This window comes from Halomonas sp. SS10-MC5 (assembly GCF_015992245.1).
GTDB lineage: Bacteria > Pseudomonadota > Gammaproteobacteria > Pseudomonadales > Halomonadaceae > Halomonas > Halomonas sulfidoxydans.
On the sequence record NZ_CP065435.1, the window covers coordinates 679,885 to 735,064 of the forward strand.

54 protein-coding genes and 1 pseudogene (2 of these 55 running past the window's edge) are annotated in these 55,180 nt (G+C 64.1%); 24 read left to right on the plus strand and 31 right to left on the minus strand.

Annotated features, from left to right (window positions below; all coding sequences use genetic code 11):
• The 4 genes from I4484_RS03140 to I4484_RS03155 form a co-directional block, all read right to left on the minus strand.
• Nucleotides 1–914 carry the 5' portion of an AbrB family transcriptional regulator gene (locus tag I4484_RS03140; protein ID WP_234283621.1) on the minus strand. 151 nt of this gene lie to the left of the window's left edge, so the window shows 914 of its 1,065 coding nt (coding positions 1–914); its start codon is at nt 912–914; its stop codon lies off the left edge, out of view.
• Between the two features lie 63 nt (nt 915–977).
• Complete coding sequence (locus I4484_RS03145; RefSeq protein WP_197449580.1) at nt 978–2,480, minus strand: tripartite tricarboxylate transporter permease; 1,503 nt, start codon at nt 2,478–2,480, stop codon at nt 978–980.
• 12 nt (nt 2,481–2,492) lie between these two features.
• Complete coding sequence (locus tag I4484_RS03150; RefSeq protein WP_197449581.1) at nt 2,493–2,942, minus strand: tripartite tricarboxylate transporter TctB family protein; 450 nt, start codon at nt 2,940–2,942, stop codon at nt 2,493–2,495.
• The gene (locus I4484_RS03155) at nt 2,939–3,925 is read right to left on the minus strand and encodes a tripartite tricarboxylate transporter substrate binding protein (protein ID WP_197449582.1); all 987 of its coding nucleotides are present in this window, start codon (nt 3,923–3,925) and stop codon (nt 2,939–2,941) included. The genes I4484_RS03150 and I4484_RS03155 overlap by 4 nt, the downstream gene beginning before the upstream one ends.
• A gap of 143 nt (nt 3,926–4,068) precedes the next feature.
• Here I4484_RS03155 and I4484_RS03160 point away from each other — a divergent pair, with 143 nt between their 5' ends.
• From I4484_RS03160 to I4484_RS03190, 7 genes are all read left to right on the plus strand, one after another.
• Nucleotides 4,069–4,737, plus strand: coding sequence for a response regulator (locus I4484_RS03160; RefSeq protein ID WP_197449583.1), 669 nt, complete (start codon nt 4,069–4,071; stop codon nt 4,735–4,737).
• Nucleotides 4,734–6,128, plus strand: a complete 1,395-nt coding sequence (locus I4484_RS03165) for a sensor histidine kinase (RefSeq protein ID WP_197449584.1) — start codon at nt 4,734–4,736, stop codon at nt 6,126–6,128. Before I4484_RS03160 ends, I4484_RS03165 begins: the two co-directional genes overlap by 4 nt.
• Entirely contained in the window at nt 6,125–7,153 is a 1,029-nt protein-coding gene (locus tag I4484_RS03170; RefSeq protein ID WP_234283620.1) for an ABC transporter substrate-binding protein, read from the plus strand. The genes I4484_RS03165 and I4484_RS03170 overlap by 4 nt, the downstream gene beginning before the upstream one ends.
• Nucleotides 7,154–7,255: 102 nt before the next feature.
• On the plus strand, nt 7,256–8,725 hold the full coding sequence (gene guaB / locus I4484_RS03175; RefSeq protein ID WP_197449585.1) for an IMP dehydrogenase: 1,470 nt from the start codon (nt 7,256–7,258) through the stop codon (nt 8,723–8,725).
• A 106-nt stretch (nt 8,726–8,831) separates the two neighbouring features.
• On the plus strand, nt 8,832–10,406 hold the full coding sequence (gene guaA / locus I4484_RS03180; protein ID WP_197449586.1) for a glutamine-hydrolyzing GMP synthase: 1,575 nt from the start codon (nt 8,832–8,834) through the stop codon (nt 10,404–10,406).
• A gap of 801 nt (nt 10,407–11,207) precedes the next feature.
• Complete coding sequence (locus I4484_RS03185; protein ID WP_197449587.1) at nt 11,208–12,290, plus strand: adenine-specific methyltransferase EcoRI family protein; 1,083 nt, start codon at nt 11,208–11,210, stop codon at nt 12,288–12,290.
• The gene (locus I4484_RS03190; RefSeq protein WP_197449588.1) at nt 12,290–13,375 is read left to right on the plus strand and encodes a DUF262 domain-containing protein; all 1,086 of its coding nucleotides are present in this window, start codon (nt 12,290–12,292) and stop codon (nt 13,373–13,375) included. Before I4484_RS03185 ends, I4484_RS03190 begins: the two co-directional genes overlap by 1 nt.
• 137 nt (nt 13,376–13,512) lie before the next feature.
• Here the strand turns inward: I4484_RS03190 and I4484_RS03195 are convergent.
• Nucleotides 13,513–14,367 (minus strand): annotated as a pseudogene (locus I4484_RS03195) (IS5 family transposase).
• An 827-nt stretch (nt 14,368–15,194) separates the two neighbouring features.
• Between I4484_RS03195 and I4484_RS03200 the strand changes: the two are divergent.
• Entirely contained in the window at nt 15,195–16,886 is a 1,692-nt protein-coding gene (locus I4484_RS03200; protein WP_197449589.1) for an ATP-dependent endonuclease, read from the plus strand.
• Nucleotides 16,887–17,401: 515 nt separating this feature from the next.
• Here the strand turns inward: I4484_RS03200 and I4484_RS03205 are convergent.
• Nucleotides 17,402–18,643, minus strand: coding sequence for an FAD-binding oxidoreductase (locus tag I4484_RS03205; RefSeq protein ID WP_197449590.1), 1,242 nt, complete (start codon nt 18,641–18,643; stop codon nt 17,402–17,404).
• A gap of 410 nt (nt 18,644–19,053) precedes the next feature.
• On the opposite strand from I4484_RS03205, the gene I4484_RS03210 reads away from it, so the two are divergent.
• Nucleotides 19,054–19,809 carry a TIGR01458 family HAD-type hydrolase gene (locus tag I4484_RS03210; protein WP_197449591.1) on the plus strand — a complete coding sequence of 252 codons (756 nt, stop codon included), beginning with the start codon at nt 19,054–19,056 and terminating at the stop codon, nt 19,807–19,809.
• A gap of 85 nt (nt 19,810–19,894) precedes the next feature.
• Here I4484_RS03210 and I4484_RS03215 read toward each other — a convergent pair whose 3' ends face one another.
• The 6 genes from I4484_RS03215 to I4484_RS03240 form a co-directional block, all read right to left on the minus strand.
• Entirely contained in the window at nt 19,895–21,157 is a 1,263-nt protein-coding gene (locus I4484_RS03215; RefSeq protein ID WP_197449592.1) for a type II toxin-antitoxin system HipA family toxin, read from the minus strand.
• Nucleotides 21,147–21,410: a helix-turn-helix transcriptional regulator gene (locus I4484_RS03220; protein ID WP_197449593.1), complete on the minus strand. Its 264-nt coding sequence runs from the start codon at nt 21,408–21,410 to the stop codon at nt 21,147–21,149. The genes I4484_RS03215 and I4484_RS03220 overlap by 11 nt, the downstream gene beginning before the upstream one ends.
• 169 nt (nt 21,411–21,579) lie before the next feature.
• The gene (locus I4484_RS03225) at nt 21,580–22,113 is read right to left on the minus strand and encodes an HD domain-containing protein (RefSeq protein WP_234283619.1); all 534 of its coding nucleotides are present in this window, start codon (nt 22,111–22,113) and stop codon (nt 21,580–21,582) included.
• Nucleotides 22,114–22,195: 82 nt separating this feature from the next.
• Nucleotides 22,196–22,372, minus strand: a complete 177-nt coding sequence (locus I4484_RS03230) for a DUF1289 domain-containing protein (RefSeq protein ID WP_167112086.1) — start codon at nt 22,370–22,372, stop codon at nt 22,196–22,198.
• 41 nt (nt 22,373–22,413) lie between these two features.
• The gene (locus I4484_RS03235) at nt 22,414–22,992 is read right to left on the minus strand and encodes a tetratricopeptide repeat protein (RefSeq protein WP_197449595.1); all 579 of its coding nucleotides are present in this window, start codon (nt 22,990–22,992) and stop codon (nt 22,414–22,416) included.
• Nucleotides 22,993–23,323: 331 nt separating this feature from the next.
• Nucleotides 23,324–24,391, minus strand: coding sequence for a class I SAM-dependent methyltransferase (locus tag I4484_RS03240; protein WP_197449596.1), 1,068 nt, complete (start codon nt 24,389–24,391; stop codon nt 23,324–23,326).
• Between the two features lie 146 nt (nt 24,392–24,537).
• Between I4484_RS03240 and I4484_RS03245 the strand changes: the two genes are divergently transcribed.
• Nucleotides 24,538–25,584, plus strand: a complete 1,047-nt coding sequence (locus tag I4484_RS03245) for a GlxA family transcriptional regulator (RefSeq protein WP_197449597.1) — start codon at nt 24,538–24,540, stop codon at nt 25,582–25,584.
• 45 nt (nt 25,585–25,629) lie between these two features.
• Here the strand turns inward: I4484_RS03245 and I4484_RS03250 are convergent, their stop codons facing one another.
• A complete protein-coding gene (locus I4484_RS03250; protein ID WP_197449598.1) occupies nt 25,630–25,839 on the minus strand; it encodes a cold-shock protein in 210 nt (69 codons plus the stop codon).
• Between the two features lie 462 nt (nt 25,840–26,301).
• Here I4484_RS03250 and I4484_RS03255 point away from each other — a divergent pair, with 462 nt between their 5' ends.
• Nucleotides 26,302–27,957: a mechanosensitive ion channel family protein gene (locus I4484_RS03255; RefSeq protein ID WP_234283643.1), complete on the plus strand. Its 1,656-nt coding sequence runs from the start codon at nt 26,302–26,304 to the stop codon at nt 27,955–27,957.
• Between the two features lie 47 nt (nt 27,958–28,004).
• On the opposite strand, the gene I4484_RS03260 is transcribed toward I4484_RS03255, so the two are convergent.
• The 4 genes from I4484_RS03260 to I4484_RS03275 all read right to left on the minus strand — a co-directional run bounded on the left by I4484_RS03260 (nt 28,005) and on the right by I4484_RS03275 (nt 31,677).
• Nucleotides 28,005–29,051 (minus strand): aldo/keto reductase, encoded by a 1,047-nt coding sequence (locus tag I4484_RS03260; RefSeq protein WP_197449600.1) that lies wholly within the window; start codon nt 29,049–29,051, stop codon nt 28,005–28,007.
• A gap of 347 nt (nt 29,052–29,398) precedes the next feature.
• On the minus strand, nt 29,399–30,028 hold the full coding sequence (locus I4484_RS03265; RefSeq protein WP_197449601.1) for a glutamine cyclotransferase: 630 nt from the start codon (nt 30,026–30,028) through the stop codon (nt 29,399–29,401).
• Nucleotides 30,029–30,062: 34 nt separating this feature from the next.
• Nucleotides 30,063–31,283 (minus strand): helix-turn-helix domain-containing protein, encoded by a 1,221-nt coding sequence (locus I4484_RS03270; protein WP_197449602.1) that lies wholly within the window; start codon nt 31,281–31,283, stop codon nt 30,063–30,065.
• 19 nt (nt 31,284–31,302) lie between these two features.
• Nucleotides 31,303–31,677, minus strand: a complete 375-nt coding sequence (locus I4484_RS03275) for a helix-turn-helix domain-containing protein (protein ID WP_197449603.1) — start codon at nt 31,675–31,677, stop codon at nt 31,303–31,305.
• Nucleotides 31,678–31,826: 149 nt separating this feature from the next.
• Here I4484_RS03275 and I4484_RS03280 point away from each other — a divergent pair, with 149 nt between their 5' ends.
• From I4484_RS03280 to I4484_RS03300, 5 genes are all read left to right on the plus strand, one after another.
• On the plus strand, nt 31,827–32,438 hold the full coding sequence (locus I4484_RS03280; RefSeq protein ID WP_197449604.1) for an NAD(P)-dependent oxidoreductase: 612 nt from the start codon (nt 31,827–31,829) through the stop codon (nt 32,436–32,438).
• Between the two features lie 128 nt (nt 32,439–32,566).
• Nucleotides 32,567–33,052 carry a DUF523 domain-containing protein gene (locus I4484_RS03285; RefSeq protein WP_197449605.1) on the plus strand — a complete coding sequence of 162 codons (486 nt, stop codon included), beginning with the start codon at nt 32,567–32,569 and terminating at the stop codon, nt 33,050–33,052.
• Between the two features lie 83 nt (nt 33,053–33,135).
• The gene (locus I4484_RS03290) at nt 33,136–34,134 is read left to right on the plus strand and encodes a DUF2157 domain-containing protein (protein ID WP_197449606.1); all 999 of its coding nucleotides are present in this window, start codon (nt 33,136–33,138) and stop codon (nt 34,132–34,134) included.
• A complete protein-coding gene (locus I4484_RS03295) occupies nt 34,131–35,216 on the plus strand; it encodes a DUF4401 domain-containing protein (RefSeq protein WP_197449607.1) in 1,086 nt (361 codons plus the stop codon). Before I4484_RS03290 ends, I4484_RS03295 begins: the two co-directional genes overlap by 4 nt.
• Entirely contained in the window at nt 35,213–35,749 is a 537-nt protein-coding gene (locus I4484_RS03300; protein WP_197449608.1) for a GDYXXLXY domain-containing protein, read from the plus strand. The genes I4484_RS03295 and I4484_RS03300 overlap by 4 nt, the downstream gene beginning before the upstream one ends.
• Nucleotides 35,750–35,924: 175 nt before the next feature.
• Here the strand turns inward: I4484_RS03300 and I4484_RS03305 are convergent, their stop codons facing one another.
• Nucleotides 35,925–36,677: a VIT1/CCC1 transporter family protein gene (locus I4484_RS03305; protein ID WP_197449609.1), complete on the minus strand. Its 753-nt coding sequence runs from the start codon at nt 36,675–36,677 to the stop codon at nt 35,925–35,927.
• Between the two features lie 246 nt (nt 36,678–36,923).
• Between I4484_RS03305 and I4484_RS03310 the strand changes: the two genes are divergently transcribed.
• From I4484_RS03310 to I4484_RS03325, 4 genes are all read left to right on the plus strand, one after another.
• On the plus strand, nt 36,924–37,556 hold the full coding sequence (locus I4484_RS03310; protein ID WP_197449610.1) for a LysE family translocator: 633 nt from the start codon (nt 36,924–36,926) through the stop codon (nt 37,554–37,556).
• A 131-nt stretch (nt 37,557–37,687) separates the two neighbouring features.
• On the plus strand, nt 37,688–38,551 hold the full coding sequence (gene yghU, locus I4484_RS03315; RefSeq protein WP_197449611.1) for a glutathione-dependent disulfide-bond oxidoreductase: 864 nt from the start codon (nt 37,688–37,690) through the stop codon (nt 38,549–38,551).
• A gap of 90 nt (nt 38,552–38,641) precedes the next feature.
• Nucleotides 38,642–38,983, plus strand: a complete 342-nt coding sequence (locus tag I4484_RS03320) for a zinc ribbon domain-containing protein YjdM (RefSeq protein WP_197449612.1) — start codon at nt 38,642–38,644, stop codon at nt 38,981–38,983.
• A 40-nt stretch (nt 38,984–39,023) separates the two neighbouring features.
• On the plus strand, nt 39,024–39,479 hold the full coding sequence (locus I4484_RS03325; RefSeq protein ID WP_234283618.1) for a nucleoside deaminase: 456 nt from the start codon (nt 39,024–39,026) through the stop codon (nt 39,477–39,479).
• Nucleotides 39,480–39,483: 4 nt separating this feature from the next.
• Here I4484_RS03325 and I4484_RS03330 read toward each other — a convergent pair whose 3' ends face one another.
• The 3 genes from I4484_RS03330 to I4484_RS03340 all read right to left on the minus strand — a co-directional run bounded on the left by I4484_RS03330 (nt 39,484) and on the right by I4484_RS03340 (nt 41,436).
• Entirely contained in the window at nt 39,484–39,705 is a 222-nt protein-coding gene (locus tag I4484_RS03330; protein WP_197449613.1) for a hypothetical protein, read from the minus strand.
• A 160-nt stretch (nt 39,706–39,865) separates the two neighbouring features.
• Nucleotides 39,866–40,243: a septal ring lytic transglycosylase RlpA family protein gene (locus tag I4484_RS03335; protein WP_197449614.1), complete on the minus strand. Its 378-nt coding sequence runs from the start codon at nt 40,241–40,243 to the stop codon at nt 39,866–39,868.
• Nucleotides 40,244–40,542: 299 nt separating this feature from the next.
• A complete protein-coding gene (locus I4484_RS03340; RefSeq protein WP_197449615.1) occupies nt 40,543–41,436 on the minus strand; it encodes a diguanylate cyclase in 894 nt (297 codons plus the stop codon).
• A gap of 676 nt (nt 41,437–42,112) precedes the next feature.
• Between I4484_RS03340 and I4484_RS03345 the strand changes: the two genes are divergently transcribed.
• Both I4484_RS03345 and I4484_RS03350 read left to right on the plus strand, forming a co-directional pair.
• Nucleotides 42,113–42,502, plus strand: coding sequence for an HIT family protein (locus tag I4484_RS03345; protein WP_197449616.1), 390 nt, complete (start codon nt 42,113–42,115; stop codon nt 42,500–42,502).
• A gap of 166 nt (nt 42,503–42,668) precedes the next feature.
• Nucleotides 42,669–43,097, plus strand: a complete 429-nt coding sequence (locus I4484_RS03350; protein WP_197449617.1) for a nuclear transport factor 2 family protein — start codon at nt 42,669–42,671, stop codon at nt 43,095–43,097.
• Between the two features lie 21 nt (nt 43,098–43,118).
• Here the strand turns inward: I4484_RS03350 and I4484_RS03355 are convergent, their stop codons facing one another.
• From I4484_RS03355 to I4484_RS03390, 8 genes are all read right to left on the minus strand, one after another.
• Nucleotides 43,119–44,435 carry a glycerophosphodiester phosphodiesterase family protein gene (locus I4484_RS03355; protein WP_197449618.1) on the minus strand — a complete coding sequence of 439 codons (1,317 nt, stop codon included), beginning with the start codon at nt 44,433–44,435 and terminating at the stop codon, nt 43,119–43,121.
• Nucleotides 44,436–44,523: 88 nt separating this feature from the next.
• Nucleotides 44,524–45,132 (minus strand): LysE family translocator, encoded by a 609-nt coding sequence (locus I4484_RS03360; RefSeq protein WP_197449619.1) that lies wholly within the window; start codon nt 45,130–45,132, stop codon nt 44,524–44,526.
• 74 nt (nt 45,133–45,206) lie between these two features.
• A complete protein-coding gene (locus tag I4484_RS03365) occupies nt 45,207–46,010 on the minus strand; it encodes an AraC family transcriptional regulator (protein WP_234283616.1) in 804 nt (267 codons plus the stop codon).
• A 61-nt stretch (nt 46,011–46,071) separates the two neighbouring features.
• Nucleotides 46,072–46,233 carry a hypothetical protein gene (locus I4484_RS03370; protein ID WP_197449620.1) on the minus strand — a complete coding sequence of 54 codons (162 nt, stop codon included), beginning with the start codon at nt 46,231–46,233 and terminating at the stop codon, nt 46,072–46,074.
• A gap of 157 nt (nt 46,234–46,390) precedes the next feature.
• The gene (locus I4484_RS03375) at nt 46,391–46,702 is read right to left on the minus strand and encodes a hypothetical protein (RefSeq protein ID WP_197449621.1); all 312 of its coding nucleotides are present in this window, start codon (nt 46,700–46,702) and stop codon (nt 46,391–46,393) included.
• Nucleotides 46,703–47,030: 328 nt separating this feature from the next.
• Nucleotides 47,031–47,456, minus strand: coding sequence for a DUF2267 domain-containing protein (locus tag I4484_RS03380; RefSeq protein WP_197449622.1), 426 nt, complete (start codon nt 47,454–47,456; stop codon nt 47,031–47,033).
• A gap of 156 nt (nt 47,457–47,612) precedes the next feature.
• Nucleotides 47,613–48,611, minus strand: coding sequence for an NADP-dependent oxidoreductase (locus I4484_RS03385; protein ID WP_197449623.1), 999 nt, complete (start codon nt 48,609–48,611; stop codon nt 47,613–47,615).
• A 43-nt stretch (nt 48,612–48,654) separates the two neighbouring features.
• Entirely contained in the window at nt 48,655–48,966 is a 312-nt protein-coding gene (locus I4484_RS03390) for a hypothetical protein (RefSeq protein ID WP_197449624.1), read from the minus strand.
• 282 nt (nt 48,967–49,248) lie between these two features.
• Here I4484_RS03390 and I4484_RS03395 point away from each other — a divergent pair, with 282 nt between their 5' ends.
• A complete protein-coding gene (locus tag I4484_RS03395; RefSeq protein ID WP_197449625.1) occupies nt 49,249–51,918 on the plus strand; it encodes an AsmA family protein in 2,670 nt (889 codons plus the stop codon).
• A 10-nt stretch (nt 51,919–51,928) separates the two neighbouring features.
• On the opposite strand, the gene I4484_RS03400 is transcribed toward I4484_RS03395, so the two are convergent.
• On the minus strand, nt 51,929–53,398 hold the full coding sequence (locus tag I4484_RS03400; RefSeq protein ID WP_197449626.1) for a dihydrolipoyl dehydrogenase: 1,470 nt from the start codon (nt 53,396–53,398) through the stop codon (nt 51,929–51,931).
• A gap of 99 nt (nt 53,399–53,497) precedes the next feature.
• Complete coding sequence (locus I4484_RS03405; protein ID WP_159549396.1) at nt 53,498–53,686, minus strand: DUF3008 family protein; 189 nt, start codon at nt 53,684–53,686, stop codon at nt 53,498–53,500.
• Nucleotides 53,687–54,036: 350 nt separating this feature from the next.
• Between I4484_RS03405 and I4484_RS03410 the strand changes: the two genes are divergently transcribed.
• Nucleotides 54,037–55,180, plus strand: partial view of a bifunctional diguanylate cyclase/phosphodiesterase gene (locus I4484_RS03410; protein ID WP_197449627.1) — the 5' portion only. It continues 167 nt past the right edge of the window; 1,144 of the gene's 1,311 nt are visible here — the first part of the coding sequence; the start codon lies at nt 54,037–54,039; its stop codon lies beyond the right edge, outside the window.

A 55,180-nucleotide genomic window follows, 5' to 3' on the forward strand; every position in this document is an offset into this window, starting at 1 on the left:
TTGGCCAGCAGCGCCGCCGCCATGGAGTAACCGGTCACCGCATGAATGCTCCAGGCCGCCGCGATCGCAATCAGCATCAGCACCGCGGCTTGCAGCGTCGCCATCCACAGGTTGAAGGCCACGGCGGCTAGCGGCGTGCCCCCGAAGCGGATGCCCACCGAGACCCCGATGATGACCTGGGCGATGGCCAGCACCGAAGGGGGAACCACCGCGTGGGTCAGGCCGGTGAGGTGAAGCGTCGCCGACAGCAGCGCGGGGCCGAACAGGAGGGCATTGGGCAGGCGCAGCAGGCGGCCCAGGCCGATGCCGGCCACGCCTGAGCCCACCAGCCAGGCCATATCGGAGAGCGAGGGAAGCCACAGCCAGGAGGCGGCGTCGGCGGGGCGCATGCCGAGATCGACATGGCCCAGCACGTCAAGCAACGGGGGTATCGCAAGCAGCAGGACCAGGATGCGGGTGGCGTGGGTCAGGCCGACGATGCGCAGGTCCGCCCCCGACTCCATGGCCATGGCAGTGATCGCCGAAACGCCGCCGGGAATGCCGGCGTACAGGGAGGTCTCGACGGAGTAACCGGCCACTCGATGCGCGAACCAGAACGAGAACGCCCACATCACGGACGTGGCGAGCAGCATCATGCCGAGGCTGATCGTCCACGACGCGACGTCGCCGGCCATATCGGGGGAGAAGGCCGACCCCAGCATGACGCCGATCACCGCCAGCACGGCCTGGCGCGCCGACCCCGGGCCGCGCAGCCGCATCCCGGCCAGGCTGGGCAGGGTCGTCGCCAGCATGGCGCCGAGCAGCCAGGGCAGCGGCAGGCCGGCCCAGTAGGCGAGGCTGCCGCCGAGCAGGCCCAGCAGCAGGGTGGGGAGAAAGGCGCGCAGGGCGTCGAATCGGGTTCGCTTCGAGGGCAAGGTCGGTATCCGCATCAGGACATCAGGAACGGGGGCACCGCCGGGGCCGGGCCCCGGCGGGGCTCAGGCGCGTCCCAGGCGCGCCTTGACCAGCCTGGGCAGCAGCCACGGCAGCACCAGCAGCGCCGCGGCGGCGATCCACAGGCCCAGCGAGATGCCCGAGCGCCACAGGATCTCCACCTCGCCGCCGCTGATCGACAGGGCGCGGCGCAGGTTCTGCTCCATCAGCCCGCCGAGCACGTAGCCGAGGATCACCGGGGCCAGCGAGAAGCCCAGCTTGCGCAGCAGGTAGCCGAACACGCCGATGATCAGCATCAGGTAGATGGCGGTGAGGTCGGAGTGGAGCTGGTAGACCCCGACGAAGGCCAGGATGGCGATACCCGGCACCAGCACCCAGCGCGGGATGGTCAGCACCCGGGCGAACACCCCGGCGAGCGGCAGGTTGAGTGCCAGCAGCACCAGGTTGCCGATGTACAGCGAAGCGATCAGGCCGCCGGCGACTTCCGGGCGCTCGCTGAACATCATCGGCCCGGGGGTGATGTTGTAGAGCATCAGCGCGCCGAGCAGCACGGCGGTGGTGCCGGAACCGGGAATGCCCAGGGTCAGCATCGGCACGAACGAGCCCGCCGCCGCCGCGTTGTTGGCCGACTCCGGTGCCGCCAGGCCGCGCATGTCGCCGTTGCCGAAGGTGCCTTCCTTGTCGGAGAGGCGCTTCTCGGTGGTGTAGGACACCGCGCCGGCCACCGAGGCCCCGGTACCCGGCAGCACGCCGATGATGAAGCCGATCAGCCCCGAGCGCAGCATGGCACCCTTGCAGAAGAGCACCTCCTTGAGGGTGACGAAGACCCGCCCCAGCGGGGGAATGTCGCCGCTGGAATCCTTGCGGTTGGCATGCTCGAGCATCAGCAGGATCTCGCTGATGGCGAACAGGCCGATGATCATCACCACGAAGTCGATGCCGTCGTAGAGTTCGGCCATGCCGAAGGTATAGCGCAGCACCCCGGTGCCCGAATCGACGCCGACGGTGCCGATCAGCACGCCCAGCACCGCGCCGATGGCGGTCTTGATCGGGTCCTTGCCCATCATCACCGACATCGAGGCGAAGGCGAACACCATCAGGGCGAAGAACTCGGCGGGGCCGAACATCACCGCGACTTCCGCCAGCAGCGGGGCGAACAGCGTCAGGCCGAGGATGGCGATGGTCGCGCCGACGAAGGAACTGACCGCCGACAGGCCCAGTGCCGGGCCGGCGAGCCCCTGCTTGGCCAGCGGGTGGCCGTCGAGGGTGGTCATGACCGCGCCGGCATCGCCGGGCACGTTGAGCAGGATGCTCGACATGCGCCCGCCGTATTCGGCCCCGGTGTAGATGCCGGCGAGCAGGATCAGCGCCGACTCGGCCGGTAGGCCCAGGGTGTAGGCCAGCGGCATCAGGATCGCGATGCCGTTGATCGGGCCGATGCCGGGCAGGGCGCCGAACAGCGTGCCGAGCAGGGCGCCGAGGAAGGCCAGCCCGAGATTCAGCGGGCTCAGCGCAACGCCGAAGCCCTGGATCAGGAAATCGAACATGAGGGCGTTCCTCTAGAGTAACGGGCGCAGCCAGTCACCGCTGGGCAGCGAGATCCCAAGCCCGGCGGTGAACACGTAATAGCTGCCCACGGCCATCAGCACGCCGGTCAGCAGCGCCTTGCCCCAGGGGGCGGCGAAGGCCCGTGCCAGGGCGACCGTCGTCAGCAGTGAGGTAGCGATGAAGCCCAGCCGCGTGAACAGCAGCGCGTAGACCAGCAGCGCGGCGAGCACCGCCAGCAGCTTCACGGCCAGGGAGCGGTCGGGCCAGTGGCCGTTGCTCCCGGGCTTGAGCACCAGCACCAGCGACAGCGCGGCGAGCAGGATGGCGAGAATCAGCGGAAAGGCCTTGGGCCCCACGGGATCGTAGCTGAAGGGCACGTGAAGCCTGGCGGCCTGGACGGCGACGAACGCCGCCAGACCGATCAGGCACAGGCCCAGCACTCGGTCGGCGGCGAGCTTCATTGGCTCAGACCCACTTCATCGGCAAGTGACTGGAACTGCGCGACCTGCTCCTGGACGTAGCTGTCGAAGTCGGGCCCGAAGCGCGACATCGGGAACAGCCCGCGGGCCTCGCGCAGCTCGGCGAACTGCTCCGACTCGGAAAGCTCGGTGAGCCGCTCGACCCAGGTGGCGTAGGCGTCGTCATCGACCTCGGGGCCCATGTAGTAGCCGCGCCAGATCGGCCACTGCACGTCGTAGCCTTGCTCGGCGGCGGTGGGAATCTCGGCATAGGGGCCGTCCATGCGCTCCTCGGAGAGTGCCGCCAGCACGCGGATCTTGCCGCTCTCGAGCTGCGACTTGAGCTCGGAGAGGTCGCCGGTGAAGACCTGGATGTGGTCGCCGAGCAGCGCCGCCAGTGCCTCGCCGCCACCCTCGAAGGCGACGTAGCGCAGGTCCTGTGGCGCGATGTCGGCGGACTTGGCGGTCAGCGCCGCCTTCATCCAGTCCTGGCTGCCGATCGTGCCGCCGGCGCCGAAGGCGATCTCGCCGGGGCTCTCGCGCAGATCGTCCATCAGCTCGTCGAGGTGCTGCCAGGGCGCATCGGCACTGACCACGATGGCGCCATAGTCGACGCCCAGGGCGCCCAGCCAGCGCACTTCGGTGGCGTCGTACTGGCCGAACTTGCCCAGCGCCAGGTTGACCGCCGCGCCGGTGCTGGCCGCCACGATCAGGTTGGGGTCGTCCTTGCGCACGCCGTTGACATGGTTGTAGGCCACGGCGCCGATGCCGCCCGGCATGTAGGTGACGACCATCGGCTGGTCGATCAGCCCGGTCTCCTGCAGGCCGTTGGCCGCCAGGCGGCAGGTCAGGTCGTAGCCGCCGCCCGGCTTGGCCGGGGCGATGCACTCGGTGGAATCGGATTGGGCCTGGGCGCCGCCGGCCACCAGCATGCCGCCCAGCAGGGCCAGCCCGGAGCAGTGACGGAAAGCCTTGTTGATCTTCATGGCGAACTCCTGTTCTCTTGTTCTGGGAATGCGGAGAGGGATTTCCCCGCCTGCCATCGCCGTGGATGCCAGAACGGCCATGCTAGGCGCCCAACCTTTCATCAACCTGTCATCTCGCCACCGCCTCATAGGACTTTGGTCGTATGCGCCTGCTCGTCGTCGAGGACGATCCTCTCATCGCCCGTTCGCTGCACCAGGCCCTGACGCCGCTGGGCAATACCGTCGAAGGCTTCGCAAGCCATGCCGAGGCCAGCGCGGCGCTGCGCCACGACCGCTTCGACCTGATCCTGCTCGACCTGGGGCTGCCCGACGGCGACGGCCTGACGCTGCTCGGCGAACTGCGCGAGCGCGGCGACACCACCCCGGTGCTGATCCTCACCGCCCGCGACGGCATCGACGACCGCGTACGCGGGCTCGACCTCGGCGCCGACGACTACCTCGCCAAGCCGTTCTCGCTCGCCGAGCTCGAGGCACGGGTGCGCGCCCTGCTGCGGCGCAGCCAGCAGCGCAGCGACAACCGCCTGCGCCTCGGCGCGCTGTGCTTCGACCCGGCCCTGGGCGTGGCCACGCTGCATGACGAGGCCCTCGAGCTGCCGCGCCGCGAGCTGTGCCTGCTGGAAGACCTGCTGTTGCATGCCGGCAGCATTACCCCGCGCGAGATGCTCGAGAACCGGCTGTTCGGTTTCGGCGAGGTGGGCTCCAATGCCCTGGAGGTCTACATCAGCCGCCTGCGCAAGCGGCTGAAGGACAGCGGGCTGCGCATCCGCACCTTTCGCGGCCTGGGCTATCGGCTCGAGGAAGCGCGCGAGTGATCGAGGTCGACGGCACGCTCAAGTCGCGCCTCGCGATCTGGCTGTCGGTCACCGTGAGCGCACTGGGCGCGCTGCTGCTGGTCGAGGCCTACTTCAGCTCGCAGCGCGCCGCCGAGCGCGCCTACGACAGCCAGCTCGAATCGGCGGCGCTGACCATTGCCGAGGCCGTGCAGTGGCAGGAAGGACAGCCGGTGGTGGAGATTCCCGCCGCGGCGCTGCAGATCATCGCCACCCGCCATCAGGAGCGGGTCTTCTACGCCGTGCTCGACGCCGAGGGCCGGCGGGTCTCGGCCAACCTGGATATCCCCATTGCGGCCGAACGGCGTGCCGAGGTGGCCGAGGGGCCGGTGTGGACGAACGCCGAACACAGCGGCGCCGAGTGGCGCCTGCATGGCTGGGAGTTCGACTCGGCGGGCTGGGAGACCCAGGACCCGGTGCAGATCTGGGTCGGCCACACCCTGGCCGGGCGCCAGGCCCTGATCCAGGAGCTGTTCGTGGGCGCGGTGAGCCGCTTCCTGGTCATGGTGCTGGTGGCAGGGCTCTTGATGCTGCTGGCGATGCGGGTGGCGTTGAAGCCGATGCGCCGGCTGCGCCAATTGCTGCGCCAGCGCGAGGCCGACGACATGCGCCCGCTCGATGCGCGGGTACCGGAAGAGCTGCGCGAGCTGGCCGAAACGCTCGAGACCCTGTTCGCCCGCCAGCGCGAGAGCCGCGATGCGCTGCTGCGTTTCACCGCCGATGCCAGCCACCAGCTCAAGACGCCGCTGTCGGGGCTGCAGAGCACCAGCGAACTGGCCCTGAAGAGCACCCGGCCCGAAGAGTGGCACCGGGCGCTGGCGGCGGTCCACCAGGGGGCCGAGCGCACCAGCCGCCTGGCGAGCCAACTGCTCAGCCTGGCGCGGTTGCGTCACGTCGCCGATGGCCGCGAGATGCACCGGCTCGACCTGGCGGCGCTGCTGCGCGAGACCGTGTTCGACTGGGCCGGGCGCGACGTCGCCCGGGGCCACGACCTGGGCCTGGCCGAACTTCCCGCGACCCCGCTCCCCGTGCGCGGCGAGCCGTGGGCGCTGCGGGAACTGCTCGGCAACCTGATCGACAATGCCCTGCGCTACACGCCGCCGGGCAGCGTGATCACCCTGGGCCTGGTGGAATACGGGAGAGAGGTGGAGCTCTACATCGAGGACGACGGTCCCGGCGTGTCCCCCGAGATGCTGGAGCGCCTGCACCAGCCCTTCGAGCGTGGCGGCCGCCAGGACACCGAAGGCTCGGGGCTGGGGCTGGCCATCGTCGACTCCATTGCCCGGCGCCACGACGCCCGCCTGAAGGTGGCGCCGCGCACGCCGCGTGGGCTGCGAATCAGCGTCTCCTTCCCCCTGGAGAACAGGCCATGATGCCCCGCTGTTTCCATGCCTTCGCGTTCGTCGCGCTCCTGTTGGCGTCGACAACGGGCCGGGCGGCGAACCCGCTCGTGGTCGAGGCGGCGCTCGACCGCGAGGTGGTCGCACCGCTGCTGGCCGCCTTCGAACTGGCGCATCCCGACATCGCGCTGGACTTCCGCGACCGCTCCACGCTGGAGGTCGACGAGCGCGTGGCCGGCGCGGCCCCGGCGCCGGACGTGGTGATCAGCTCGGCCATGCCGTGGCAGATGGCACGCGTCAACGAGGGCTACGCCAGTCGCCTGGATTCGGCCGAGGCGCGGGCCTGGCCGGAGTGGGCCAAGTGGCGCGACGAGGTGTTCGGCTTCACCTTCGAGCCGATCGTCATGGCCTACCGCCTCGACCTGTCGCGCCACATGATGCCGCCGGCCACCCATGCCGACCTGCACACCCTGCTGACCGAGCAGCGGGAACGGCTGCGCGGGCGGGTGACCTCCTACTCGCCGGCACACAGCGGCGTGGGCTACACGCTGTTCCAGCAGGATGCCCGCTATACCACCCGTTTCTGGGACCTGGTCGCCGCCATGGGCAACGCCGAGGCCGTGCTCGAAGCCAACACCCGCGACATGCTCGAAGGCATCAGCGAAGGGCGCTACTGGCTGGGCTACAACCTGCTGGGCTCCTACGCCATGGTGTGGGCGCAGGAGCATCCCGATGTGATCGTCCAGGTGCCCCAGGACTACTCGCTGGTGATGATGCGCATGGCGTTCATCCATCGGGATGCGCCAAATCCGCGCGCCGCAGAGACCTTCCTCAACTTCCTGCTCAGCCGGGAAGGGCAGCACGTGCTGGCGGGCGAGACCCCGCTGTTCAGCATTCACCCAGAGGTGACCGGCCCCTATACCGCGCAGCGCCTGCGCGACCAGGTCGGCGATCGGCTCTATCCCATTCCGCTCAATGCTTCGCTACTGGCCTTCGTCGACCCGCAGCGCCGCGACGCCTTCATGCAGCGCTGGCGGCGCGAATTCGAACGCCGTTGACCCGCCGGCGAGCCGGCCTTCGCATTGCCCGGGCCTTTGCCGGAGCGCTATAATGGTCGATTACTTTCCCCACTCCCCCACCAGCACTGGGTGTTGCCGACTATGCTACGTATGGCCCAAGAAGCTCTTACGTTCGACGACGTATTACTCGTACCCGGCTACTCGGAAGTCCTGCCCAAGGACGTCAGCCTGCGAACCCGCCTGACCCGCGACCTCTACCTCAACATCCCCCTCGTCTCCGCCGCCATGGATACCGTGACCGAAGCCCGCCTGGCCATCGCCATGGCCCAGGAAGGCGGCATCGGCATCATCCACAAGAACATGGCCATCTCGGCCCAGGCCGCCGAGGTGCGCAAGGTCAAGAAGCACGAGAGCGTGATCGTCAAGGACCCGGTGACCGTGGGGCCCAAGGCCAAGCTCGAGGACCTGCTGGCGATGGCCCAGGAGTACGGCTTCTCCGGCTTCCCGGTGGTGGAGGGCGAGACCCTGGTGGGGATCGTGACCGAGCGCGACATGCGCTTCCAGCCCAACCACGGCGACCGCGTGACCGACATCATGACCCCGCGCGAGCGGCTGGTCACCGTGCCCGAGGGCACCGAGCTGGACGTGATCAAGAGCAAGATGCAGGAGCACCGGGTCGAGAAGATGCTGGTGGTCAACGACGCCTTCCACCTGCGCGGCCTGGTCACCTTCAAGGACATCGAGAAGGCGCGCACCTTCCCCAACGCCGCCAAGGACGCCGACGGCCGCCTGCTGGTCGGCGCCGCGGTGGGCACCGGCCCGGAGACCCCTGATCGCGTGACCGCGCTGGCCGAGGCCGGCGTCGACGTGGTCATCGTCGACACCGCCCACGGCCACTCCAAGGGCGTGATCGACCGCGTGGCCTGGGTCAAGGAGCACTTCCCGCAGATCCAGGTGATCGGCGGCAACATCGCCACCGCCGCCGCCGCCCGCGCCCTGGCCGAAGCCGGCGCCGATGGCGTCAAGGTGGGCATCGGCCCCGGCTCCATCTGCACCACCCGCGTGGTGGCAGGCGTCGGCGTGCCGCAGATCACCGCGGTTTCCAACGTTGCCGAGGCGCTCAAGGAGTTCGACATCCCGCTGGTCGCCGACGGCGGCGTGCGCTTCTCCGGCGACCTGGCCAAGGCCATCGCCGCCGGCGCCAGCGCGGTGATGGTGGGTGGCCTGCTGGCCGGCACCGAGGAGGCCCCGGGCGAGGTCGAACTGTTCCAGGGCCGTACCTACAAGGCCTACCGCGGCATGGGCTCGATGGGCGCCATGGCCCAGAGCCAGGGCAGCGCCGACCGCTACTTCCAGGACAAGGACGCCGGCGCCGAGAAGCTGGTGCCGGAAGGCATCGAAGGCCGCGTGCCCTACAAGGGCGTGATGAGCGCCATCGTCCACCAGCTGATGGGCGGCCTGCGCGCCTCCATGGGCTACACCGGCTGCCGCGACATCCAGGAGATGCGCACCAAGCCGGAGTTCGTGCAGATCACCGGCGCCGGCTTCGCCGAATCGCACGTGCATGACGTGCAGATCACCAAAGAAGCGCCAAATTATCGGGCAGGTTAACCGCCAGCTCGTAAGAGACAAACGCGGCGGGGGCTAACTCCGCCGCTCGTTTTTCAGACGCCTTGCCCTTGGCCCGCCGCCATACGCTGCCAGTAGAGACGACCCGATGACCGACATTCACGCCCACAAGATCCTCATCCTCGACTTCGGCTCCCAGTACACCCAGCTGATCGCGCGCCGCGTGCGCGAGATCGGCGTGTACTCCGAAGTGCGTGCCTTCGACATCACCGAGGAGGAGATCCGCGAGTACGCCCCTAACGGCATCATCCTCTCCGGCGGCCCGGAATCCACCGTGGCGGCCGGCTCGCCCCGTGCGCCCCAGTGCGTGTTCGAGATGGGCTTGCCGGTGCTCGGCATCTGCTACGGCATGCAGACCATGGCGGTGCAGCTCGGCGGCGAGGTGGAAGGCTCCAACAAGCAGGAGTTCGGCTACGCCCAGGTCAAGATCGACGGCAGCGACGACCTGTTCCGCGACATCAAGGACCACGTCGACCACGACGGCAAGGCGCTGCTCGATGTGTGGATGAGCCACGGCGACAAGGTGGCCCGCGCGCCGGAGCCCTTCACCGTCACCGCCTCCACCCCGAGCTGCCCCGTGGCCGCCATGACCTGGCCGGAGAAGCGCTTCTACGCCGTGCAGTTCCACCCCGAGGTGACCCACACCCTGCAGGGCATGCGCATCCTCGAGCACTTCGTGGTCGGCATTTGTGGCGCCGAGAAGCTGTGGACCCCGGCACGCATCATCGAAGACCAGATCGCCCGCGTGCGCGACCAGGTCGGCGACCGCCACGTGCTGCTCGGCCTCTCCGGCGGCGTGGACTCCTCCGTGGTGGCCGCACTGCTGCACCGCGCCATCGGCGACCAGCTCACCTGCGTGTTCGTCGACAACGGCCTGCTGCGCAAGAACGAAGGCGACCAGGTGATGGAAACCTTCGCCCAGCACATGGGCGTGAAGGTGATCCGCGTGGACGCCGAGGAACTGTTCCTCTCCAAGCTGGAAGGGGAGAACGACCCGGAAGCCAAGCGCAAGATCATCGGCAACACCTTCATCGACGTGTTCGATGAAGAGGCCAGCAAGATCGAAGGCGTCGATTTCCTGGCCCAGGGCACCATCTACCCCGACGTGATCGAATCCGCCGCCAGCAAGACCGGCAAGGCCCACGTGATCAAGTCGCACCACAACGTCGGCGGCCTGCCCGAGACCATGAAGCTGCAACTGGTCGAACCGCTGCGCGAACTGTTCAAGGACGAAGTGCGCAAGCTCGGCCTGGAACTCGGCCTGCCCTACGACATGGTGTACCGCCACCCCTTCCCCGGGCCGGGCCTGGGCGTGCGCATCCTCGGTGAAGTGAAGAAGGAGTACGCCGACATCCTGCGCGAAGCCGACGCCATCTTCATCGAGGAACTGCACAACGCCGACTGGTACCACAAGACCAGCCAGGCCTTCGCCGTGTTCCTGCCGGTCAAGTCAGTAGGCGTGGTCGGCGACGGCCGCCGCTACGAGTGGGTCATCGCCCTGCGCGCCGTGGAAACCATCGACTTCATGACCGCCCGCTGGGCCCACCTGCCGTACGAGCTGCTGGAGAAAGTCTCCAACCGCATCATCAATGAGATCCGCGGCGTCTCCCGCGTGACGTACGACGTCAGTAGCAAGCCACCCGCGACGATCGAGTGGGAGTGAGGCGCGCCTAGGCAGAACGCCTGACACGGCTAAGCTGATCGAGATCAAGGGTCTACCAAAGGGTAGGCCCTTTTTCTTTGCAATTCGTTACAAGGTTTAGTTAACTCGGGTTAAGGTCGCTGAGACGACCGCCGATAGAACAGGAAGGTACAACGCAGACAGGGCTGTCGCAGGGAAAGGATGTCATCCCCGGGCGGTAGCGTGCTTTTGATTTGTGAAATAAGCCATTTTCGAATTGTGCATTAGGAATTAGCCTAGCAACGTCGTAGAGCAGGGCTTCGTTTCCGACACAAAAATACCCCGCACGTTGCTTTGACGATTGTTGGAGGCAGCTTTAGCTCGCGACTAGTGGAGGCGGCCCTGTTCTGATGGAAGCTGCCTCGCATCGGTTAGTGGCGATGTCGGAGAGGGAAGGGGGCGAAATCGTCCGAGACAGCGCTACTGGTTGCGTCGACGATAGTTGTAGGTAGCTTTAGCTTGCGAAAAGCGGAGGTAGCATTGGCTTGATGAAGACCGCTTTGTATCGGTGGGCAGCGCAGTTGCAAATGGATGGGCCGAAATCGATTCATAGCGGTGGTTCCGGAAATGCAGCGGGTGTGCGAGTTTGAAAATATAGCCGTTTTTAGTTAATAAGTCGAAATCAAGAATTTATTTTGAGCGGCTTGCTTGTTTTTCTAGGTAATCAAAGTTTAACCAATGGTTTCGGCGTGCTCTTTCCTCGCACTTACTGAACCGCTGCGTTAGACAATCGAGTAACCAGTTATAACCGAAAAACAATGGATCAACTTTAGGAAAAATAGGATGGCGGGTACGCAGAACGCAAGCCTGAGCAGGGCGAAGACGAACAAAGAGGACGAGTTCTACACGCAGCTGGAAGACGTCGAGCGGGAACTCAAGCACTATAGGAAGCACTTTACGGGCAAGGTTGTCTATCTCAACTGCGACGACCCAAGGGTCAGCGCCTTCTTCCACTTCTTCTCTTATAACTTCGAAAAAATCGGTCTAAAGAAGTTGATCGCAACCTGCTATAGGAACCAGAAGCGCGACCTCTTCAGCGAAAATGACAGCGATCGAGCGATCTTGCTGGAGTACGAGGGTGACAAGGACGGTGACCGCATCCCTGGCGAGGACGAGATTGAGGTCAACTTCTTGGAAGGCGATGGAGACTTCCGCAGCGCGGAGGCTATCGAACTCTTGAAGCAGGCGGACATCGTGGTCACGAATCCTCCCTTCTCCCTATTCCGGGAGTACATCGCTCAGCTCTTCGAGTACGACAAGAAGTTCATCATCCTTGCGAACCAGAATGCCATTACCTATAAGGAGATTTTTCCTCTTATACGAGATCAGGAGATGTGGTTAGGGGCGAACAGCGGGGATATGAGTTTCAAGGTCCCAGAGCACTACACGCCGCGAGAGACCCGATTTTGGGTTGACGACACGGGGCAGAAGTGGCGGAGCTTCGGCAACATGTGCTGGTTCACCAACCTGGACTACAAGAAACGCCATGAAGACTTGATTCTCTACAAGACTTACAAACCTGACGACTACCCAATGTATGACAACTATGACGCTATTGAAGTTAACGCGGTCGCGAATATTCCCCGTGACTATGACGGAGTCATGGGAGTCACGCCGGGCTTCTTGACCAAGCACAACCCCGACCAGTTCGAGGTCCTAGGGCTCAGCGGGACTGACTATCCTCGAACTAGGGACTACGGGAAGAAGGAGCGGGTCGTAAACGGTGAACGCATGAAGTCAAACACCGGTACCCTCGGGTGTGTGATTAGGACGGACTCCTTCGGCGCAGGAACACATTTTGACGTTGGCTATCCCGTGAAGGGTGTGTACAGACGTGTGTTTATCAAGAACAAGAAGGTGTACTAGTGGAAATCGAACTCAAAAAAATTCTTGTCCGCGATCTATGCGACAACTACGAAGACGACGCGGAGGGCGGTGTTCGCGGATATGGCGGGCTCCTCGACATACGCCCGCCCTATCAACGTGAGTTCGTCTACGATGCCAAAGAGCGCGACAAGGTAATAGATACGCTCACCAAAGATTTTCCCCTCAATGTAATGTATTGGTCGGTTCGCGACGACGGAACCTACGAAGTGATCGACGGGCAGCAGCGTACGATCTCGATTTGCCGGTACGTTGATGGAGAGTTCGCGTGGAACGACCTCTACTTCCATAACCTCACGGATGACCAGCAGGAACAGATCCTCGATTACGAATTGATGGTGTATTTCTGTGAGGGGACGGACAGCGAACGATTAGCGTGGTTCGAGACAATCAACATTGCCGGTAAGGTTTTGACCAAGCAAGAACTTCGCAATGCGACATATGCTGGTCCATGGTTATCTGATGCCAAAAAATACTTCAGTAAGACTGGGTGTCCTGCCTACCAAGTGGGCGGAGACCTCATGAGCGGAACGCCAATCCGTCAAGATTATCTCGAGACTGTCCTTGGCTGGATCAGCGGCGGCAATATTCTTGGCTATATGGGGAAGTATCAACATAAATCCAAGGCGAACGAGTTGTGGGTGTACTTCCAAAACGTAGTTGCGTGGGTGCGAGCGACTTTTCCCAAGGAGCGCAAGAAAGAAATGAAGGGGCAACCTTGGGGTTTGCTCTACAACGAGTACAAGAACGAGACTCTCGACCCGGACGAACTCGAGGATCGCATTTCAGCGCTTATCCAAGACCCGGACGTGACGAACCATCGCGGTGTTTACCTATACGTCTTGAACGGCAAGGAGAAACATCTCAACATTCGTCAGTTCGATGGGAGGATGCGTCGCTCAGCGTTTGAACGACAGAATGGGATATGTCCGGATTGCGGCAACACCTTTAAAATCGAGGAGATGGAGGCAGACCATATCACGCCGTGGCACGAGGGCGGCAAGACTGAAGCGGACAACTGTCAGATGCTCTGTATCCAAGATAACCGAAAGAAAGGGGGGAAATGATGCTGTCTTAAAATCAGTTCAGCGAACGGTCCGCTCCGCGGCCCGCCGCTGAACCTTGGCGTTATATTGAATGGTCTGAAGGCTGGTATCCAAAATTTCGTAATTCGCTACTTACGCTTGACACCGTACCAGATTGCCTAGGTTTTGTACGAAAAGTCGGCACGTAGGCAACGGTCTATGCAAGCCAGACATACCATGGCGCGAAAGCTACGGGCCAGCTTGTCATAACGCGTGGCGATTCGCCGTAGCTCCTTGAGCCAGCCAAAACCGCGCTCGATCACATTGCGCTCCCGGTACTTGGGCTTGTCGAATCCTCGGGGCAACCCAGGGCGAGGTTTTCGGCGCATCTTGCGCTGCGCGATGATTGGCTTCATCCGGTGTCGGTCGCAGTAGCGGCGCAAGTCATCACTGTCGTAGCCCTTGTCTGCCACGATATAGCGGCAACGCTTTCGTGGCCGGGCCCGCGCTTCCCGTCAGACGGATCGTTTCCATTGTGGGCATGAAATGACGAGTGTCGGCGTCTTGACCCGGTGACAAGGTGAAGGCCAGCGGCCATCCATGTCGGTCGCAGACCAGATGAATCTTGGTAGTCAAGCCGCCCCGGCTGCGGCCCAGCGCATGGTCTACCGGTTCGTCCGATCCCCCTTTTTACCGCCTCCCGAGGCGGCTCGAGTCGCACGGACGGCGGTGGAATCGATCATCCAGGTGTCCAGGTCCATCAGGCCATCCTCGCGAAGCTTGAGCTGAAGGCGTGCCAGCACCGCATCGAAGGTGCCGTCATCGCGCCACTGGCGGAATCGGGCATACACCGTGCTCCACGGGCCATAGCGCTCTGGCAAGTCGCGCCATTTGGCTCCCGAACACAAGACCCAGAAGATGCCGTTCAATACCTGGCGATCATCCCGCCTTGGCCGGCCCATCTCCTGCGGGGGAGAGACGATGTCCTTGATCAGCGACCAGCTATGGTCGGATAGCTCGTAGCGTCCTGCCATACCTCCTATATGCTGCTGCGGCATAAGTGAAATTAGCAGAATCTACTTTTCGTACAAAGCCTAACTTTTTGCTGTGGAGAAGTGGGGCAAGGGAGTCTGGGCATAACAGCGCCGAGCCCAACCTGTGCGTGAATTTGAATGAAGCGGGTATGGGGTATGGGGTATGGGGTATGGGGTATGGGGTATGGGGTATGGGGTATGGGGTATGGGGTATGGGGTATGGGGTCTCCCAAATTGTACAAGCTGTAAATATTGAAATTCATTGCAGTTCCCAACCATTCGCCGCACCATCATGTTGAGCCTCATCGTATCCAACACCTACTGTAGTGTCAGCCCCGCTCCAGATCGACGCTGAAGAGATCGACGGTGTCAGCCATTAGCCGTGCTCGACGCACAAATTGGCGTATCAGCTGCCGAGGCCAACGCTGCGGAGAATGAGAGCCACAAAGAGGCTGATGAGGAGTAGCGGGCCTCTCCGGGCCGAGTCCAAGCAGCATGGGAAGTAGCAAAAAAGGGCGCCTCAAGGGCGCCCGTTTCCGTCATAGTCTCACACTCAGAAACGGTCGACGCGGAACGGGTCATATCCACCGCTGGCTCTTCGCCACCCATCATCTGGGCAAGCAGTTCGCCGGTGGCGGGGCCGAGGGTAAAGTCTTGGTGACCGTGGCCGAAGGCGAGCTGCTAACCTCTCGTGTGGCTCATGGCAGGGCGTGCTCTTGTCATTGAGTCTATTTGGCTGAGAGCTGCATCTATGAAGCTATATGAATCGTATTGGTATATGGAACATACGGCTAGTGTTTTAATTTAAATTATAGATGAGTAGGAAAATGAGAGCTATAAGTTTAAGGGAAGTTAGGATATCGAATTATAGAAGTATTCGAGATGAACAAGTTTTAATCATAGGTGATGAATCCACTCTTATTGGGCCTAATAATGCAGGAAAAACTAATTCGCTAAGAGCCATTTCCATACTTTTTGGTGGGTATGATAATGCCTTCAATTATGACCGTGAGCTTGATATTCCTTTTGACCGGCAGTCGAAGAAAACTTCTATCATTGGGCTTTTTGAAATAGATGAGTCTGAGCTATGGTTTTGGGATGCAATAGATAAACTACATGTGCTCCAAGGTACTAAAAGAGAAAATAACCAAATCTCTTTGTATTTATATTTCACTGAAACGAATACGCCAGTGTATAACTTTTTTACTAATGTTAAGAGACCGCAGGATAAGAAGGCAGACTATAGCCGAATTCTGAGGGCTTTAGTATCAGATTTTATATCAAAGTTTCAAGTTGTCTATATACCTAGTGAAAAAAGCATTGACGACCTGTATAGGAGCCTTCTAGCCCCTAGGCTTAGCTCAAAAGCAGCTGCGATTCTCAGTAGTGCAATGGAGGATCTTGATATAGAATTAAACTCAATCAATAAGTCTATAAATAATACCCTTAGGAGCTCTCAGATTGAAGGTGCTGAAGTTCAGATTGAGGTTCCTGGAGGTAGTTTAGAAAATATCATAGGTCAATTTAGTCTTGCAGTAACTGACGAAGTCAAAACATCATATACTAGCAAGGGCCGCGGGCTGCAAGCCGCGATATTTTATGCAAGCCTTCACTGGATAGATGAAAGGATAAAGGAGGCTGGACAAAATCCAGTGTGGTTAATCGAAGAGCCTGAAAGTTATATGCATCCCGAGCTTGCAAATAATAGTAAGGACATGGTTCGTAAGTTAGCCAAAAAGAGTATCTCTGTTGTTAGTACACATTCCATGCAATTTATGCCTAAGATTGCTGAAGGCATCCATGGTTTTAATATATCGTCAGGAAGTACCATTATTAATCGATTTGTAAAGTTTGATGATGCATGTAGTTCTTTGAAAAGATCCTTGGGTATTCGTTTTAGTGATTATTATGGGCTTGCGAACAATAATGTGTTTGTTGAGGGGAAATGGGATGTTTACGTTATAAAAAACTGTGTTAGTAAAGTTTCTGAATTGTCGGGTCAGCCTCTTTCACTTTTGAGTGAAGCCCTTGTAGTTGAAAGAGAAGGGACAACAGGGTTGGCCGGATTTATAAAAGCTGTGTATGAGCACGTACGTAAAGAAGTTGCTGCAGTAACAGTGTTGGATGGAGATGCGGCCGGCGTTAAAGCCCGTAGGGAATTGCAAGGTTTTTTTTCAGGCAGGGGAGAGTTTGTTGCTAATAAAGACTTCGTTTCGGTTCGTGCTGGATATGAAATGGAAGGAATTTTTCCGGATGAATGGATCAAAGAATGCTATAAGGAACATGAGGGTTGGTTCGAAGGCTGGAGTGTAGATGCAAGCGGCGAATTGGAGCCTTTTTCAATAAAAGATAGAAATAAGGAAAGCTACGCAAAATATATGTGCGAGAAGGTGCTTAGTCTCAGTGCTGGGGAAAAGCTGCCGGCCCAGGTAAATCAGCGGCTTTTTAATTTCTTTAAAGTATTGGATGAGGCGTTGTTTTTTCAACAAAAAAAACTGGCCGCTGAAAGTATCATATAATATCTATGCGAAGCGATACGTTTCTTATCGCTTTGCTATTTTCCCACGATACCCTGGCAGCGCTCCTGCATTATCTTATAGAAGTCGATCCCGCAAGCTTTATCGGCACCCAGGGGCGCTTGGATCAAGACGAGTAGCTCTTGTTGACAATATAGAGCTGCCATTCCATGAGATGCTATACGAGCAATATATTAAGGCGAGGGCAAAGCATAAAGCGGGCGCGTCATGGGCGCTCGCTTTCGTGTTACATCACACTCAGAATCGATCGACGCGGAACGGGGTCAATATCCCCCGCAGGTTCTTCGCCATCGATCATCTGGGCGAGCGGTTCGCCGGTGGCGGGGCCGATTCCTGCCACTCGGTCGCATACTCGAAGCGCAGCGGTTGAGCGTACCGATCGGTAATTATGAGGATGATTGAGGCTTGATTAGAGGTAAAAATTACCGATCGGTAACTCTGGAATTAAAGCGGGCGCCTCAAGGGCGCCCGCTTCCGTAGTGAAGTAGTGATTTGCGTCAGAAGCGGTCGACGCGGAACGGTGCCATATCCACCGCCGGCTCTTCGCCATCCATCATCTGGGCGAGTAGCTCACCGGTGGCCGGGCCCAGGGTGAAGCCCTGGTGGCCGTGGCCGAAGGCGAGCCACAGCCCTTCCTTGTTGGGGGCGGGGCCGATCACCGGCTTCATGTCGGGCAGGCAGGGGCGGGCGCCTTTCCAGGGCTGGCTGTCGCGACGCTTGCCCAGCGGGAACAGCTTGCGTGCCACCTTCTCGGCGGCGGCCAGCTGCTTGTACTGGGGCGGCGATTCCAGGTCGGCCAGCTCGGCGCCGGTGGTCAGGCGAATGCCGGCGCGCATGGGTTCGAGCAGGAAGCCTTTCTCGGCGTCCATCACCCAGTGGTTGAGCTTGGCTTCCCCTTCGGCGGAGTAGTGCATGTGGTAGCCGCGCTTCACGAACAGCGGCACTTTCATGCCTTGTCTCGCCAGCATTTCACCGGCCCAGGGCCCCAGGGCCACCACCACTTCCTCTGCCTCCAGGGTTCCCTCGCTGGTATTGACTCGCCAGCCGCCATCGACCTGGAGCACGTCCTCGACGCTGGCCTTCATCACATGGCCGCCCTGTTCGGCAAAGCTGCGGGCGTAGGCCTGCACCAGGCCGCCCGGGTCCGAGACCATCCAGGGCTGTGTCCAGTGGATTGCCCCGATCAGCCCCTTGCCCAGATGCGGCTCCTTGGCGTAGAGCGCCTCGGTGTCCAGCACCTCATACTCGACCCCGAAGCGCTCGTGGTTCTCCTGGGCTTCTTTCTGGCGCTCCTCCAACTCCTTTTGAGTGCGGTAAAGCTCCAGCCAGCCGCCCTTGCGCACCAGTGCCTCGGCGCCGGCGGCCTCGATCATCGGCGCGTGGGCATCCTGGCAGCGTATGATCAGCGAGGCCCACTCGTTCACGATGCGCTCGTAGCGCTTGCCGCTCGAGTTCAGCCAGTAGTCCAGCAGCGGGCCCGCCGCGCTCAGCATGCCGGTGGGGCGGTAGCGGATGTCCACCTGGCGGTTGGGCACTACCCGCAGCAGGGTGGCGATATCGCGGGGGAAGGCGTAGGGGCGCACCGCCTCGCGCTGGATGATGCCGGCATTGCCGAAGGAGGTCTCGAGGCCCGGCTCGCGGCGGTCCACCAGCGTGACGTCATGGCCGCGACGCACCAGATGCCAGGCCACGGATACGCCGACCATGCCGGCACCAAGAACGATGATTTTGCGGGCCATGAAGGTCTCCCTGCCGATGGAAAATGGAAAGCTCCGCCGCGGGGCAGAGCCTGTCATGGGCGGAGTTTAACAGCACTTCCCAGAAAGTCTGCTACCTGCTGATAATTAAGATCATTGCTCTAACTTTTGTATAAAAAGCGGAATCTTTGTTCGCAAATGGAGTGGTGAATGGAATTATTTGCGTATCTGGCTCCTGAGCCTGCGCTGGACACCAGCCAGGCAGCGAGCCGCTGGCTGCCGAGTACCTTCCGCTCCCGCGAGACTGACCGGAACGGGGCCGCCAGGCATGGATGGACAGCGCTGCGCGGGCTAGGCTGTGTCTGAAAAGGCAGCGAGCGTAGGCAGTTTACGGACAGAAGCCTAGCCTCAATGTAGTCAATCCTGCTGAGACGCGACGGGGAGAGACGCCGATGCTCAAGGCGGTCTTGCTCGACATCAGTGGCGTGCTGAGCGAGGACGGCGAGGCCCTGCCCGGCGCCGTGGAGGCGGTGGCGCGGCTGCAGTCCAGCGGCCTGGCGCTGCGCTTCCTGACCAACACCTCGCGCAAGACCTCGGCCGCGGTGTGCGACGAGCTGCAGCGACTGGGCTTCGCCCCGGCGCCCGAGCAGGTGTTCACCGCACCGGGGGCCATCCGTCGCTATCTCGAGCGCAGTGGTCTTCGTCCCTACCTGCTGATCCATGAGCGGCTCGAGCCCGAGTTTGCCGGCCTACCCTGCGAAGCGCCCAACGCGGTGGTGCTCGGCGATGCCGAGCAGCGCCTGGACTATGCCCACCTCGACGAGGCCTTCCGGCTGCTGCTGGAGGGGGCGCCGTTGCTCGCCGTGGGCACCAACCGCTACTTTCGCCAGTCGGGCATGCTGCACCTGGACGCGGGGCCCTTCGTGCGCGCCCTGGAATACGCCGCCGGCATCGAGGCCAAGGTGCTGGGGAAACCCGCGAGCGATTTCTTTCATGCCGTGCTCGACGAGATCGGCGTGACGCCCGGCGAGGCGCTGATGGTGGGCGATGACGTGGGGTGCGATGTGGTCGCCGCCATGGAGCTCGGCCTGCAGGCCTGCCTGATTCGCTCAGGCAAGTATCGCCCGGGGGACGAGGCGCGGGCGCCGCAGGCACGCTGTGAGGCGAGCCTGGCCGAGCTGGTCGATGCGTTGCTGGAGGCGCGTTAGGCGTGCGCCATACCGAAGCGGATGCTCGCCATGGCCTGGCTATGTCTGATCAAGGAAGGTGTGGCAGGTGCTTGCGTTGGAGGGGTCACCTCCCAACGACCCACCGCTCCGGCAGCTTGTGGCAGTTTCTCAGCAGGCGTTGCTGCAGCCGTTCCAGCAGCGTTTGCTCAGTGCCTTGCTGGGCCTCGGCGCTCAGGGTGGTGAGGGTAGCGTCGATGGCTGCCGGCATGCGTTCGGCGAGTTCGAGACCTTGCTTGACGAAGTAGCGCGGTTGGAATCGCATCGAGCGTGCCAGCGCTTCCAGGTGTGAGCGTTCGATGCTGCCGGGGTGATCCTCACCATTGATGCGAAACGCGAAGCGGCGTGCGAGGCCGCTATAGAGCGTGGTGCTCATCAGATCATAGAACGGCGCCAGCCGGGGGCCTTCCTCGGTGTAGAGGATGGCAAGGTTCTTGGCATGGCTGTCGTTGTTGCCGATCAGCAGGTTGAAGAAGCACCAGGCGATCAGGCGCTGCAGGTCCTTAGCCGGTGCTCCCACCTGCTGCATGAGTTCACGACAGCGCGCCAGGCCGGGGCCGCCGTCGCTTTCGTACTTGATCAGCGAGGGGGTACCGGCAAGCTGGCAGAAGTCGAGCTGGTGCAGGCGACGCAGCCGGCCCTGTTCGTCGGGCGCCCGGTCGTACCGGCGCACGAGGCAGGCGTGGGTATCGGGCTGGTAGCTGGCTTCGGCGACTTCGAGCCCGAGTTCGGCGGCCAGCTGCATGCAGAAGGTTTCGTTGATGGCGCTGGCCCATACACCTCTCAAGCCTTGGATATCCGGCTTGAGGATATGGCTGGAAGGGGCCGACCCTTCCGGGATGGCGGGGCTTCCGTCTGCTTGCACCATTAGCAGCAACTTGTTCTGAGCGCCGGCCAGCGTGATCCGCGCCTCTTCGCTCTGCTGCGAGAGCAGAGGCCCTCGTTCTCTGTGCCGTAGGTGTTCCGCCAGCGCTTCCCAACTGATGGGCCGATAGTGCGGCGGAGCGGGTGTTTCTCCTGGCGGCAGCAGAGTGAAGCCGCTGGCCGTGTCTCCGCCGATGGCCTTCAGCAGGCCGAAAACGGTCGTGGTGTGGTGGCGAAGCTCGAGGTGACGGCGCAGGTCGCCTTCCGGCAGCAGGTTTTCGAAATAGGCCAGCACCGCATCGCCTACATGCACCTGCTGCGAGAGGGGTAGGGAAGGAGAAAGGCTCACCGCTTCAGGGTGCTCCAGCCAAGCGGAGGCATATTCGAAGCGCAGCGGTTGTGCGTCATGCAACCGGCCGACATGCCTGTCGCCGTGGTAAAGCTCCAGGGTATCGTCACTCGCCATGGCGGTTGCCACCCTTGCGCCGCACCACCACCTCGAGCCCCATCAGGTCGAGTACATCCAGCACCTTCTGCAATTGCAGTGTCGGCTTGCCGCGCTCCAGGTCGACGATGAAGCGATTGCCGGTGCCGGCGAGGCCGGCCAGGTCGATCTGCAACAGCCCCTGTTCGGCGCGCAGCTGGCGCACCAGCTTGCCGAGGTCTTCGCTGTGGCGAATGGTGGCGGCCTGGGTAGGCGGGAAGTCGGTGGTCGGCATGGCAAATCCGCTTGTAATTACCGTTCGGTAATTCTAGGCAGGGATTTACTGATTCGCAATGAGGAAATTACCGATCGGTAATTTTCGTGGGAATCAAGGTTCGATTTACAGAAAAATTACCGATCGGTAACTCCTGGCCGTATCCATGGGATCGGTCGACTGTCGCTGGTTACCGCGCAGCGCCGCGGATCCTTGCCTCGCCTTCAATTAATACGCTCCATGCCTGGCGCCTCAGCGCCTCGTCACCCGCTGTCATCACTTCCAGGAGCAGGCGCTTTTCGGCCAGGTAGACCCGGGCGAAGCCGGGGGCCCGCGCGACGATGCTGCCGGTGTTGTCGATCAGGTCGGCGTACTTGATGGTCTGCGCCTCGGGGGAGATCTGCGCCAGCCTGTCGCGCTCCAGCGCCTTGCGGTGAGCGCGGTTGCCGATTTCCGGGTCGATGAATTGATCCGTCAGCTCCAGGACCAGAACGGCCACCCGCTCGCCGAAGCACGCCTCGATGTCCAGCGCCGTCACGGCGGTATCCTCGAGCACGTCGTGCAGGTGGGCGGCGGCGATCATCTCCGCTGTCGCCGTCTCCACGGCCGACACTCTCTTCGCGACGTTCGCCGGGTGCCGCCAGTAGGGCTCGTCGGTGTACTTGCGCCGCTGCCCCACGGCCTGGTGGGCGGCGCGGCTGAACAGCGCCGCCCGTTCGATCATGTCGTCCATCCTGGTCGCTCTCTCCGTAACTCTCTCCGTAACGCTCCCCGCTTCACCTTCTTCCGCTCGACCTTCCCCTGCCTCAATCCCGGGGGAGTTTCTTCAGGCGCTCATCGGCGCGCTTCACCGTTTTCATCTTCTCCGGCCGCTTCATCGCTTTCCAGTGGCGTATCTCTTCCATCGTGCGGCCGCAGCCGATGCAGAGATCGCCTTTCAGTTGGCATATCGAGACGCACGGGCTTTCGATCTTCTTCGCCATTCAATGCCTCGTTGGCTTGGTGAGACCCTGTACCGTGCAGCTTACGGCAAAAACACCCGGATCAACGCTTCGCGCTCCATCTCCAGCATCTCTCCCGACATCGGGTTCTGCCCGGCTTCCTCACTAGCCTGCCATTCCAGCAGCAGCGCCTCGGCTTCGGGCGAGCCGGCCAGGCGGGCCGCGAGGATGTGGTTGGCGTTCGGCGTGTCAGTTGGCTCGCCAGCCATGACGTAGGCGGCCTCCACCTTGGCATAGCACGCCACGGCATCGTCCGTGGCTCCCTCCAGGCGCTCGTGCAGCATGCAGCGCAGCAGCATTCCCTCCTTGTGCAATCCCTCCTCGTCGAGCGCATCCAGGTCGCGGCTGGCTGCTTCATAACGGCCCAGACTGGCAAGCAGGCTGACGCGGTTGGTGCGCAGTTCGGTGTGGTCGGGGTGGCGCGCCAGCCCCTCGTCGTAGATCGCCAGCGCCTTCTCGTAGTGCTGCGTATCGCCCCCGGCTTCCATCAGCACAGCACCCGCGCGCTCCAGGTAGTGCGCCGGCGGTTCGCCGCTGGCCGGCGAACCGCCGGCCAGCAGCAGGGTGGCAAACAGGTATTTGTCGGTCTTCGGTGAGTGCATCCCAATCCCTCGGTCTTTCTCCATGTTGAAACTCATTATTGTTCGCCTGGAGCGGCGGGTCATGACTGAGCGAGGGGTTGAGATATGGCTTACAAGAGTTTCAGCGATTTCTTACGCCAGGTTGTTAACTGACAACCTACCCACCGGCACAGGGCCGTCGATGAGGCCCTGCGCGAAGTGGCCCGGGTCAGCATGCAGGCCAACGTCGCTCGTGAGACCCTCGTTTGCCTGCGGAGGAGATCCAGCGCTTCGAGGCGCTGGCCTGATGACCAGTCCCCGAAGCCGCTGGTGCCTTGTGGGTTGCCGGGCCCGGTTGCCGGGCCCGGCGAACTCACCGCCTCGCTTCGAGGATCAGGTTGAACGGCGTTTCGGCGGCACGGCGGAAGTGGGTGAAGCCGGCCTGGCGGAACACATCGGCCAGGCGGGCTTCGCCGGCCTGGGCGCCGAGCACGAGCTGGCCGCCTTCCGAGATGGCGTGGGCGCAGCAGATGGTGGTGGAGGCGGCGTAGTACATGCGCGAGACGACGGAGAGGTTGTTCTCGACCCTGTCCTGGGCGTAGGGCTCGACCAGCATCACCGTGCCCCCAGGGGCCAGCACCTGCTCGGCGTAGCGGGCGGCGGCAACGGGGTCGCCCATGTCGTGCAGGCAGTCGAAGAAGCAGATGAGGCCATACTGACGATCGGCGTAATCCACCGCCCGGGCGATCTCGAAGCTCACGCGGTCGGCCACGCCTGCCTCGTCGGCGTTGCGCCGAGCCGCCTCGATCGAGGCCGGGTGGGCATCGATGCCGTGGAAGCGGGAGTTGGGGAAAGCCTTGGCCATCAGCACGGTCGAGTGGCCGTGGCCGCAGCCCACGTCGGCCACGGCGATACCGGCGTCGAGCCGGCCGACCACGCCCTCCAGGGCGGGTAGCCACTCCGGTACCAGGCTGGCGCGATAGCCGTTGCGGTAGAAGGCCGCCACGCCGCACTGCAGGCGGCTGTCGTGGTCGCCCCAGGCTACGCCCTTGCCGGTACGAAACGCCTCCAGAGTGCGCTCCTCGTCGAACCACATGGAGGCCGGCACCTGCCAGGCGTGGGGGATGAAGACGGGGCTCTCCTCGTCGGCCAGCACCATGGCCTGCTCGGGGGAGAGTTCGTAGCGGTCGCTGGTGGCGTGGTAGCCCACGTAGCCGCCGGCGGCCTGGGCGTTCAGCCACTCGCGCACGTAGCGTTCGGCGCAGCCGGTGCGGCTGGCGAGCTCCTCGGCGCTGAGCGGGCCGGCGCCCGCCATGGCCTGGTAAAGGCCGAGCTTGCTGCCCAGGCTGATCATCACCCCGCCGTAGGCGGCGGAGATGTCGCCGACGGCCAGGTTGACCAAGGCTTCGAGTTTGGTTGGATCGATGGCAGGGGCGTTCATCAAGTGCAGTTCCTGTCTTGTTGTTGAGGGAGTAGCGTCCCGCTCATCATCACCGGGTGGCCCGGCCCGCTGAAGAGCCTAAATCGCCCGGAATCGGTCTGTTTGTGCCACACTGACTATTCCCTTCCCGCGAGGCGCCACGCGCCATGACCAGCCCTGCCGAAGCGAGCCCTCGTCACGTCAGCCTCGTGGCGCTGCCTGATGCCGTGGTATCCACCCTGACCGGGCTCTACGACGTGCTGAACGCCATTTCGCTGATGGGCATGGTGCAGCCCGGCGCGGTGGCCCCGTTTCATGTCGAGATCGTGGGAGAGGCGATGGGTCCGATGCGGCTCGCCAGCGGCGTGCCGATCGAGGTGCAGCGCGCCATCGACAGCATCGAGACGAGCGACATCGTGATCGTGCCCTCGGTGTTGCTCCCGCCCCAGGGCTGGGAGAAGGGGCGCTACCCCCGTCTGGCTGGGTGGCTCGGCGACATGCACGCAAGGGGCGCGGTGCTCTGCTCGGCATGCTCGGGCGTGTTCCTGCTGGCCGAGACCGGGCTGTTCGACGGCCAGGAGGCGACGGTGCATTTCGGCTATGCGGAGGCGTTCATGAGCGACTATCCCGCCGTGTCGACCCACCCCGAGCGCGTGCTGGTGATTGCCGGCCAGCACGAGGAGCTGGTGAGTTCGGGGGCTTCGATGAGCTGGCACGACCTGGCGCTCTATCTCATCGCGCGCTACGCCGGGGCCACCATGGCGCAGGAGGTCGCTCGGGCCTTTGCGTTGCAGTGGCACCAGGATGGCCTCACGCCCTACCTGGTGTTTGCCGCCAAGACGGATCATGGCGATGGCGAGATCCAGCGCGCTCAGCAGTGGCTGGGTGAACATTTCGCGCTCGCCCGCCCGGTGGAGGCGATGATAGAGCGCTCGTCGCTGGCCGAGCGCACCTTCAAGCGGCGCTTCGCCAGTGCTACCGGCCTGACGCCGATCGCCTACGTCCAGCGCCTGCGCATCGAGGACGCCAAGCGCCGGCTCGAGCGCACCGAGGCCTCGGTCGAGGAGATCAGCTGGCGGGTCGGCTACGAGGACTCGGCCTTCTTCCGGCGCCTGTTCAAGCGCACCACCGGCCTCGCCCCGAGCGCCTATCGCCGCCGCTTCCGCATTCCCGATTTCGCGCGCCCAATCCACGACGCAGCAAGGCCCGCCTAGGCGGGCCTTGCTGTCGAACCGGGGAGGTTCGAGAACTCGCGACCGTTAAGGTCCGGCGAGCTTGATGTTCGAAGCCTGAAGGCCTTTCTTGCCCTGGGTCACGTCAAACGTGACGTTCTGACCTTCCTGCAGGGACTTGAAACCTTCCGATTGGATCTCGGAAAAGTGGGCAAAAACATCGTCGCTTCCATCGGCCGGAGTAATGAAGCCGAAGCCCTTGGAGTCATTGAACCACTTGACTGTTCCAGTCGTCATAATCGAATTCCTTTCGCGCTATTGCGCCTTGCCATGTTCCTGGTGTTACCCAGATGAGTAGCGGGTAAAACAAGGAGAAATCACAGGGCTGCCGAACGAATCCGAACGCTACTGAAACCATGCTGCTTGCCTACCAACTGAACCGACGGTGTCATGCTTTGGCTGTGTAGGTCAAAGGTTATATTTTTTATTTTTTGCCACCAGCCCTGCGTAAGCCGGGGGCGTCCAGGCTTGGGAACTCCTTGAGGCGGAGGGCCTCGGGCGGCAGCGCCACCTCCCCCGGACTGGACGAAGCGGTAACCGGTAGGCTGTACTTCGACCAACCCGCGATCGGGCAATCGGCATCAGGCCCGGTTCCGTCGGGGTGGACGAGCTGCCAGAGGGAAGTGGCAGTAGGTACGCTAGATCGGGAAGAGGTGTATGAGAGCATTCCTGTGGGCCGCGCTGGCGGTGACACTCCTCATGGCCGGCCTGGGGGCGGTGCAGGCACAAGAGGATGAGGACGAGGAGCGCGAGCAGTGGTTCTCTGTCGATTCACTCAACGCCGGGCTGGGCGAGGTGCCCGAGGAGGCCAAGCGACAGACGCCTCGCGAGGCGATCCGCAGTTTCCTGAAGCTTGCCGAGGAGAAGAACTTCACCGCCGCCGCCCACATGCTCAACCTCTCCGAGCTCGACGAGGCGGAGCAGGAGCGTCGCGGCCCCGAGCTGGCCAGGCAACTGGCCGAGGTGCTGCGGCGCGGCGAGTGGCTCAACGTATCCAACCTCTCCGGGCGCCAGGATGCCGCCATCGAGGACCCCTCGGGCCAGCACCCCCGCACCGGCGAGCCGCGACGGGACATCGAACTGGCCTCGCTCACGCTCGATGGCGAGGCCTACGACATTCGCCTGGGGCGGTACCGGCTGGACGACGAGGACCCGGTCTGGCTGGTGACACCGGACAGCGTCTCGACCATTCCCACGCTCTACGAGGCTTATGGCCCCTCGCTGCTGGAGGAGTACATCCCGGAGCGCTTCAAGACATCGCTCGGTTGGCTCGAGTTCTGGGAGTGGATCGCCATTCCGCTGTTTGTGCTGGCCATCGGCCTGGTGGGCTGGAGCGTGCACGGCCTGGTCGGGTGGCTGGCGCACTGGTTCCCCTCCGGCTGGCCGAGCATCTTCGCCAGCCGGATCGGCAGCCCCATGGCGCTGCTGGTCATGGCGTTCACGGCCCAGGCCCTGCTCGACTACGTGGTCTCGTTCACCGCCGTGGCGACCACCTTCATCCGCGTGCTGCTGACGATCCTGATCGCCTGGGGGGCAGGCACGATTGCGCTGCGCCTGGTGGATACCATCCTGCTCAAGGTGACGCGGCGCATCGTCGGCGAGATCGACGACACCAAGCCCAAGGACGAGCGCAAGCTGCTGACGACGCTGTATGCGCTGCGCCGGGTCATCATCCTGGTCACGGTGACCGCGGTTTCGGTCTACGTGCTGAGCCAGATCCAGCTCTTCGAGACCCTGGGCATGTCGCTGCTGGCCTCGGCCAGCGTGCTGGCGGTGCTGGTGGGTATCGCCGGGCAGGCGGTGCTGGGCAACATCCTCTCCTCGTTCCAGCTGTCGCTGGCCAAGCCCATCCGTATCGGCGACCTGGTGATGTTCGAAGGGCAGTGGTGCTACGTGGAAGGCATCTTCTACACCTTCATCCGGTTGAGGAGCTGGGATGAACGGCGCCTGATCGTGCCGGTGACCTACTTCGTCTCCAAGCCCTTCGAGAACCTCTCGGTGAAGAGCGCCAAGATGTATCGGACGCTGGAGCTGGTCGTCCACCTGAGCGCCGACATCCAGCTCATTCGGGAGAAGTTCATGGAATTCGCCAAGGAGGAGGACAACGTCGTCGAGCACCACAAGCTGTGCTGCTACGTGACGGGGCAGACCGAACGGGCCCAGACCGTCAGCTGCTACCTCATGGCCTCCGACCCCTTCGCCGGCTGGGTCGCGGAGATGCAGATCCGCGAAAAGCTGATGAACTTCATTCGTGCCGAGCACCCCGAGTGGTGGCCGCGCGAGGTGGTGGTGCTGAGCCAGGCGGATATCGCCAAGGGTGAACGCAAGGAGGACACCCGCCCGCCATCGTCATGATGCCCCCTCCGGGCGCATCGGCCCGGAGGGGGCAGCTGGCCGCGGCCTCAGTAACGGCCCGCCAGTGCCAGCTGCTGGCGGCGGGACTCGCCCTGGAGCTCGATCATCCAGCCGGGATACTCGGCCGGCAGCTCACTGACGCGGTCGAGCTCGGCGAGTTCGTCTGCGCTGAGCGTGACCTGCGCGGCGGCGATGTTGTCGTCGAGCTGGTCGATGCGCTTGGCACCGAGGATCACGCTGGTGACCGCCGGCTGATGCAACAGCCAGGCCAGCGCAATCTGGGCGACGCTGACGCCCTTGGCCTCGGCGATGCCGCGCATGACGTCGACGCAGCCATGGGCGCGCGCCTCGTCCACCGGCGGGAAATCGAGGTTGACGCGGCGCCCCTCGCCACTGGCCCGGTCGCCGCGGCCGTACTTGCCGCTGAGCAGGCCGCCGGCGAGCGGGCTCCACACCATCAGGCCGAGGCCTTCGCTCTCCAGCATCGGCACGATCTCGCGCTCCAGGTCGCGTCCGGCCAGGGTGTAGTAGGCCTGCAGCGACTGGAAGCGGTTCAGCCCCTTGCGTTCGGCGATGCCGAGTGCCTTGACGATCTGCCAGGCGGCCCAGTTGGAGACGCCGACATAACGCACGTGGCCGTGCTGGACCAGGGTATCCAGCGCGCTCAGGGTCTCCTCGATGGGCGTGGCGGGGTCGAAGCCGTGCACCTGGTAGAGGTCGATGTGGTCGAGCTGCAGGCGCTTCAGGCTCGCCTTCACGCCCTCCATGATGTGGTAGCGCGACAGCCCCCTGGCATTGATGCCGGCGCCGGTCTCGCCGAATACCTTGGTGGCGACGACCACCTCGTCGCGGGGTACGCCGAGGTTCTTCAGGGCCTGGCCGGTGATGCGCTCCGAGAGCCCCTCGGAGTAGACGTCGGCGGTATCGATGAAGTTGATGCCGGCTTCCAGGGCGCGGGCGATCAGCCGCTCGGCGTCGCTCTGCTGGAGATTGCCGATCTTGCTCCAGAGCTCGCCCTCGCCGCCGAAGGTCATGGTGCCCAGGCAGAACTGGGAAACGAACAGGCCGGTGTTGCCGAGTTTGCGATATTGCATGGGGTACTCCTTTCCTCTTGCCGGGGTGTAGTGTGGCAGGTTTGCAGCACCCTGCCGGGTCGATTCATCGTCCCGCCGAAGGGCTGCGGCACCGCTGCCGCTTGCGGTGGGCGGCGGTGTAGGATGAGACGATACGTCGGTCGTGAGCGGCCGTTCAGGAGCGCGCTATTCCGGTATTCGCCCTTCCCCCCAAGGAAACGCACCGTGCTCAGCAACCCCAGGAGAAGATGGAGGCCCTGATGGGGCGCTCCACGCTGGCGCCCTCCGCCTGACCAGGTCTCCGATGGAGCCGGCGGAGGAAGCGCGTCGTGTGGCGTGACGGTGCGCCGCCGTCACGCCGTATCGCCTTACCGCGGGCGACGTACGACCCTTAGCTTGCCGCTGTCGCCACCGCCGCAGAAGAAGCGCTCGGCGCCATCCGACTCGAGCCCGGAGACGCCCATTCCCTGGGGCATCTCGAGCTGCTGCAGCACCTCGCCCGAAATAGGGTCGATTCGCCTCAGGTCGCTGCCGTCCTCCTCCCAGGTGCCATGCCAGAGTTCGCCGTCGACCCAGGTGACGCCGGTGACGAAGCGGTTGGCTTCGATGGTGCGCAGAATTGCCCCGCTGTCGGGATCGATCTGGTGGATCCTGCGGTCGCGGTACTGGCCTAGCCAGAGCGAACCCTCGGCCCAGGCCAGCCCCGAGTTGCCCCCCGGCGGGGCGGGAATGGTGGCGAGGATGTGGCCGCTGGCAGGCTCGATCTTGAGGATGCGATCCTCGGCGACCTGGAACAGATGCCGGCCGTCGAAGGCCGTGCCGGCATCGGCGGCGGTCTCGATCGAGCGCTGCGGCTCGCCGGTATCGGGGTCGATGGCATTGAGTCTGTCGCCGGTAGCCAGCCAGACGTGCCGGCCGTCATAGGTGACGCCGTGGACGCTGTCCATGCCGGGGAAGGGGCCGAATTCCTCGAGGAGTTCTGCTGCTGAACGGTTCATGTCGTTGACCTCGTTGGTAGGGGACCTCTTCAGCCTATGCGCCGGGCAGTGGGCCTGGGAGTAACAAGGTTGTCGTGAAACCCGGCACCGAAGGGGCGATCCAGCGCCGTGCCCTGCCGCGGCCGAAGGATTGCACCTTGCCCGCATCGGCGAGCGCTTCGAGCGCTCGCTGCGTGTTGCGTTGGCTGACGCCAAGGGCCATGGCCAGGGCCGAGCTCGACCACGGCTCACCGTCGCTGAGCAGGGCCAGCACCTCGCCATGCTTGCCTTCGATGGGGCGCGCCATCACTGCGACCTCCGACGCGGCTCCTGGCTCCAGCATGTAGCCCCGGGGTGTCGCGCGCACTCCGGCCAGGGGGGCGAGTGCCCTGCGCAGCCGGCCGAGTTCGACGCGCAGCCGGATCCGGTGCGAGTCGTCGGCGAAGCGGGTGCGAAACGCCCGGGCGATGAGCGCATCCCGCGATACGTCTGCGGGCCAGGCTTCGCCCAGCAAGCGGGCCAGGGCGAACAGCACCGGGCGCGTGGCGAGCGAGACCACGGCATCGCCATCGCGAACGGCATGACGGCAGGCATCGATGACGAGCGCCTTGGATTGCAGTAGCGCCTCGACCTCATGCAGCTGCAGCAGGTGCTCCTGGCCATGGCTCACCAGGCGTGCGGCGGGGGCATTCAGGGCAAGGCAGGCGCTCTCCACTTCCGCCAGCAGCGCGGGGACGCCGGCGAGGCGTGCGCTCCGTTCGGCTCGCTCCAGGGCGGCGCGTGCTGTCTCGGTGTGCAGCCGGCGCAGGGCGATGCCTGCCACGGTCAGCGCGTGAACGGCGCCCAGGGCCGGAGGAAGGGTGGAGGGTTCGAGCTGGGCCAGGGCATGCTCCGCCTGGCCCAGGCGGCCGAGCAGGAGCAGGCGGCGGGCCACGAGGGACCGCGCGTGGGCGGCGTTCGTCAGGTCGCCGTGCACCTCGAGCGTGGCCCGCGCCGAGTCGAGCCGCTTCGTGGGCCAGCCCAGGTCGCGCGACGCCAGGGCAATCTCGGCCTCGGCGACGATGCACCGCGCACGAGCCGTCTCTTCCCTGGCACCGAAGGCGCGTGAGGCACGCTGCAACAGCAGCCTGGCTCGCGTGAAATCGCCAAGCTGGGCCATCGCGATCCCCCGCAGCGCCAGCGCCGGCGCATCGTCACGCAGGGCGACCCGGTTCAAGGCCCCGAGAGGATCGCCCGCCGAGAGTGCACGGCCCGCGGCCGTGATCAGCGCATCCATCTCAATCCCGTCACACTTGTTACTCCCGCCGGTCGCGATAACGTTCCCTTGCCGCGACGATGGTGCGGTGGTGGGTGTCGGCCCAGGTCACCAGGGCCTGCATCGGTTCGAGGAAGGAGTGGCCGAGTTCAGTGAGGTCGTACTCCACGCGGGGAGGCACTTCCGGATAAACCGTGCGGGTGATGAAGCCGTCCTGTTCCAGGTGCTTCAGCGTGCGCGAGAGCATCTGCTTGGAGATGTCGCCGATCTCGCGCATCAGCTCGTTGAAGCGCTTGGTGCCGGGCTGAAGGGTCAGCAGAACGAGGACGCTCCATTGATCGCCGATGCGGTCGAGTACGTCGCGAATGGGGCAGGGATTGTCGAATTCGGCAACCTCGGATTGTAGTTGAGTCATGGCGGGCTCCTTGGGTGCTCATGAGTCATCACGGTGTGACCGGGTCGCACCGCGGTGACTTCTTGCGGATGGATGAGAAGTACCATAGTTTGCCGCTTAGGTCTATTTGGTAGACCAGGTCTCTATTTAAAACCTAGGAGGACTTAGTCATGGCAAACGTCGCTCTCATCGGTGCTTCCGGCAACGCCGGCTCTCGTATCCTTGCGGAACTCTCCGAGCGCAGTCATATGGTGACTGCCATCGCCAGGCACCCCGAACGAATCGACAAGCTACCGGGTGTCATGGCCCGCCATGGGGACGTTCACGACCGCGCGGGACTGGCCGATCTGCTGAGCGGCCACGATGCGGTGATCAGTTCGGTGCATTTCACGGCCACCGATATCGATGAGCTGATTGGCGCGGTACGCGACTCCGGTGTGAAACGTTATCTGGTGGTGGGCGGCGCCGGCAGCCTTGAAGTCGCGCCGGGCCAGCGATTGATCGACCAGCCGGAGTTTCCGGCCGAGTACAAGGCGGAGGCGAGTGCAGGCGCGGCCTTCCTGGAGCGTCTGCGTACCGTCGATGACCTCGACTGGACCTTTCTGTCGCCTTCGGCGCTGTTCATCGCGGGGGAGCGGACCGGTAATTTCCGCCTCGGCAAGGATGCGCTGCTGAGTAACGAAAACGGTTCCAGCATCTCGTTCGAAGACTACGCCATCGCCCTGGTCGATGAGCTCGAACGTCCTGCCCACGTGCGCCAGCGCTTTACCGTGGGCTATTGAGCCGAGGCCGGCCCGGGGCTGCCTATGAGCGTCTTGCGTGACCCGCCCAGGAGGCGGGTTTTTTCTCTCTAGGATCCGCTAAAGTAGACGGGCGGGAGGCAGCGAGGCGTCACGAAACGGGAGGGCCAATGGAAAAGGTGCTGGTCAGCGCCTGCCTGCTGGGCAGGCGGGTACGCTACGACGGCGGGGCCAAGAGCCTGGCCTCGGAGATCCTCGCGCAGTGGCAGGCCGAGGGTCGGGTGATTTCGGTTTGCCCCGAGGTCGATGCCGGCCTGCCCACGCCCCGGGCACCCGCCGAAATCATCGCCGGCGATGGGGGTGGGGTACTCGCCGGTTCGGCGCAGGTCGTCGATCGCGGCGGAGTCGATCTCACCGAGGTGTTTCGGCAGGGAGCCTCGCTGGCGCTCCAGCTGTGCCGGAAGCATGCCATCAAGGTGGCGGTCCTTACCGAGTACAGCCCCTCCTGCGGCAGCACGCAGGTTTACGACGGTAGCTTCTCGGGTGAGAAACGGGCCGGTGCCGGTGTCACCGCGGCGCTGCTTCGCCAGCACGGAGTGCAAGTCTTCGGCCAGCAGGACATCGCCGAGGCATGGCGGGTCATAGCGGCGCTCTAGCAAGCCTGGCTATCCAGACGGCTCTCGCGATGCGCTGTACTCTGCTATAAGCCAGGTGACAGAAAGGCAATCAAGGAAACGACATGGCCTCCATTCGCCGTGAGCTGGTGGCATTGATCGAGCGCGGTGAGATTTCGCGTGAGCAGGTGGCGCGAGCGGTCGCGCTTTCCGGGCTCCACCCTTCGGGGCGGGCCTGGGCGGTGTTTCTGGACCGGCTGCTGCTGTGGCTGGGCACGCTGGCGCTGACCTGTGGGCTGCTGTTTCTTATCGCCTACAACTGGACCGAGATGGGACGCTGGCTGCGCTTCGGGCTGGTGCAGGCGGCGCTGTTGGCAGCCATCGGCGTCTATTGGTGGGCCGAAGGGCGCGGCGGAGCGGGTGGCGGCATAAAAGCAACCATGGTGGCGCGGGCGGCACTCATGGCGGCCTCGCTGCTGCTGGGCGTGCTGCTGGCCCTGTTCGGCCAGGTGTACCAGACCGGGGCCGACCCTTGGCAGCTGTTCTTCTTCTGGGCCGTGCTGATGCTGCCCTGGACCCTGGTGGCGCGATTCGATGCGCTCTGGGTGCTGTGGCTGGGGCTGCTCAATCTTGCGCTGGCGCTCTACTTCCGCACCTGGGGAGGGGCGTTCGACCTCTTTTTCGATAGCGACACCGCCGCGCTGTGGGGGCTGTTCGCACTCAATACCGCGGCGCTGACATTGTGGGAGCTGGGCGCGCGGCGCTGGCGCTGGCTGTCGGTCGGATGGGCCGCCCGCCTGCTGGCGCTGGGCAGCGGCATTCCCCTGACCCTGCTGATGATCGTCTTGATCTTCGATGAGCGGGTCGATGTCTCGCCTGCCATTCTGGTCTATCCGCTCTGGCTGGCGGCGCTCTATGCCGTCTACCGCCACTGGCGGCCGGATCTGTTCATGCTGGCGGGCGGCTGTTTGTCGGTGATCGCGGTTGTCACCCTGTTCCTGGCCCGCCACCTGCTGTGGCAGGCCGAGGCTGGCGGCTTCCTGCTGCTGGCCGTGGCGGTACTGGCGCTGGGGGCCGCGGCGGCGGTCTGGCTCAAGCGGCTGCATGTGGAGATGTCGTCGTGACGCTCAGGGACAGACTCGCCCAGGCCGGTATCGAGGTTACGCCAGACGAAGGTTCGCCAGCCCTCGAGACGCCCTGGTTCGTGCGGGCATTGCAGGCGTTCTCGGGCTGGTTGGCCGCCCTGTTCCTGCTCGGCTTCCTCGCCATGGGGGCGGTGTTCGTGCTCGAAAGCAGCGCTGCCGCCGCCACCCTGGGGCTGGTCATGATCGCCGGCGCCTGTATCGCGCTGCAGAAGGCCAAGGGCGACTTTCTGGAACACCTGGCGCTGGCCGCGAGCCTGGCGGGGCAATTGCTGGTGGCCTGGGCGGTGGGTAATGCGCTGGGTGACATGACCGCCGGCTTCTGGTGGTCGCTGCTGGTGCTCCAGGTCATCCTTGCCATGGTCATGCCGAGCCTGACCCACCGTAGTTTCTCAGCCTTCGCGGCGAGCCTGGCACTCTATCTGGCGTTGGCCGAAGGGGTATCGGCGCCCTCCCTGGCTGGCGGCCTGGTGCTGCTGGCGCTGGTCGTCCTCTTTCTCAACGAGTTTCGCTGGCCGACCCGAGTGCGGGCAGTGGAGGCGCTGGGCCTCGGCCTGCTGCTTGGCCTGGTGGCTCTCCAGGTCATGGCGTACCTTGGCCAGCCGCAGCTCGGCTGGCATGACGATTCCGGCGTCAGCCTGACCTGGCTGGAACCCTGGGCCGGAAATGTCCTGGGTGCGCTGGCGCTCTTGCTGCTGCTCAGGCAGCTCTTCATGCGCCATGCCCAGGTCATGGTGCAGAGCGTTCGCCTGGCCGCCTATGGGGCCGTGGTGCTCTTGCTGCTCCTTTCGCTGCGGGCCCATGGCTTGATCCAGGGCGCCGCGGTGATGATGTTGGGCTTTGCCATTGGCCACCGGCTGGTGATGGGGAGCGGCGTGCTGCTGTTGCTGCTCTCCATCGCCAATTATTACTACTGGCTCGAGGCGACCCTGCTGGCCAAGGCACTGACGTTGTTCGCCATCGGCGTAGTGCTGCTGGCGGTACGCTGGGCGCTGCGCCGCGGGTGGCCAATCGAAGGAAACGACGAGGACAGGGCCGATGCGGGGGAGGGAGCAAGCCAATGATCGCGACAGCCAAGCGCGACAGGGTCGTGGTGGCGGCGGCACTGGTGCTGATCCTGGCGCTGGTCAACTGGAGCATCTGGGCCAAGGAGCGCCACCTGGCCGAGGGTGAAGTGGTGTATCTGGAGCTGGCGCCGGTGGACCCGCGCTCGCTGATCCAGGGCGACTACATGGCGTTGAGCTTCGAGATCGGCAACCAGATCCAGGATGCGCTGTATGAAAGGCTCTGGCAGAGCGGTGCACTGCATGCCGCCGATGGGCATGTCGTCGTCCGCCTGGATGCGCAGCGCGTGGCGCATTTCCAGCGCCTAGGCGGTGAGGAGAAGGCGCTGGGCACCGACGAGCTGCGCCTGCGCTACCGGGTGCGCAATGGCCGCGTGCGGTTCGCCACCGACGCCTTCTTCTTCCAGGAAGGCCACGCCGAGCGCTACGAACCCGCACGCTACGGGCAGTTCCGCGTCAACGAGCGCGGCGAGCCGCTGCTCGTCTCCATGCACGATGCGGAGTTGGAGCTGCTCGGGAAGATGGAGCGGTAGCGTCTTCCCTATCCCTCACCGTCGTGTGTCGTACCGACGTCGGCGGATAGCGCGCTGGCGTTCGCGGCGGCGCTGACGGGCCAGGGCGTTGCCGTTGGCCAACTGGACCGGGAGCTCGATTACTGACGAGTTGGAACGGCTCGGGAAATGGCAGCCTTGGCTGCTCTGCGTGCCTTTAACCCAGGCCGAATAGCGCATGTGCCAGGTGCCCGCTGAGGAAGGCGAGGCCGGCAGCGGCGCCGCCCATCAGCAGGGTTCTGATGCCGGAACGCAGCACCGGCCCCTCATGGACCAGGCTCTTGAGCATCCCGATGCCGAAGAACATCGCACCGGCAATGACAAGGCTTGCCAGGAACTGTGTGGTCGTATCCAGGCCTGGCAACGCATAGGGCAGCAGGGGCATGGCGCCGACGACGATGAAAGCGAAGAAGGTGGTCAGCGCGGCGCGCAGGGGGTTCAATCCGACGGGTGGCAGGAAATGTTCCTCCTTGAGCATGGTGTCCACCCAGACATCATGATCGTTGGTCAGCGTCTCGACCACTGTCTCCAGCAGCTCCCCCTCGAAGCCTTTTGCCCGGAATATCTGGCGAATTTCTTCTCGCTCCCCATCGGGGATGAGCTGGATATGGTGACGTTCGCGGCGGGCGACACTGTCGATATGCTCCTGTTGCGCCTGGGAAGCCTCGTAGTTGCTGACTGCCATGCTGAAGCCGTCGGCGAGTAGGTTGGCGAAACCGAGAACCAAGGCAACTGTGGGTGAGAAGCCCGCGCCGAAAGCGCCTGAAACGACGGCAAATGTCGTGACGCAACCATCGATACCGCCCAGTACCGCATCGGGCATACTGCTCGCTGAAGGCGCCTGAGACAGGCGTGCCTTGACTGCCTCGGGGCGATGTTCGGGTTCGAGATCTTCATGGCCGTGTCGCATGGGAGCATCCGCAGAATGGGAATACCGGTATCGGCTTATTCCAAAGGTAGAAGAAGAGGGCAAGTAGTAAGGTAGAAGGGAGGGGATTCTGCGGATGAGTAGCCACACTCCCTTTGCCAAGTATCAGCCGCGCAGGCCGATCAGCTCTTGCAGCCCAGCGGATCGGGGAACCAGCACTACGAACAGTCCCAGTGCCTGCGAACGGCCTGCAGCTAACGAAATAGCGAATCTACAAGGAGATGACGCGTGGAGTGGTGGACCTGGATGACCTTCGTCGGGGTGATAACGGCCCTGATCATTTTCCCCGGGCCGGTGGCGCTGCTATGCACCACGCATGGCCTGCGCTTTGGGCGGCACCGCGCCTTCGCCACGGTGCTGGGCGGCGGTGTGGCGTCACTGGTGTTGATGACGCTTTCCGCCTTGGGGCTTGGTGCCGTGCTCGCCACCTCGGAAACGGCTTTCTTCGTGCTGAAACTGCTGGGCGGCGCCTACCTGATCTATCTGGGCTTGCAGGCCTGGTTGGCCAAGCCGCAGTCGCCGCTGGCCGATGCGCCAGCGGCGGTGAAGGGCCAGTCCGTACCCGCCCTGTTCCGCCAGGGATTCCTGGTGGGTATCGGCAACCCCAAGGACCTGCTGTTCTTCGCTGCCCTGTTTCCCAACTTCATCACCATCGGCGAACCGCAATTGATGCAGTTCGTCATCCTGGCGCTGACCTGGCTGGTCATCGACACGACCTTGATGACGCTCTACGCCACTCTGGGTTCGGGGCTGGGCCGCTGGTTCGATAGCCCCGGCAGGATGCGGGCGTTTCATCGCACTACCGGGGGCTTGTTCCTGGGCGCCGGCGGCACGCTGATCGTCTCGAGCGCCAACAAGTAGGCGGCGCGAAAATCGGTTCAGCATGCTTGGCTCGATGGAAAACCCTTAACACGCTATCTTTCCCCTACTGCACGCGTCCCTCTTTCCGCCGGGGAGCGGGGCGCTTCGACACTCTGTTATCTGGAGCACTCATGAGCCAAGGAAACGAGTACGTACCGCCGAAGGTGTGGAAATGGGAGAAGGCGAGCGGTGGGCAGTTTGCCAACATCAACCGGCCCATCGCCGGCCCCACCCACGACAAGGAGCGGCCGGTCGGCAAGCATCCATTCCAGCTCTATTCGCTGGCCACGCCCAACGGGGTCAAGGTCGGCATCATGCTCGAGGAACTGCTGGCGCTGGGCCACACTGGCGCCGAATACGATGCCTGGCTGATCCGAATTGGTGAGGGCGAACAGTTCAGCAGCGGCTTCGTCGAGGTCAACCCGAACTCCAAGATCCCGGCGCTGATGGATCACAGCACCACGCCGCCCACCCGGGTGTTCGAGTCGGGTTCGATCCTGCTCTACCTGGCCGAGAAGTTCGGCGAGTTCCTGCCCCGCGATCATGCCGGGCGCACCGAGACGCTGAACTGGCTGTTCTGGCAGATGGGCAGCGCACCCTACCTGGGCGGCGGCTTCGGCCACTTCTACGCCTACGCGCCGACCAAGATCGAGTACGCCATCGATCGCTTCGCCATGGAGGCCAAGCGGCAGCTCGATGTGCTGGACCGGCGCCTGGCCGAGAGCCGCTACCTGGGTGGCGACGACTATACCATCGCCGATATCGCCAGCTGGGCCTGGTACGGGCAGCTGGCGCTGAACCGCGTCTACGATGCCGGCGAGTTCTTGCAGGTGCAGGAGTACGAGCACGTGCAGCGCTGGGCCAAGGAGATCGACGCCCGTCCGGCGGTGCAGCGCGGGCGCATGGTCAACCGGACCTTCGGCCCACAGGAGATGCAGCTGCACGAGCGCCACGATGCCAGCGACTTCGAGAACAACACTCAGGACAAGCGCTAGGGACGGCGGGCATGGCCGAGTGCTCCATTGGACACCCTTGGGGCGCTCTGGCATGCTTCGCGCTTCGCGAAAACTGCCCAAGAGAAGCCCATGAGCGCGCTGCCGAACTGCCCCGCCTGCCATTCCGAGTACACCTACGAAGTCGCCGGCATGTACGCCTGCCCCGAGTGCGGTCACGAGTGGTCGAGCGTGGCGGGTGAGGGAGAGCCTGGCGACGAGAAGGTGGTGCACGATGCCAACGGCAACGTGCTGCAGGACGGCGACAGCGTCACCGTGATCAAGGATCTCAAGGTCAAGGGCACCTCGTCGGTGGTCAAGGTGGGCACCAAGGTGAAGGGCATTCGCCTGGTGGAGGGCGACCACGATATCGATTGCAAGATCGATGGCTTCGGGCCGATGAAGCTGAAATCGGAGTTCGTCAAGAAGGCGTAGGCGGCCATTCGGCTCGGTACTCGTCGATGGCGATGGGCGGATGCTGGCCGAAGGGCACAACCAGGTGGCTTCCGGTGACAGAACTCGCCACCCCGAATTCGAACTGGCGCGCTGGGCGGCGGCGAACATGAGCCCGGCTGCGCGTGCCGCGGCTACCGTTTATACCTCAGGGGAGCACTGTCCGATGTGCGCCGCGGCACATGGCTGGGTCGGGCTGGGGCGTATCGTTTATGCCAGTTCCTCCGAGCAGCTCTCCGGCTGGCTCGCTGAGCTGGGTGCTCCTGCAGCCCCGTTCGTTCCCTGCCGATTCAGGAAGTCGCGCCGGGCGTTATCGTGGAAGGGCAGGCGCCTGGGCTGGCAGAGCGGGTCCGTGAGCTGCACTACCGCTTCTATGGCAGCAATCGCGCCTGACGCCCTTGTCGTCGAAGTAGAGCCCAGCAGCACGACTCGCGGTGCCAATGTCGACCCGCCTGCCAGTAATAGGGCGCGAGGCTAGGTCGTCATTCCTCCTGCGCGATGAGAGCGTCGGCCAATGCCCGTGAAGCAAGGGCGAACTCCACGCGGGCCGCACTGAGGGCGCTCAGGTCCTTGCAGGATCCATCGCCCTCCAGGCGGTCGAGCTGTATCTTGGCCATGACCAAGCGCTTGCAGAGTGCTTCGTTGAGGCGTGGTTGCACCACCTCGCCGGGAGAAGTTCCCGTAATATTCAGCATGTTAGTCATCACGTTCCCCCCTGCGTCACTCGGACAAACAAGCGCCGCGATGCCCCTCGCCAAACGCTTATCTGCATTATCGGCCGAGGCTGAAGGAACTGAAGCGCGGGTGAAGAGGTGCGTGATCCGGCACCGCCGTCGAGGCGGTGCGGCGGTGCGGCACGAAGGTCTATCGCACGGTGACCATGACCGGGGCGGTGCCTCGCCTCAGCATGCCGAGCTCGCGGGCGGCACGTTTGGAGAGATCGATGATCCGCCCCTGGACATAGGGGCCGCGATCATTGATCAGCACTTCCACTTCCTGCCCCGTATCCGCCCGGGTAACGAGCACCTTGGTGCCCAAGGGTAGGCTGGGATGGGCGGCCGTCAGGGCCTGCTGATCGAAAGGGTCGCCGCTGGCGGTGGTGGCGCCCTGGAAGCGGTCGCTGTAGAAGGAGGCGATGCCTTCTTCCTGGACTTCGGCCTCGTGGGCCAGGGCATTGGCGGCGGATACCGCGAACAATCCTGCCAGGCAACAAGCGAGCAACTTCTTGAGTCGAGCTCCCATGGTATTACCTCAGGTTATCGTGTGGCGGTTATCGCTTTCATCGATGAGGTGCCGGTGAGCGTTAGGGATAGTACCCGTGATGGTCGCGTAGGGCAACCCAAGCCGTGCGCTTTGCTTCCGTTCACAGGAGAAGCCGTCGCGTTGGGCGGCGTTGGGCGCTGATCGAATCGCATGTCGCGCCATGGGCGTGCCGTGGTCGTACGGTGGGTCGCCGCGGCACCTTGGACGAGCGGATCGTGCTGCGCGGTTTCATCAAGTTGGCCACAGTTTCGGCCGGTGCGGCTGGTTTGCGTCAGGTCTCAGGTACCCTGGGCGCGATGGATCCAGGCCCGCGACTCTTCCTCTGCGATGAGGCGCAGGTTCGGCACGACCGCCGTGCGGTTGCGCCCGCTCTCCTTTGCCGCATAGAGGCCTTCGTCGGCCTGTTGGACCAGCACCGAGCGGTCGGCATTGCGCACCGGCAGCATCGAGGAGACACCGATGCTGACGGTGACATGCTCCGCGACGGGAGAGGCGGCGAAGGGAAGGGGGTGTTCAGCCAGCATGGCATGGATGCGTTCGGCCATGCGTACGGCGCCCTCCAAGCTGGTATGCGGCATCAGTACTACCATCTCCTCGCCGCCATAGCGTGCCACCATGTCCCCCGGCCGGGCGGCAGCGTTGCGAAGCACGTCAGCTACGCCGCGCAGACAGGTATCGCCGGCCTGGTGGCCATAGCTGTCGTTGAAAAGCTTGAAGCAGTCGATGTCGATCATCAGCAGGCTGAGCGGCTGGCGCTCGCGTGCCGCACGGCGCCATTCCAGTTTCAGCACGCGCTCGAATTCGCGGCGGTTAGCGATGCCCAGCAGGCCGTCGCTGGCGGCCTGGCGAACGAGTTTCGCATTCTGCGCCGCGAGGCGCTCTCGCTCCTGCAGCAGTCGCGCTTCGCGGGAGCGGTATACCCGGTGCATCGGCAGCATGATCACGGCCAGTGCGAGGGCGATACCGCTGGCGAAGCCGGCAAGCACTCTTCCGGGAGGCAGCACGCTCCCCGCCAGAGCTTCCAGGGAGGCGGCGGCACTGGGGAAGAGAGCGGCCTGTTCGGGCACGAGGCCATTGAGGGAGAGTGCGGCGTCGAGCAGCAGGGCAACCGCCAGCGCGCTTCCGGCGAGAAGAGAGGTACCACTGCTTAATGACTTGGGCTTCGTATGCATGGCGTTCGTCTCGTTCCTGGGCCGTTCGGGGACTGTCCGAAGCAGGGTGGCGACTCTGGCCAGCTAGCGCTTTGCGGCATCCTTGCGTTCTGCTGCGCATCTTGCGGCTAAAAAAAGGGCCGCAGAGCGGCCCAAGTACGCAGGGAACTAAAGGATAGTGCTAACTCATCGCAAGAGCGTGCCTTAGGCCGGTGGAAGCGAATGCCGCTTGCTTGCCGGGGTCCAACCCGTGCCGCGTCAGTCCGTGACGCTGCAAGCGCCTGAGTGACGAGCGGTGACCGTGATGCCGTGTCTGTCTCGTCATGCCTTGCCATTGCCTTATGGTAAGCGAGAACAGTGCCATGTTTACACGACTTGTTTAAAAAACAGTGTTTTAGTAATGCTTTGGTGCGACTCAGGGCGGAGGGCGAGGTCAATCGGGGCCGGAATGAGGGGGCAGATTGTTGGTATTTGGAGACATCTATTGCGTGTTCTAGGAAAACAATAGAAAAACAGTATGTTGCGTGTCGCATTTTGGAGACATGGGGCGGGTGAATGGCTTCTGACGAGCGGATCAGGCAGAAGGTAGCGTATTCCTGACCGGCGAAGCCCGATGCGCAGGGAGGCTGGACCGCAGGCGTCGCTCGGGCGAGACTGCCAGCTTGACCCACCGCCTTTGCTGACAGGGAGAACTGAAATGGCGAGTGTCTTCAGCCGTATCATCCATGGCGAGCTGCCCGGCGAGTTCGTCTGGTCCGACGAGCAGTGCGTGGCGATCATGACCCTCAACCCCATGAAACCCGGCCACCTGCTGGTGATTCCGCGCGAGGAGATCGACCACTGGGACGACATGCCGGTCGAACTGGGCGCGCATCTCATGACGGTGTCGCAGAAATTGGCGAAGGCGCTCAAGCGGGCCTTTCCCTGCGAGCGCGTGGGAATGATGATCGTCGGCCTCGAGGTCCCCCACGTGCACCTGCACCTGGTGCCGATCGACGCGATGCAGGACATTCGCCTCGAAGGGTTGCCCCAGGCGCAGCCGGAGGAGCTGGCGGAGAACGCCGAGCGTATTCGGGGAGCTCTCTAGTCGGTGCGCTTCGGTCATTCGAGGTAGCCATTTGCTTGATGTACGACATGGCTTACACACTTTGGCGCTGATGTCTGATGGTACATCCGTGGCTCTGGTCTAGTATGGGTATCTTCCTAAGCCTGCTGAATCCACGGTGGGCGGTACCCGTCCAAGAGCTGGGCTTATGGAGGACACGGTGCACGAAAGACTGCTAGAGACGCGGCGGCAGTGGTACGCCGCCTACATCGATGGAAACGTCGGTCAGCTGGACCATGTTCAGCTCGACGATTTCGTCCTGATCGACGAAGCCGGCCTGCGGGGCAAGCTCGATCAACTCGGCGGGATTGCCGAAGCCGTTGCGGCCGACCAGTGGTTTGCCCGTGGTAGCCGGGCGGAGGATCTCGTTTTGAAGCTGGTGCCGCTGGGCGAGGCCGTGGCGGTCTACGGTCAGGTGCGGATCCTCGATGAGGGTCGGGTCCGGTACCATCTCAACTTCAGTGAGTTGTGGCAGAAGGAGAACGGGGAGTGGCGGGTGCGCTCGTTGCATTTCACGCCGGCCGCCACTTCGGCGGATGGGCAGCGCAACGGGCAGAATGGCCAGCCGGCAGGTTGAACCGCCAGCTGGCCCCGACGTTCAGCCGCGCGGTGCGATGCAGTTGGCATAGAGGCTCACGGTGGCCGGCCAGTCGCTGAACACGCCGATCACGCCGACATCCTGGACCAGCGCATCGAGGGTGATCAGCTTGTCGCCTTCGCGGCGAATCACATCTTCGGTGCTCTGGTGATACCACTGGCCACCGTCGGCCAGCGGACCCGAGCGCTCGAGGGTCCAGGTGATCAGCTCGAGTCCTGCCTCCCTGGCGTGCCGGGCGTACTCGGAGGGCACGAGGCGGCTATCGTCTGCGTCGAAATCCGGATTGGCCTCGAGCAGCATCCACATCGGTGGCGCCAGGATACGCACGCCCTGTTCGGCCAACTCCTCCATGCTCGGCGACCAGGTGTCGGGGTCGGTATGATCGAAGCCCTCCTGGTCGTAACGCCCATCCAGGTAGACGGCCTGCTCGCCGAACTCGGGTTCGTTCTCGATCCAGTAGCGCACGTCGTCGAGATTGAACGACTGGGCGAAGACGACACCCGGGGAGACGTCGGCGGCCTTGTATTCGTCAATCATCTTCTGCGCATAATCCTCCTGGCTCATGCCGTTGAAAGGCATCTCCACCTCCGGTGCCTTGAGCTCGGGCGTCATCTTTACGCCTAATTCACTGAATAGCGCGATGCTGTCGGCGTGGCTCATCAGGGTGCCGCGCGTGGCGTAGAGGTCGCTGCGCCAGGGCGGGTTGCCGTCCAGGTACGCCTCGAGGCTGCGTGCTTCCAGGTTGGCGCCTTCCATGGTGCCGCGCAGGGTACGGAACTCGGCCAGGGTGATGTCGCTGGTACAGCAGCGAATCTCGGCGGCGTTGGTCAACTCGCCGCTCTGCGGGTCGATTTCCGGTGGCACGCTGCACTTCTCGGCGAGTTCGGTTTCGACGATGTTGGTGGTGGTATGCAGGTCGCACTGGGAGTGGCGGCACACCAGCTCATTGTCGCTGGTGAAGGTCACGTCGCACTCCATGATTCCCGCACCGCCCTGAGCGCCCGCCAGGTAGGATTCCAGCGTGTGCTCGGGAAATTGCAGCGGTGCGCCGCGGTGGGCGATAACGAGATCCGAGGGCTGCCAGTTGGTAGCCCGGGCGGCGCACTCCAGCAGCTTGGTCTTGAGTTCGCGCTCGCGCTCGGTCTCGTCGCTCATGTCGTTGGCCAGAAACAGCGGGCGCGGGCCGAACGTGACCTGGCGTGCCGCCTTCAGCAGGGCATCGTTCCACTCGGGAGCGTTGTCGATCGCTTCCTGGGCCGACGCCGAGCCGGCGGCCAGCAGCCCCAGGCAGGCCAGGGTGGAGAGAGTCTTGTGCATGGCGTAGTCTCGCTTCTTCCTTGTTGGCGTGGGCTCCACGGTACAGCCAGGAGCCAGACTTGAGCGTAGCCATGCGCGGCGGCGCGGGCTAGCGCTCCGTCATCGCCAGGCGCACCGCCAGGGCGAGGAAACTCGCCGCAAAAGCGCGCCGCAGCCAGGCCAGCGCCCGAGGGCGTGCCAGGACCCGCTGACGTGCGGCAGCCGCGCTGACGCCGTAGACCATAAACACCGTAAATGTCAGCAGCATGAACGCGAGGCTCAATTCGAGCATTTGCGCGAGCAGCGGACGCCCGGTATCGACGAACTGCGGCAGGAAGGCGAAAAAGAACAGGGTGAGCTTGGGGTTGAGCAGGTTGATCAGCACGCCGTTGCCGATCAGGCGCTTGGCCGGCAGGGGCGCCGGATTGGCGGTGGCAGGGGTGATCCCGTGCTCCCTCAGCACGCTCCAGGCGAGGTGGAGCAGGTAGACGACGCCAAGTAGCTTGAGCCAGTGGAACGCCGTGGCGCTGGCATGCAGCAGCGAGGCAAGCCCGGTGGTGGCGGCGAGCATGTGCGGCACGATACCGAGAGTGCAGCCGAAGGCAGCCAGCGTGCTGGCACGCCTGCCATGCGCAAGTCCACTGGCGAGGGTGTAGAGCACCCCGGTGCCGGGTGAGGCGACGACGACGAGTGAGGTCAACAGATACTCGAGGGACATGGGGCAGGCTCCGATGACGATGTCTCGCCAGCGTGGCACTGCCGCCCGGTCGGGTCTTGAACGGAATTGCAGCCTCAGGGCTGACGGAGGGCGTGGCGGTAGCGCCCCGGGGAGAGCCCGAACTGGCGGCTGAAGGCCCGGCTCATGTGGCTCTGGTCGGAGAACCCCGCCTCCAGGGCAGCCTGGCTCAGTGCCTGGCCGGTGGCGATCAAGCGCCTGGCGAGCAGGACTCGCCGCTGCAGCAGGTAGGCGTGCGGCGTGATGCCCAGCGCTCGCGAGAAGCCGCGCAGTAGCTGAAAGCGGCTCAGGCCCGCCAGCTCGGCCAGCTCGCTCAGGGTGACGGCCTGCTGCGGGGCGTCGTCGAGACGTTCGCGCACCCTGGCGATATTGTCCGGAAAACCGGGGTCGAAGCGACGGGAACCATGGCGAGAGAAAGCCGCGCCGAACAGTTGGCAGCAGCTCTCCTCCAGGCCGAGCTCGTCCCCCGGCACCGCGTCAAGCCGGCGGAACAGTTGATGCATCAGCCCGAGGAGCAGGGGATCGTTGAGCGTGGGGCGGGACATTTCCATCGGCGAGTCGGGGCCTCCGATGAGCTGCCGAACCAGCGGCGGGTCGAAGTAGAGCATGTGCCAGGCCCGCCGGGTTCCCCCGAGCGGTACACCGTCGTGCATCTCGCCAGGGTTGACCGTGATGAGGTCGCCGGCCAAGGCCTCCACCTGCCCGACACCGCTCCAGGAGCGCTGTCCGCCAGTGGCGATGACGCCGATGCCGTATTGATCGTGGGAGTGGCGGGGAAAGGCCCGGTCCGATGCCAGGCTCATCGCCACCAGGCCCTCGATTCCCGTGGCGTGAGCGATGACGTTATGGCCCTGTTTCAACCTATGTCCCCCCGCCGAGGCGGCCGGCCCGGCCGCAGTTGAGTCAGCCCTCAAGGCTATTCTAGGCACCAGAGCCTGGGTATGGGGTGGCCTGCTGGGCCTTGTCACACAAGTATCGGCGAATTGCTTCCTCGGCCTTCTGCTGTTGGAGAGCAAGGGCGGCCCAGAAGTGGAGCACTTCGTCGTCGTGGCGAGCGGAAACGGGATGGTGGATCTGCGTCATGGGTTGGTCCTCCTGAGGGACGACACCCACAGCGTAGATGGTTTTTGCTGCGACGCAGCATGAAAATTTGTAACGGAACCTGTCACCGCTGCCGCCTTACGCAAAGACGCCCCGTCCGGCGGTGGCCGAAAGGGGCGTGGTGCCGTGCTGTAGGAGTTCAGCGCTGCGGATGCTCCTCGAACAGTTCGGCCTTGGCCTGGCGCATGACGTCCTCGCAGGCGGCCTGGTGGGCGAGCTGGGTCAGCAGGCTCTGGGTCACGGCGAAGCCCTTGCCGAGACAGATGTCCACCTCTTCGCGACTCAAGTGGGGTATCACGTTGTAGTCGATCTTGATCGTTCTGCCACGTCCGTCCAGCTTGTCGGCGAGGCTGCGAATCAGCCAGGCGAGGCGCTCGCGCCAGCCGCTCGTCTCTTCCCTGCCTTCGTTCACGCTGAACGTGCATCGCCACTCAGGTTTGTAGACTCGCATGAGTACCTCCTGTACTGGCTTGGTTATGAATGATCGATCGTGGTGTATGACTCCGTTTCCTTCGACAAGACTACGTTTCTAAGAATACCAAACTTATACTGGACTTTCACGAGCTGTGCCGCTTCGCTACGTCTGCCAGATGCAACCCGGCAGCTTCGTGACCATGCGAACCGGAGCGCGTTCCTTGCTTATCGGCGCTGACGGAAGAACCTTGAGAGGCTAGGGAGGCATGGGGGGGCGAAAGTAGCCGTTGGTTGGGTCTCAACCTCGGCTCAATGACCCGGGATGCAGAGCCCGGGTGCTGGGGCTCGCGCGAGTCGGCTCTGGCTCAGGCGGCCCAGAGCGAGCGAGTCTCTTCCGACAGTGCCTGGCGCAGCTTATCGGTCAGGCCCGGGTCGACCTGGCGCGACACGACGCGTAGCACTGCGGAAACCGTATCGGCATCGACTCGTTCGATCATCCCCGGCGTCGACTGCACTTGTTGGAGGAACTCCTCCTGGCTGCGCAGTGGCATGGGCTGCTGGGCCGGGTCGTACTGCTCGTAAAAGGCGCCGCGAAGCAGCAGCGGCAGTTGAGCCGCGAAATGGGCCGCCAAGTCGGCCGGCAGCTTGTCCCGCAGGGTGCGCAAGGTAGCGCAAAGCGTATGCCAGGCTTCCTGCTTGCTGCAGTTAGGTCGCTCTTGCATCAGCTCATCGAGCCAGATGTGAGTCTTCTGCAGTGTCTTGTGAAACACATCGAGGCCGGTATCGCTCATCCTTCACCTCCTCTGTCTTGGCGGGTACGACGGGGTCGGGTTTTGCAGCCTAGGAAGAAGGCGAAGAATAAGCCAAGCGGATCAAGGTAACCCTTGGCTGGATTTTGGTAACGGCAGTGGGCGAAGTTGCAGCGCGTTTCCGCCTCCGCCGCCGGGTCAGAGCCGTATCAGCATCTTGCCTCGATTGGCGCCCTCGAAGAGCTTGAGGAAGGCGTCGGGGGTACGCTCCAGCCCCTCCTCGACGGTTTCTGCGTAGTCGATCTCGCCGCGAGCAACACGGGGGCCGACCTCCTCGAGGAAATGGGGATATTCGGTCCAGTGGTCGGCGACGATGAAGCCCTGCATGCGGGCGCGCTGGACCAGCAGGTTCGCCAGGTTGCTCGGGCCGCGGTCGGGGGCTTCGCTGTTGTAGCGCGAGATCAGCCCACAGATGGCGATACGCGCCCCGACCTTGAGGTGGTCCAGCGCTGCCTCCAGGCAGTCACCGCCGACATTCTCGAAGTAGACGTCGAAGCCCTCGGGGCAGGCGTCCTCCAGGTCGGCGCCGAGCTGCCGGGCATCCTTGCCCTTGTAGCTCACGGCGTGAATGTCGCGTTGTTCCAGCCATTCCAGCTTGTCCGCTGCGCCGGCGATGCCGACCACGGTGCCGCCCTTGGCCTTGGCCAGCTGTACCGCGAGCGAGCCGACGGCGCCGCTGGCCGCGCTGACCAGCACGTTGTCGCCCTCGCGCAGGTTGGCGATGCGGTTGAGCCCCGTCCAGGCGGTCATCCCCGGCATGCCGAGCACCCCCAGGTAGGCCTGGTCGGGCACGTCCATGTCGGGCAGGGACTCGAGCACGTCGCCCTTGAGCTGGGCGACGTCGCGCCAGCCTGCCATGTGGCGCACCTTGTCACCGGCCTTGAAGCGGGTATGGCGCGACTCGACCACCTCGCCGATGGCGGCGCCTTCCATGGGGGCGTTCAGCTCGAAAGGAGCGACATAGGTCCTGACGCCGCTCATGCGGCCGCGCATGTAGGGATCTACCGAGAGCCAGGTATTGCGAATGCGCACCTCACCTTCGTCCAGCGCGGGCAGCTCATGCTGACGAAGTTCGAACAGCTCTCTCGGCGGCGTACCTGTCGGATAGTCGCGCAGGGTAAAAAAACGTGACTGCATGTCGGCTCCTTGACTTGCCTGCATCCTGCCGTGTGCCTCGACGTCAGCGCGGCGGCCCCTGCTCGTAGAGCTCGGCCTTGGCATCCCGCATCACGTCCTCGCAGGCTGCCTGTTGTGCCAGCTGGTTGAGCAATGAGTGGGTGACCTCGAAGCCCTTGACCAGGCAGGTATCGATCTCCTCGGCGGTCACGGCGGGCTCGACGTTGCACTCGATCGTCACCGTGCGGCCCTTGCCGTCGACCCTGTCGGCCCAGCGCCGAATGCGCCAGGCAAGCTTCGTTCGCCAGTTGGCCGACGTTCCTGCGGCTTCGTTCACGGTGAAGGTGCAGTGCCATTCCGGCTTGTAGATTTTCATGTGAACCTCCCGTTCCGGCTGGGAACATCCCGCTGTCTCTCCTTGTTTACCGTGGGTAACACGGTCGAGACGTCCATGCTTCCAGCATAGAAGCTTTATTGGCCCGGGGCAGGTTAGCGAATGTGAAGGCTTGCTAAGGGATCGCTGCGTGCAGGCCGGCTGTGCGCTGCGATGCGCCGCCGGGTGGGGGCTGGCGGGCAGGCGAGAGGGAGGATTGGACCAAGGCCGCGTCTGTGTCCATGGTTAGAAAACATCTCAACTCACAACCCATGGAAGGTAGGGGTGAACAAGGTCGCTCGGCGAATCGCCATGACGATGGGGACGGTAGCGCTGCTGCTGGCGGCGGCAGTGCTACTGCTCGAATCCGCCTGGTTCCGCGGCTGGCTGGCAGACCAGGCCAGCACGCAGTTGGGGCGCGAGGTGACGATTGGCGATCACGCCATCGATTGGGGCTTGCCGCTGACCCTGCGGCTCGACGAAGTGGAAGTGGCCAACGCGCCGTGGGCCGACGACCCCATGGCTCGCCTCGATGAGCTGACGGTGACGCTGGACGTGGGTGCCTTGCTCCAGCGACGGATCGAGCTGGAGCGGGTCGGTGTGCGCCGGCCCCAGCTGCTCCTGCTGCGCCGCGAGGACGGCAGCACCAACATCGACGATCTGGTCGACGAGGAGCCGACCGAGGAGCAGGGCATTCCGCTCTGGCCCGAGACCTTCGTCGTCGACCGAGGCCGGCTGGTCTATCGCGATGCCGGGCGCGACATCGAGCTCGACGTCGCCTTCGAAACCCCGGGGGAGAGCGGTGACGAGCTGAGCCTGGACGTGCGCGGCGAGGGCCAAGTCCAGGACGACCCGGTCCAGTTCCAGGGGCGGCTGCACCTGGAACTGGAAGAGCGTCGCGGCGTCGTCGAGGCGTTCCAGGGGCAGATCGGCGACAGCCATCTCGAGGGCCGGCTGGCACTGGATCTCGGTCGCGATACCCCTTGGCTTGCCGCCGAGCTCGAGGCCGACGCACTCGACCTCGACCGCTGGGGCCTGCTCGAGGCCAGGGAGGGCGAGGCCACCTCGCCGCAGGACGAGCCGCGGCAGGAGTGGGACCGGCGCGCGGCCCGAGTGCTGGAGGCCTTGACGGCATACGAAGCCGATCTCGATCTAACGCTCGGGCGCCTGCACTACGCCGGCCAGACCCTGCATGATCTGGCCGTGAGCGCGACCCTGGAGGACGGCCGGCTCTCCATCGCGCGGCTGCAGGCGATGCAGCAGCTCGACGAGGAGACGCCGCGCTCGCTGGACGTCCAGGGTTGGCTCGAGGTGGAGGAACAGCGCCTGCTGGCCGACTTGCAGGCGCGGCTCGAGCGTATCGACCTGACTGCTGCGCTCGCACCGTTCGGGCTCGGTCAGCTGGGGACGCTGGATGGCGAGCTGAATACCCGCGTGGTCGACGGCGGGCTGCTGTTCGAGAACACCGCCCTGGATTACCGCGCCCCGCACTGGGGCCTGGCGCTCTCGTTCAGTGCCGACACGCGTACCGAGGGCGTGGAGGGACAGCGGGTCCATCTGGTGGGCGAGGGCAGCTACGAGCAGGAGCCCTTTGCCTTCGACCTCTTGATCGGTCCGCTGCTCGATCTCACCGATTCCGAAACGCCCTATCCGGTTTCCGGCGAGCTGGCCAGCGGCGATACCCGGTTGTGGATCGACGGTAGTGCGGTGCAGCCCTTCGCCCTCGAGGCGGTGGAGGGCCGCGTTCGCCTCGAAGGGCCGAGCCCGGCGGAACTCACCGAGCTGACGGGCATCGCCCTGCCCGAGCTGCCGCCGTACCGGGTTAGCGGCTACCTGCGCTACCGGGACGATTTGCTCAACATCGACGATCTCGAAGGAGGCTTCGGCGACAGTGATGTGGCCGGCGACGTGCGCATGCGCTTCGGCGACCGGCCCAAGCTCTGGTCGACACTGGAGTCGCAGCGGCTCGAGGCGGACGACCTGTTGCCACTGTTCGGCATGTCGCCGGGAACAGGCCCGGATGAGACGGAATCCGCCGAGCAGCAGCAGTGGGAAGCCGAGGAGCGGCGCACTGGGAAGCTGTTCCCCGATCGCGAATGGAACCTCGAGGCGCTGCGCAACACCGACATCGTGCTCGACTACGAGGCAGCCGATGTACAGGCGGAGCATGTACCGTTCGAAGACCTGACGCTCGCGCTGGAACTGGAGCAGGGCGTGATGACAGTCGATCCATTGCAGGTTGGGCTCGGCGGCGGCCGGGTTCGTGCCGCCTGGGTCATGGATGCGCGCCAGGCAGGGCTGGAGGGCGACCTGCAGCTGGCCCTCGATCAGGTCAACCTCAGTGCCCTGCTGGACGAGGCCGGGCTGCCCGAGGTGGCACGCGATACCCTTGGGGTGATCGGTGGGCGCGGCGGCCTCCGCTATCACGGACGCTCCATGCACGAGGTGATGGCTGGGCTCGATGGCGAGCTGGAGCTGGCCATGTCCCAGGGCTGGCTGGACATCATCGCCGCCGAACTCCTGCCGCTCAACGTGGCCAATGCCCTGGTGGCGGCGCTCACCGGGGAGGACCAGGTGCAGCTGGAGTGTACCTACGTGCGTTTCGTGGCCGATGACGGCCTGGCCGACCTGGAAAATTTCTTCATGGCCACCGAGATCGCCCATTTCGAGGGGGCCGGGGCCATCAACTTGGCCACCGAGCGGATGGACATGGCCTTCCAGGGACACAATCTCGACCCCACCCTGTTCACCGGCAACTCGCCGGTGGAGCTGAAGGGGACCCTGCGCGATCCGGAGGTGAACGTCATCACCGAGGAGCTGATGGCGCGTGGTGCCCTGTCGCTGCTGGGTGCCATCGTCGCCCCGCCCCTGGCGATCCTGCCCTGGGTCGACCCGGGCGGTGGCGAGCAGGTGGGCATGGGCTGCGAGCGGGCGCTCTCGGCGTTCGAGGAGTGAAGTTCCGGGCCTATCCGCCGGGGCCATACTCGAGGCAGCGCTCGGTCATGGCCGGCCCCTGCAGCAGCACCCTGCTGAGGTCTCGCAGGGCGCTGCGCAGCCCTTCCTCCAGTACCGGATGGTAGTAGGGCATCTCCAGCATCCGCTCGACGCCCAACCTCTGCTCCAGCGCCCAGGCCAGCAGGTGAGCGATATGTTCCACCCGGGGGCCGAACAGCTCGGCGCCGAGGAACTGACCGGAGCCGTGCTCGGCGTAGAGGCGCATCAGGCCGCGATTCTGGCGCATCACCACCGCGCGGCCCTGGTCCTCGAAGGTGGCTTCCCCTTCGGCGACGCCATCGCAGCCGAAGCGGCTCGCTGCCTCATCGCGACTCAGGCCGACGGTGGCCATCTGCGGATCGGTGAAGGCGATCGACAGCGGCGTGCTGCGGCGACCGGCGCGGCGCTCGGGGTAGCGGCCGGCGTTGTGTCCGGCGATGCGCCCCTGCTGGTTCGCTTCGTGCAGCAGCGGCAGCTCCTGGCTGGCATCCCCGGCGATGAAGACATGGCTGCCGGCGCTCTCGTCGTCGGCGCTGCGGCACTGCATGGTGAAGCGGTTGTAGTGGGGCACGCCCTTGTCGTCCAGCGCCACGCCGGCGTTCTGCAAGTCGAGTTGGTCGAGGTTGGGACGGCGTCCGGTGGCGGCCAGCAGGTAGTCGAAGCGCTCGGTCAGGCGGCGTCCGCTGCCGCGTTCGAGGAAGGTGATCGCGACTTGATCGCCGTCGCGCTCGATGGTCTCGACCTGGGCCGCCGGGTCGAGGTAGAACTCGTCGCCAAAGGTGCGCTCGGCATAGTCGCGTAGCGCCGGGTCCTGGAACGGGCCGAGCGAGCCGCTCTTGCCGAACATGCGCAGGCGTACTCCCAGGCGAGCGAGCGCCTGGCCGAGTTCCAACCCGACGATGCCGGGGCCGAACACGGCCAGCGAGGCGGGCAGGTCGTTCCATTCGAAGACGGCATCGCTGTCGACCAGGCGATCGCCGGCGGGGGCGAACGCCTTGGGCCTGTGGGGACGTGAGCCGGTGGCGATGACGATGGCTCGTGCGCGCAGGCGCAGGTCGTCGCCGACGCGCAGCGTATGCGGATCCTCGAAGCGGGCGTGGCCCGAGAGGCGGTTCTCGGGCTCGATGCGTCGCATCGAGTCGAGCACGCTCTCGACGAAGGCGTCGCGCTGGCGCCTGACCCGCGCCATGACTTCCTGTCCGTCGACGTCGACCCGCCCGACCGCGATGCCGAAGCCCGCCGCCTCGCGGGCCTGATGGGCCGACTCGGCGGCGGCGATGAGCAGCTTGGACGGCATGCAGCCCACCCGGGCACAGGTAGTGCCGGGCTCGCCCCCTTCGATGAGCACGACCCGCTCATGGTACTGCCTGGCCACCTGCCAGGCGCTCAGACCGGCCGTGCCGGCCCCGATGACGGCAACCTCGACCTCGCGTTCCTGCATGGCTCGTCTCCCAGACAGACTCTCTGGCACAGGCTCGGATGGCCCGGCATGGCTAAAGCCTAGACGCCATGGGCAGGAAACGGCCACTCGTCAGCGAGGTCATGACTTGCGGTTGTGAGTGGGCTTATCCTTCTGGCTGGTCGAGGCCATTTTCTCGAGTTCCTTTTCGTCCATCGATTCATACATCTGTTTGGACGCACCTTCGAGTTCGCTGACCTTCTTCTCGCCACGCTTGGCGGCAAGAGCGGCTCCGGCCGCCATTTGCTGGGCTTCGGATTTGGCGGGCATGGTCTGGCTCCTTCCTTTCCATACTGGGACGTTCGATGCTGGATGCTGCATGGTCCTGTTGGTCAGGCTAGCCACTGGGAAAGAAACCTGCTGTGTCATGGTGTTACGAATGACGTTGGTTGCGTAAATGGGACTGTGCCGCAATGGACATGCCGATGGCCGGCCTTTTACAAAAAGGACTAAAGTAGGTATTGACGGACTTACAAAACTCCTTTTGACGAGATGAGATTGGCATGATATCTGAAGCATACTGAGTATAACGACAACAACCCTGGCGTGAGTGCAGTCGGTTCAAGGGACCACGTAAATGTCTCGACAGGTCCGTTGCATCCCGTGGGGAAGGGAGTCTCATGCGCCAGCTCGCCATTCAGAGCCGATCCCAGGATTCGGCCCATCAGCCCAATCATGATGACGTCACCGGCCTGGCCACGCGCCGCCACGCCGAGCATCAGCTGGCCGCCTTGCTGGATCGCGCCGCCGCACAGGGCACGAAGGTCGCCATCCTGCACATCGACATCGATCGCCTGAAGGAGATCAACCATTCGCTGGGCAGGCCGATGGGCGATGCCTGCCTGCGCCTGGTGGCACAGCGGGTCAGCGAGGTCATCGATTTCAAGGGCAGTGTCAGCCGTCTCGACAGCGATGAGGTCATGGCCACACTGCCCGACGTGACCGGCTTGGAGGCGGTCGTTACCGTCGTCGAGCGGCTGCTGGAGCGCACCCGACAGCCCATCGAGCTGTCCGGGCGTACCCTCTTTGCCAGCTGCTGCATCGGGCTGGCGCTGTACCCCGACCATGGCGATACGGTCGCCGAACTGATGCGACACGCCAACCTGGCCCGGCGCAAGGCCCAGGCCGGAGGCAGCAGGCGCCACTGCGTCTTCTCGCCCGAGCTGCTCGACGAAGGTCCCGATCGCATGACGCTGCGCTGCGAGCTGCGCGATGCCTTGGCGCGCGGCGAGATGGCGCTGCGTTATCGCCCCGTGCTGTGCGCGCGCAGCGGCCAGGTGGTGGCGGTGTCGGCCCAGCCGCGCTGGTGTTCACCACGTTTCGGCGTGCTCGAAGCGGCCCGTTGGTGGCCTGCCGCGCGTGACAATGATCAGGTACACGACATCTGCTCCTGGGTACTGGCTAGGGCCTGCCGCCATGCCCGCTCCTGGTACGAGGCCGGCTCGGGGCTGCGCGTGGTGGTCGGCATGCCGGCCGAAGGCGTGGCCGGCGACCAACTGGCCGAGCGGGTTCGCGAGGTGCTCGCCGAGAGCGGCTTGCCCGCGGGGCTGCTCGAGATCGAGCTGAACGAGGGCGGGCTGATGCAGGATCCCGAGCACGCCTGCGCGACGCTCGAGCGGCTCCAGGCGTGCGGAGTGAGGCTCTCCCTCGACGGCTTCGGCAAGGGGCATTCCCTGCTGGGGCATCTGGGCCTGCTGCCCATCGACACGCTGAAGCTCGATGCGCTGTTCCTCGTCGGCTGCCTCGACAACCCGCGCCGCCAGG

What these genes read in the sequence shown, in the direction of transcription:
- I4484_RS03320 (WP_197449612.1), top strand. Translation starts at nt 38,642, where the DNA reads ATGAGCGCGCTGCCGAACTGCCCCGCCTGCCATTCCGAGTACACCTAC.
- I4484_RS03150 (WP_197449581.1), bottom strand. Translation starts at nt 2,942, where the DNA reads ATGAAGCTCGCCGCCGACCGAGTGCTGGGCCTGTGCCTGATCGGTCTG.
- I4484_RS03230 (WP_167112086.1), bottom strand. Translation starts at nt 22,372, where the DNA reads ATGGCGAAGAAGATCGAAAGCCCGTGCGTCTCGATATGCCAACTGAAA.
- I4484_RS03305 (WP_197449609.1), bottom strand. Translation starts at nt 36,677, where the DNA reads ATGCGACACGGCCATGAAGATCTCGAACCCGAACATCGCCCCGAGGCA.
- I4484_RS03155 (WP_197449582.1), bottom strand. Translation starts at nt 3,925, where the DNA reads ATGAAGATCAACAAGGCTTTCCGTCACTGCTCCGGGCTGGCCCTGCTG.
- I4484_RS03215 (WP_197449592.1), bottom strand. Translation starts at nt 21,157, where the DNA reads ATGGCGAGTGACGATACCCTGGAGCTTTACCACGGCGACAGGCATGTC.
- I4484_RS03290 (WP_197449606.1), top strand. Translation starts at nt 33,136, where the DNA reads ATGGCCTCCATTCGCCGTGAGCTGGTGGCATTGATCGAGCGCGGTGAG.
- I4484_RS03355 (WP_197449618.1), bottom strand. Translation starts at nt 44,435, where the DNA reads ATGCACAAGACTCTCTCCACCCTGGCCTGCCTGGGGCTGCTGGCCGCC.
- I4484_RS03270 (WP_197449602.1), bottom strand. Translation starts at nt 31,283, where the DNA reads ATGGATGCGCTGATCACGGCCGCGGGCCGTGCACTCTCGGCGGGCGAT.
- I4484_RS03185 (WP_197449587.1), top strand. Translation starts at nt 11,208, where the DNA reads ATGGCGGGTACGCAGAACGCAAGCCTGAGCAGGGCGAAGACGAACAAA.
- I4484_RS03330 (WP_197449613.1), bottom strand. Translation starts at nt 39,705, where the DNA reads ATGACTAACATGCTGAATATTACGGGAACTTCTCCCGGCGAGGTGGTG.
- I4484_RS03345 (WP_197449616.1), top strand. Translation starts at nt 42,113, where the DNA reads ATGGCGAGTGTCTTCAGCCGTATCATCCATGGCGAGCTGCCCGGCGAG.
- I4484_RS03245 (WP_197449597.1), top strand. Translation starts at nt 24,538, where the DNA reads ATGACCAGCCCTGCCGAAGCGAGCCCTCGTCACGTCAGCCTCGTGGCG.
- guaB (WP_197449585.1), top strand. Translation starts at nt 7,256, where the DNA reads ATGCTACGTATGGCCCAAGAAGCTCTTACGTTCGACGACGTATTACTC.
- I4484_RS03360 (WP_197449619.1), bottom strand. Translation starts at nt 45,132, where the DNA reads ATGTCCCTCGAGTATCTGTTGACCTCACTCGTCGTCGTCGCCTCACCC.
- I4484_RS03300 (WP_197449608.1), top strand. Translation starts at nt 35,213, where the DNA reads ATGATCGCGACAGCCAAGCGCGACAGGGTCGTGGTGGCGGCGGCACTG.
- I4484_RS03220 (WP_197449593.1), bottom strand. Translation starts at nt 21,410, where the DNA reads ATGCCGACCACCGACTTCCCGCCTACCCAGGCCGCCACCATTCGCCAC.
- I4484_RS03205 (WP_197449590.1), bottom strand. Translation starts at nt 18,643, where the DNA reads ATGGCCCGCAAAATCATCGTTCTTGGTGCCGGCATGGTCGGCGTATCC.
- I4484_RS03375 (WP_197449621.1), bottom strand. Translation starts at nt 46,702, where the DNA reads ATGCGAGTCTACAAACCTGAGTGGCGATGCACGTTCAGCGTGAACGAA.
- I4484_RS03400 (WP_197449626.1), bottom strand. Translation starts at nt 53,398, where the DNA reads ATGCAGGAACGCGAGGTCGAGGTTGCCGTCATCGGGGCCGGCACGGCC.
- I4484_RS03405 (WP_159549396.1), bottom strand. Translation starts at nt 53,686, where the DNA reads ATGCCCGCCAAATCCGAAGCCCAGCAAATGGCGGCCGGAGCCGCTCTT.
- I4484_RS03250 (WP_197449598.1), bottom strand. Translation starts at nt 25,839, where the DNA reads ATGACGACTGGAACAGTCAAGTGGTTCAATGACTCCAAGGGCTTCGGC.
- I4484_RS03255 (WP_234283643.1), top strand. Translation starts at nt 26,302, where the DNA reads ATGGCCGGCCTGGGGGCGGTGCAGGCACAAGAGGATGAGGACGAGGAG.
- I4484_RS03285 (WP_197449605.1), top strand. Translation starts at nt 32,567, where the DNA reads ATGGAAAAGGTGCTGGTCAGCGCCTGCCTGCTGGGCAGGCGGGTACGC.
- I4484_RS03235 (WP_197449595.1), bottom strand. Translation starts at nt 22,992, where the DNA reads ATGCACTCACCGAAGACCGACAAATACCTGTTTGCCACCCTGCTGCTG.
- I4484_RS03380 (WP_197449622.1), bottom strand. Translation starts at nt 47,456, where the DNA reads ATGAGCGATACCGGCCTCGATGTGTTTCACAAGACACTGCAGAAGACT.
- I4484_RS03275 (WP_197449603.1), bottom strand. Translation starts at nt 31,677, where the DNA reads ATGACTCAACTACAATCCGAGGTTGCCGAATTCGACAATCCCTGCCCC.
- I4484_RS03240 (WP_197449596.1), bottom strand. Translation starts at nt 24,391, where the DNA reads ATGAACGCCCCTGCCATCGATCCAACCAAACTCGAAGCCTTGGTCAAC.
- I4484_RS03280 (WP_197449604.1), top strand. Translation starts at nt 31,827, where the DNA reads ATGGCAAACGTCGCTCTCATCGGTGCTTCCGGCAACGCCGGCTCTCGT.
- I4484_RS03335 (WP_197449614.1), bottom strand. Translation starts at nt 40,243, where the DNA reads ATGGGAGCTCGACTCAAGAAGTTGCTCGCTTGTTGCCTGGCAGGATTG.
- I4484_RS03225 (WP_234283619.1), bottom strand. Translation starts at nt 22,113, where the DNA reads ATGATCGAACGGGCGGCGCTGTTCAGCCGCGCCGCCCACCAGGCCGTG.
- I4484_RS03385 (WP_197449623.1), bottom strand. Translation starts at nt 48,611, where the DNA reads ATGCAGTCACGTTTTTTTACCCTGCGCGACTATCCGACAGGTACGCCG.
- I4484_RS03370 (WP_197449620.1), bottom strand. Translation starts at nt 46,233, where the DNA reads ATGACGCAGATCCACCATCCCGTTTCCGCTCGCCACGACGACGAAGTG.
- I4484_RS03260 (WP_197449600.1), bottom strand. Translation starts at nt 29,051, where the DNA reads ATGCAATATCGCAAACTCGGCAACACCGGCCTGTTCGTTTCCCAGTTC.
- I4484_RS03160 (WP_197449583.1), top strand. Translation starts at nt 4,069, where the DNA reads ATGCGCCTGCTCGTCGTCGAGGACGATCCTCTCATCGCCCGTTCGCTG.
- I4484_RS03210 (WP_197449591.1), top strand. Translation starts at nt 19,054, where the DNA reads ATGCTCAAGGCGGTCTTGCTCGACATCAGTGGCGTGCTGAGCGAGGAC.
- I4484_RS03200 (WP_197449589.1), top strand. Translation starts at nt 15,195, where the DNA reads ATGAGAGCTATAAGTTTAAGGGAAGTTAGGATATCGAATTATAGAAGT.
- I4484_RS03340 (WP_197449615.1), bottom strand. Translation starts at nt 41,436, where the DNA reads ATGCATACGAAGCCCAAGTCATTAAGCAGTGGTACCTCTCTTCTCGCC.
- I4484_RS03390 (WP_197449624.1), bottom strand. Translation starts at nt 48,966, where the DNA reads ATGAAAATCTACAAGCCGGAATGGCACTGCACCTTCACCGTGAACGAA.
- I4484_RS03170 (WP_234283620.1), top strand. Translation starts at nt 6,125, where the DNA reads ATGATGCCCCGCTGTTTCCATGCCTTCGCGTTCGTCGCGCTCCTGTTG.
- guaA (WP_197449586.1), top strand. Translation starts at nt 8,832, where the DNA reads ATGACCGACATTCACGCCCACAAGATCCTCATCCTCGACTTCGGCTCC.
- I4484_RS03350 (WP_197449617.1), top strand. Translation starts at nt 42,669, where the DNA reads ATGGAGGACACGGTGCACGAAAGACTGCTAGAGACGCGGCGGCAGTGG.
- I4484_RS03325 (WP_234283618.1), top strand. Translation starts at nt 39,024, where the DNA reads ATGCTGGCCGAAGGGCACAACCAGGTGGCTTCCGGTGACAGAACTCGC.
- I4484_RS03145 (WP_197449580.1), bottom strand. Translation starts at nt 2,480, where the DNA reads ATGTTCGATTTCCTGATCCAGGGCTTCGGCGTTGCGCTGAGCCCGCTG.
- I4484_RS03265 (WP_197449601.1), bottom strand. Translation starts at nt 30,028, where the DNA reads ATGAACCGTTCAGCAGCAGAACTCCTCGAGGAATTCGGCCCCTTCCCC.
- yghU (WP_197449611.1), top strand. Translation starts at nt 37,688, where the DNA reads ATGAGCCAAGGAAACGAGTACGTACCGCCGAAGGTGTGGAAATGGGAG.